The organism is Leptospira wolffii serovar Khorat str. Khorat-H2 (genome assembly GCF_000306115.2).
Taxonomy (GTDB): Bacteria; Spirochaetota; Leptospiria; order Leptospirales; family Leptospiraceae; genus Leptospira_B; species Leptospira_B wolffii.
In genome coordinates, this window is the sequence record NZ_AKWX02000013.1 from 171,275 (window position 1) to 228,945 (window position 57,671).

A 57,671-nucleotide genomic window follows, 5' to 3' on the forward strand; every position below is an offset into this window, starting at 1 on the left:
GGGGATTTTAGTACCCGTCTCGTAAGAATAGGCAATGCGAAACTTATCCGTAATATTATAATTTGCTCCTAAAATTCCTCCCAAGGCGAATGCGTTTTTGCTTCGATAATAAAAACCTTGTCCCGGTACTTCGATATTACCCGTGATATCGTAGAACTTTTGGTAAGCGATCTGTCTGGAATAAACGCCCTCGATTCCTAAAGCGAAGGTAAAATCCCCGATTTTGTAGGACAATGCGTGAGTGGTTTTTACCAGGAAGAATTGAGTGGAATAGGATTCCTGGATTTTCTTGGAGTCTCCGATCGGACTAGGTACGTTCAGACCGGACCACGAATTGAAGGTTTGTCCGTCGGGAGTGATTCGAGTTAGACCGGATACATTGCCTGTGCCCCCTCCGGGGATATAAATTCCTCCGCCGTACGTGAGGTTATCCGTGATAGGAATCCGTACCGCAAAATAGGGTAAAGGTGCGAGTACATTATAACTTTCGGAATTTTGATAGCTGATATTCGGATCCGAATCCAGAAATCTATCCTTGTATACTGTGCGTATATAGGGAAGAGAGACTCCGAACTCTATTTCTTTTCGATTCGAGACACCTAAGTTTGCAGGATTCGTGGCGATATCCATCGGCGAGCCGCCAATCGCTAAATTGACTCCACCCATGCCACCGTATCTGGCATTATGCGCCGGTTGAAAGAGTCCTACTGCGTCCAGATTCGGAGCAAGTAAAGAAATTGCGGCAAGCAAGCCGATAGGAAAGCTCTTTCGATTCATCCAGCAAAAAGGCATGCTACAAGGAATTCGTTCCCGTTTTTTTTACAAGTGCTTTCTTTTTAAAATTCACGATATAAAACTGGCCAATTCTGGAAGATAGGGGCCGATTTTGGATGAATACCAGCGAGTTACGTGCGCTAAGACAGGAAACGGATCCGGTAGCGGACGAGATTATAGAAAGATATTTCACGGAGTCTTCCTTCGATCGGGGAAAGACTCTGCTTTTCTTCGACGCATTGACTAAGAACTCGGATCCGATTCCTCCAGGGCTTCCCGATTATTTCGAAAAATATTTTTATGATACCGAGTTCCTACCTCCTTGGGCGGATAAGAATAAGATCGCACAGGCGGAAGGATTATTCGAGACTTACGGTCCTCAGATTCTGATGATGCTTTGCGTTAAGTCTCTTCCAATGGCTTATTCTTGCGGAGACGGCGCTCAGGTTCTATTGAAAACGGGAAGACTCGTAGAGCAGAATGGAGTTGTATCCGGCGTAAATCGAAGACTGATGGAAACGACCCAGTTCGTGGTCTCCGTTGCCCAGAAAGACGGACTCGGTCCTCAAGGGAAAGGAATACGCACCGCTCAAAAAGTAAGGCTCATGCATGCATCCATACGTTATTTTCTCTCCAAGGGCCAGGATTGGGATTCTAGTTGGGGAAAGCCGATCAACCAAGAGGATATGGCGGGGACTTTGCAATCTTTCTCCAGTCTGGTTGTGGAAGGTCTGGGGCAATCCGCTCTTCTTTTAACCCAGCAGGAAAAGGACGCATACGTTCACTTATGGAGAGTGGTCGGTCATTTCATAGGAGTCAGACCTGATCTTTGTCCGGAAGGTTACGATGCAGCGCATGCTTTCGGAGAAGCGATTTTTACGGATCAGAGAAAGGCTTCGGATGCCGGAAAGGAACTCGCACAATCCTTGATCGCATTTATGGAATATATGCTTCCGGGAAATCTTTTCGATCACCTTCCGTTATTCTTTCTACAAACGTATCTGGGTAAGGATACGAGTATCGCTTTGGGATTGGATTGGCCTCCGAAAAATCCGCTCGGTTATTTTTTACAAAAGATTTTCACGGATGTGGACTCGGCGATAGATGATGCACAAGGATTCGGCAAGTTGGCGTCCTACTTTGCGACTAAGTTTCTATTTTCAATGGATCATTTTTACTACGGGGGAAAACGCGCTAAGTTTTGGATTCCGCCTTCCCTTAGAGAAAACTGGAGGATGTAAGAAATGGAGTTTTGGCATAAACTTGCTACGGATCCGGAATACTTCGGGCGCTACACTCTATGGGAGAACGTCTTTCTGCTATTAGGAGTCGTATTCTGGGCTTATATGTATGCGGTCCTGATGATCGAGCCTTTCAAGAAGAAGTTCGTCGAGATGCCGGTGTTTATCGCCTGCGGGAACATAATCTGGGAATTTCTATGGGGTTTCGTGTTCCAGGAGCCGATGGGAGTCATCCTACTCTGGGGATATAGGTTAGGATTCTTCCTGGATATTTTCATCTTCTATCACGTGATTCGCTTCGGTAAAAAACAAATTTCCTTGCCCATATCGGATGGGGGCTATAGACTTCTACTGCTCGTCCTGGTCGTTTCCTGGGGCGCGCTGATTTATACGTTTCACCAAGGAGGTTACGACCTGTTTACCGGTTCTAATTCCGCTTACATCCTGAGCGTGATTATCTCCGGCCTATATCCGATACTTTTCCTAAAAATGTCCGATACCGGTCTCTTCTCGTATCCGGTGGCTTGGGCAAAATTTCTTGGAAACTTATTCTTTACGATTTTCATCTTTCTCTATTTTCCGGAACAGTATTTTGTCCAGACCTTGGGAGCGATCGGGACCGTAGCGGACGTATATTACGTTTGGATATTTAAGCGTCGAAAATGAAGACTTATGTCCGGCTCGCTTACAAACAAGACTTCTTATGAGCTAGGCGAACTTTTGTACGAAGACGGATTTTCCTCGATACATAGAGGAAGATTCGGTCCAAACAGAGAATCCAAAATCATCCGGGTGCAAAAACCGGAAGGCAAGGAGACTTCTTCCGTTTATTTCGTAAACGAATTCGAATTGGGAAAATTAGTTTCCGATCCGGATATACTCAAACCCGAAGATATGGTGGAGTATTCGGATCGAATCTGTTTGGTTTACGAAGACACTCCGAATCGATTATTACAACAAAGCCTTTCCGATTTACCTGCCGTTTCCATCGAAGTCTTTTTAGAATTGGCCTTGGCGGTCACTGAGAATCTGGCTAAGCTTCATTCTTTCGGAATCGTACATAATCAGATTTCTCCCAAGGCTTTCTTTTACGATCCGGCGACTGGAAAAACGAAATTGGCTTGGTTGGGAGGCGCTTCGCTTCTGATTTCCGATCGGGGAGGATTTGCACCTTTCCGTTATTCATTCGATGTACTTCCGTATTGTTCTCCGGAGAATACGGGGCGATTGAATCGTCCGGTGGATTTTCGTTCGGACGCATATTCGCTAGGAGCACTATTTTATAAAATTCTAACAGGCTCCCCTCCTTTCGAGACTGAGGACCCTTTGGAATTAGTCCATTATCATATCGCGCGTTCTCCCGTTTCTCTCTTAAAGCGCAGATCGGATATACCGTCCGCCATTTCGGATCTTGTGGATAAACTTCTCTCTAAGATGCCGGAAGAGAGATATTTTTCCCTAGAGAGTCTGATACACGATTTGCGAAGCATTAAGGATTCAGTGCGCTCGAAACGAAGAATGTCCGAGTTCGTTCCGGGAATATTCGAAAGAAAAGTAGGATTCAGAGATTCTTCCAAGATCTATGAAAGAGATAAGGAGAGAAAAGAAATCGAGTCCGCCGTAATAGGAGTCTCCAACGGAAGAAGGGGAGTGGTGCTGATTCGCGGCAAATCCGGGACCGGAAAAACCGCACTCGTAGAAGAGGCGGTCACTTATCTAGATATTTATTCCGTGCAGCTATTGCGCGGAAAATTCGAGGAGGATAAGGGCAATATCCCTTACTATGCTTTCAGGCAAATAATGGACGACGTATTGAGAAGAATTCTCCAGAAGAAGGAGGAGGAAATCGTCGTACTTAGAAATTATATCAAAGACACGCTCGGGGATAGTATGGAGATCCTCCTACAATTTTTGCCCGACCTGAGCCGTCTTTTGTCCGTAGAAGTCCAGGCTAAGCCGAACAAGAGACCGAAGGATGAGAAGACGTTATTCGCGGTTATCCTGCGCTTTCTTTCTCTCTGTTTCGACCGTAGACGACCAGCAATTGTACTCATCGACGATTTACAATGGGCGGATCCCGCCTCCTTAGCCCTCTTGGATTTCATTTTGACGAATGAAGAATGGGAAGGATTGCTTTTCGTTTTAACCAGCCGAGCGGAAGAAGGAGATCTACTTCCGAATCTTCAGTCCAGAAACGGAAATCATTCCTTGGATTTAAGGGAAATCAAACTCACTCCTCTGAGTAAGGAAAGCGTTCAAAAATACGTAAGAGATAGCATTCATCTGGCGGAAGAAGACGGCCGTAGATTGGCCGATGTTCTCATCGCCAAAACGGACGGAAATCCGTTGTTCTTGCATCAATTTTTAAAATCCCTATATGACGACGCTTGTCTCACCTTCGATTCCAAGTCGACCTACCATTTGCCCGATTGGAACAGGATTCTCCAAAGAGAAATTACGGATAATGTTCTGGATCTAGTCATAGACAAGATAGGAAAATTACCGGAAGAAACGATGGATGTTCTACGAGTGGGCGCCTGTATAGGCGCGAAATTCGATTTGAGGATCATCTACGAATTCTTCAAATCCAAACCCGGCACTCTGGCGAGAGGGATTCGTGAGGCGATTCGCGAAGGGGTCTTGTATTATAGGGAAACCGGCACGATGCTTTTTCCGTCTTTGCAGTATATTTCGCAGAGAAAGATAGAAGAGTCGGGACTTTTACCGACTCTTTCCGACGTTCAATTTCATTTTTCCCACGATAGGATGATCCAAGGAATTCTGGATGCCACCGATCCCATGGAAAAGAGAAGGATCCATAAACAGATCGCGAGGCTTTTGATAGAAAGGGAAAAGAGTTCCGGCGTTTCGGATCTGATCTTGGATATAGCCAATCATCTACTTCGCTCTCGTGAATTGCACGAAAACGGAAAGGAGAGCGAGGACTTCTTTCATTATTCCATCCTGGCCGGAAATTCCGCAAAAGCGGGCGCTGCGTACGAATCCGCTTATTCCTTGTTCGCTCTTTTATCTTCGAACTTGACGGAGGCTCATTGGCAAAAAGACAGAAAGAATGCGATTCACATCATGAAATCCTTGGGAGAGTCCGCTTACTACCTGTCCAGAAGAGAAGAAGGGGACAGGATCGTGGGCGAGCTTTTGAAAAGAATCACGAATCCTGCGGAAAGATCGGATATATATCTGATGCAACTGGAAGTGATGAACGTATACAACGACTTGGAGGCGGCTTACAGGATCGGAGTGAAAGCGTTGCAATCTCTCCGGATCGGTTTCCGAGAAAAACCAGGAATCTTTTCCATTCTTATCGAAGTTCTAAAAATGGCTTACTATAGCCGGGGTCGTTCTCCCGAAAAATTGATCCACGCCAAGGATAGTAACGATCCATACAAGGCGGAGGCTTTGAATATTCTCGTAAATCTGCTGAATTACGGGAAGCATATGAGCCTTAAGGTGATGGCTTATCTTTACTTAAAGCTGATCAATCTCACGCTGAAAGAGGGAAATTCTCCGGCAAGCTTTTTCGGATATGCGGGTTTCGGCTCTATTCTGCTCTCCGTAACGGGAAATTTCCGGCAATCCACCCGATTCTGGACGCTCGCGGAAGGAATTTTAAAAAAATTTAAAGCAGATGACCTATATGGAAGATTCGTTTTCGGACGTACCATACTTTTGGATTACTTCATGTATCCTTTTCGGTCCATAGTCGATTTTACGGAAGAAGCCTATCATAAATGTCTGCAATACGGGGATTATCTTTGGGCCGCGTTTTCCCTTTTTTCCCAGAATACGAATCAATTGTATTCCGCGGAGAGCCTCGCTTCCTATAGGGAAAAGATACGCGAGAATCTGGAAAGAGGTTCCAAATTAAATTATGATATATTAATGATCTTACTTTATAGCTCCGATTCGTATTTGGATCGATTGGAAGGCAAGTCGTTGGAGTCCATCAGATATAAGGATTCCCAATATTCCGTTCCGGATTTCGAAAGGAATATATTGCAGGCTTCGGGAAACGGAACGGTAAATTCCTGGTATGCGACCCTATTCGGATCGGAAGCCTATCTTTCCGGATACTATTCTGAGTCGGAAAGAATTTTCGATAAGTATGCTAACGATCTGGAAAAATCCAGAATCATGTTCCTTTATTCCGAATATAGATTTTATCGTTCTTTAAATCTTTTAAAATTGAGAAAGGGAGATCTTTCCTTAAAGGAGAGAATATTCTTCCGTTTCTCGGTATATCTTTTCCGATTATGGGCAAAGACTTATCCGCAGAATTTTAATCTCTTTTCCCTGGTTTTGAGCGGAGAATATGCTAATTATTCCAAAGACGGAGAGAATGCCTCTCGTTTTTTCGACATGGCTATCCAGGAAGTAGAATCGGAGCCTAACGACTTTAAAAAGGCGGTCGTTTATCAACATATCGCAAAATGGAATCTGGAAAACGGTAGGATATCCTACGGAAGATTTCTCTTGCAAAACTCCGTAAGACTATACGGAGCTTGGGGAGCGAAATCCTTAGTCAATTTATTTAGGGACGAATACGGAGATTTGTTGAGGCCGCAAGGACCACCGAAACGGTCTTTAGAAAAGATCCTTGCCGATTCCATACTATCCTCTTCTTTTAATCTGGACTTGAGAACCGTACTAAAGGCCTCTCAAAGTATTTCGGGGGTAATCGAACTTGGGGAGTTGCTTAGACAATTGGTCCGAACGATCATGGAGAATGCGGCGGCCACTCGAGCGTTCTTAATTCTTCCTCAGCATAAGGAACTGTTCTTGATGGCGGGGACGGATATAGAGGAGCCGGGATTCTTACCAAAGCCGATATCCTTGGACGAGGCGGGCCATCTCCTGCCTTTGGAAGTAGCATATTTTTGTTTTCGGTCCGGACAAAAGGTTCTCATAGGAGACGCATCCAAGGATCCTTTTTATTCGGTGAATCCTTACGTAAAAAGGAGCAAGCCGAAATCCTTACTATGTATGCCGATCACTAAGCAGGGGAGAACTCTTTGCGTTCTCTATCTGGAAAATCGTCTAACCGCCGGAATTTTCGACGAGCATCGCCTGGAAATACTGGAAATGCTTTCCGCTCAAGCTGCGATTTCCCTGGAGAATGCGAAGCTTTACGAGGACATCACTCGAATGAATTCCGAGTTGGAAAGAAAGGTCGCGGAAAGGACGGAAGAATTGGGTAAGACTCTTTCGATCATACAGAAAGATATGCTGTATTCCAAAAAGATTCAGAGAAGCATATTGCCGGAACACTTTCCGATTCCTAATATACGTTATTCGGTTAATTATCTTCCTATGGACGAGGTAGGGGGAGACTTTTACGATATCTCCTCCTTGGGGAACGGAAGATACAGATTCTTTCTTGCGGATGCGACCGGTCACGGGGTGCAGGCAGCGTTGGTTACCATGGCGATCAAGGGAGAATACGAGAATCTGAAATCCAGATTCGAGAATCCCGCTAAATTATTATCCGAATTAAATAATTCCATTTTAGATAAATATAAAACTCTCTACTTTACGGCGGCCGTTTGCGACTTGGATGTGCAAAATTGCAGGATCCGTTTCGCCTCGGCGGGGCATTTGACCCAATTCCTAATCAAGGGAGAGGAGAATGTGGAGATGCCTAAAACCGGAGCGATTTTGGGATTCGTAAGAGATTACGATTATAAGAACGAAGAATATGCGCTCTCGCCCGGAGACAGGATATTGCTTTTTTCCGACGGGATCTATGAGCAATTCGATTCGAATAAGGTGGAATACGGGGAGGAAAGATTTTTAGGATCGGTTAGGACGAGCCTCGGATTCGATCCGGAGAAACAGGCGGAGCGTTTGATCTCGGACCTAAAGAGTTTTCTAGGAAAAAACTCCGTTCAGGATGATATCACTTTGTTGATAATCGCAGTGGATTGATGGACGACCTCTCGTTCTCATTAAGACTTGCTTTCTCTTCTAAGAATTCCAGGATCGCATCTAAATACGATTTGCGGACGGTGTATTCGAATTGTTAGGTCTCTTCGTAATCTTGTACATTCTTATCACGATTTCTATAGGAGCCGTCGCTTCTCGATTCGTTAAGAGTTCTCAGGACTACATTTTGGCGGGCAGACGATTGCCCTTGGTCCTTGCATCCTCCGCATTATTTGCCACATGGTTCGGGTCCGAGACCCTGATGGGAGCCTCATCTAAGTTTGTGGACGGAGGGATCTTGGCGGTTATCGAGGATCCTTTCGGAGCCGCGTTATGCCTGTTTCTGGTCGGACTATTCTTCGCTAAACCATTATACCGGATGAACATTCTCACTTTCGGGGACCTATACAAGAATCGGTTCGGAAGGAAGGTGGAATTTCTATCGGCTTTATTTATGATCCCTTCTTATTTCGGTTGGATTGCTGCGCAACTCGTGGCGATGGGGATCGTGATTCATTCTCTTTTCGGTTTCGATATTTATGTAGGGATCCTTCTCGCATCCGTAGTAGTGTTGATCTATACGTATGTCGGAGGGATGTGGGCCATCTCCATTACGGATTTCTTACAGACGATACTGATCGTACTCGGACTTGCGGTACTCGTCTGGGATCTTCAAGGGAAGGCGGGAGGCTTCGATACGGTGATTTCCACCGCTAAACCCGGCTTTTTCTCTTTTTTCCCCCCCTTGGAGACGAAGGCGATTCTGGCTTATATTGCGGCTTGGATAACGATCGGCCTCGGCTCGATTCCGCAGCAGGACATCTTCCAGAGAGTTATGGCATCAAAATCAGAGAAGGTTGCGGTCTATTCTTCCTTTTTAGGAGGCGGTATGTATCTAACGGTAGCTTTTCTGCCTTTGCTTGCCGGGTACTTCGCGAGAAGAGTTTATCCTGAGATTGCTTCGGGAGATAACCAGATGATTCTTCCCCATGTGGTTTTGGCGCATTCTTCCCTGCAAATTCAAATCCTTTTTTTCGGGGCCTTGCTCTCGGCCATCTTAAGCACCGCTTCCGGGGCCATTTTGGCTCCCGCTTCGGTTTTAGGTGAGAATATCATACGTCCCATTCTGAAGAACCCGGAAGAAGAGACTCTTCTTCGCATTATGCGGTTCTGCGTTCTGGCCGTGACATTCGTCTCTACTTTGATGGCCTTGAGCGAGACTAATATCTATCAGTTGGTTGCGGATTCTTCTTCAATCAGTCTGGTATCTCTATTCGTCCCGTTGGTGGCCGCTTTGTTCTGGAAGAAAGCGAATGCGACCGGAGCGATTTACGCGATGTTTAGCGGGATGATCGTTTGGCTCGTTCTTAGATTCTTCGGACCGGAGTGGTTACCTGCATCGCTTCCGGCTCTGGGGGTGAGTATTCTCGGCCAGGTCTTAGGGCGGGTTCTTCCTATACGTAAGTTTGAAGACGTTTAAGCTGAAACTCTGTTTCTTCCGCCTTCTTTGGATTCGTAGAGTTTACGATCGGCTGCCTTTAGAAAATCCTCCGCGGACTCATCGCTCTCCCGGGTTGCAACTCCGATGCTTACCGTAACCGTCCATGGAATCTCTTCGAAGGTCTCTGTTTCTATTCTCATGCGAATTCTTTCTGCTACGAATCTGGCTCCTTCCTTGTTCGTGTTGGATAGAACCACGCAGAATTCTTCTCCGCCATAACGTGCAGCTACGTCGCAATCCCTTACCAGGCCCATGAGAAGTCTTCCTATATTTGCGAGAAGTTTATCTCCTGCTTGGTGTCCTAAAACGTCGTTCGCCTTCTTAAAATGATCCAGATCCAATAATAGGACGGAAAGGGGAAAATCGTAACGTCTGGACGCGGAAAGCAGAGTATGTAAGGATTCCATTAAATGCCTTCTGTTGAATAGGCTCGTTAAAGGATCCTTATGGGATAATTCCTTCAGGTTCTTATTCGTTTCCTCTAATTGGAGACGTAGGATGTTTCCGTTCAGCCTGGCTTTTTCGACCATGATGGCAGTGCCTAAGCTCGCTAACGTAAAAGCGAAAACAGGCGTAGTGATGGCGAAGTTGATCTCTTGGTTTAGAAAGACGACGTATCCGAAAAGGAAAAGTGCCAGATTGAGAGCCGCTATGAAAGTGTAGATGGCGAAACTAGAGCGAATAAGAAGGGGCAGCATCAATAGCCCGAAACAGAACGCGGAATAATCCTTGGTATGTAGATGGTCCACTAAGGTAAGAGAGGTCGTCATGAGAGTAAAGACCGTCGCGAAAATAATGGTCACAGCGTTCGAGAGCTTGGAGTCTTTGGATTCTTTGAGAACGAATATGGCGAGAATGATTCCTGAGAAAATCGAGATGGAGCCGAAACCGATGGTATAAAGGTTTTGGATGGGATGACCCTCCGGAATTCCGGGGGAGAATATATTCTGCAATAGCAAAACGGTGCTCATTAAGAGAGAAAAGGATGCTATGATCCGCATGGATTTATCGTTATCTGCGGCTCGGAGTTTTCGAATTTCGCCCGATTTGGAATAGGAAAAATCGGCTAATAGATACCTGGAAAGTTTCATGCGAATACTCAGATAGACGAAAGAACTTTCCAAGATTTTACTTGGAGTCGCATAGAACGCGGTATTTCGGATTGAGAAAAATCGGAAATTTATAGAATGAATTGCGAAAGAATCTACTGACTTAGTTCGTCTCGTTTCCGTTCCGTTTCTGCCTCAAAGCAAGGAAAATTATACGTGATTCTAATGAAGGGAACGAGTTAGTTAGAATTGCAATTTCATTCGGAAGTAATAAGAGGAAGCAAAAAATTCTCCCTTTCCGAATGACCCGGAAAAGCGTGGTAAGTAATGAAATCCGCCGAGACTCTCAATAAACCAAAAACGGTTAAAAATGAAATCTTTCTCATTCTACTTTTAGCAAGTATTCAGTTCACGAACATCATGGATTTCATGATTATGATGCCTCTCCAGGATTATTTTCTGAAGCAATTTGGAATCGAAACAGGCGTCTTTTCTTTGATCCTTTCTTCCTATTCGATAGCCGCGGCAATTGCCGCTCTGGTCGGCGCGAATTTTATCGATCGATTCAATCGGAAATCGGCGGCGGTCTTTTTGTACTCAGGGTTTCTAGTAGGTACTACATTATGCGCGTTGGCGGATTCTTATATATTTCTGCTATTTGCGAGGGTTGCCGCAGGGATCTTTGGGGGAATGGTGACCGGAGTCGTATTATCGATTATCGGAGACGTTTTTCCGATTGAAAGGCGGGGAAGGGCTATGGGGGGAGTCATGGGCGCCTTTTCGGCAGCTTCCGTGCTGGGGGTGCCTTCTGGATTGAGGATCGCCATGCATTTCGGTTGGAATTATACCTTCGGATTCATAGTAGTGCTTGCAATTCCGATTTTGGTATTGGCAGTAGCTTATCTTCCTAGTCTTCCCTCCCAGTTGGATCGGTCCAAGCCCTCGGATTCGGGGCAATTTAAGAAGGTAATCTCCGATCCGAACCATTTGAGGGCCTTCGCATTCTTTATGTCCGTGATTTTGGGGGGATTGACTGTAGTAACTTCTATAGCCGTGTATATGGAGAGGAATATGGGGTTCTCTAAGACGGATGTGAGCAGTATCTACGAAATCGGCGGTATTTTTACATTTGTTTCTTCCTGGGTCATAGGGGCTCTTTCGGATAAATTCGGAAAGCATAAGGTTTTCGTGAATTTGGTCTTAATCGCTTTGGTGCCGATTCTGTTGATTACCCACCTACCTAAGAATCTTCCCATCTATCTGACTCTAACAGTTACTACCTTCTTTATGGTTGTGGTATCCGGAAGGGTGATTCCTGCGATGGCGCTCTTGACTTCTTCCGTTCGTCCGGAGCTGAGAGGTAGCTTTATGACTCTGAACTCCAGTCTACAGAATGTGGCGACGGGAATCGGAGCTCTTCTCGCCGGTGCAATTCTCGTTCAGCTTCCGGATGGATCCTTTGAGCGCTTCGATATAGTCGGATATTTCGCAATAGGCTTTAACCTTCTTGCTCTTTATCTTTCAAGAAAGATACGAATCGTATCCTAATTCCTGAAAGTGAAAGGTCTAAGATTCGGAATAGCTAAAAAATTACGGACATTTCTTGACTTTTTAATGCGACAGAATACTGTCTGGCCACACGTTAAAGGAGGTGGTTTAGTTGAGTAGCGATAGTTGCAGCAAGAAAATGACCTGTGAGGTGGCTGAGCAATAGCCCAGGCCTCTGCAAACGGCCCTTCGGGACCTATTGCAATACCATCAGACCACTGGCCTTTCTGAGTTCCGAGAATTGGTCACTTTCGGGCACTTTGAAGTAGACGTTACTACACGAATACTGAAGGGGTGCAGGCGCTCAGAAGGTTTTAGTTTCTCTCTTTTGTGATCCGAGCTTTCTATTTTGTAGAAGGTACTACGGACTTTTCCCTTTGATACTATTCCTTTAAGTTACCGGTTCCGTTTTGTAGTACCTTCTACGGAGACAATGCCTTCCCCTATAGGATTCCCCAACTTTCTTTCTCGTATCTTCTCCGCTATCATTCCTCGATTCGTAGTACCTTCTACGCCCCTTAAGCTATCAGAATGCTCTTTCCTAATATTAGGTCTTGAAATTTGTCTGCAAGACCCAAGACTGACTCGAACACAGGTTCCGGGATCATGAAACGAGCATTAATATTATCCGGGGGAGGCGCTAGGGGCGCTTATCATGCCGGGGTTTTGAAGTATTTGGAGGAAATCCGCTTTAAACCGGATATTGTCTGCGGGACCTCTGTAGGAGCTATTACCGCTTCCGCCTTAGGCTGCGGAATGGATGCGGCCAGGATTGTCCAGCTTTGGAAGTCTATAGAGGTCCAGAAGGTCATGAAATATTCCATCTGGAACGATTTTCTGGACCTGGTCTTCCGACGATTTTCCCCTTTGGCGGATACGACTCCATTAAAATATTTGCTCTATTCTCAATTAGATTTCCGTAATCTTCGCAAGAATCCCATGGAAGTAATCATCACCGCAGTGAATATTCTGACTGCGGAACTTGTATTTTTCGGGAATAAGGACATAGACATAGAGCACGTAATGGCTTCATCCGCTATTCCTCTTATCTTTCCCTGGCAATATGTGGACGGAAAACCTCATTGGGATGGGGGAGTTATGGCCAATGTCCCCATTCTTCCGGCAGTAGAAAGAGGTGCCAAGGAAATCGTTGTAGTCTTATTATCTCCGGTCGGAGGAGTGAATATGGGTTTGCCTAGGAGTAGAAGGGAAGGTTTAGAAAGGGTATTTGAGCTATCCTTAATAGGATCTTTCCAAACGATCATGGCCAATCTCCAATACCAGAAAAAGAAAAAAGAGAAAAAGGGATTCTCTAAGTCTTTGTTATCCTTCTCGGAGAAAGAAAAACCCGATTTCAAGATTCGCGTAATCGGTCCTCGGACATCTTTGGGTTTCAGTAGCATTCTGAATTTCTCCCAGGTCCAAGCGGACTATTTGATTAGTCGGGGATATGAGGACGCAAAAGTGCAATTTGGAGAGGATGAGTAATCGAATATGCTGGAGTTAAGACCTCAAAATGGGCAATTCGTGGATTCGGAAGGTTACGTTCTTCAACTGAGAGGAGTGAACCTTTCCGGAAGCTCTAAGCTTCCATTCAAACCGGATGGAACCACTCATTTCGACCAGTCCTTGTCCTTTCACGATCATAGAAAGGTTTCCTTTGTAGGAAGACCCTTGGAGGAAAAGGAAGCCGGAGAGCACTACGATCGATTGAGAAAGTGGGGATTCAACTTCTTAAGATTCCTAGTCACTTGGGAGGCCGTGGAACATCTGGGTCCGGGGAAATACGATCTAGCGTATCTGGATTATGTGGAGAGAATGGTGAGCCTTGCCGAAAAGAAGGGTTTCTATGTATTTATAGATCCTCACCAAGATGTTTGGTCTAGATTTACCGGAGGGGATGGGGCTCCGGGTTGGACTCTGGAAGAGATAGGTATGGATATTTCGTCCATTAAGGATTCTGAAACCGCTATCGTGCATCATTATCAGGGAAGGGATTATAGAAGAATGTCCTGGCCCTTGAATTATCAAAAATACGCCTGCGCCACCATGTTTACGCTTTTCTTCGGAGGAAGAACGTTCGCACCTAAGATGAATATACAAGGGAAGAATGTGGAAACCTTTCTTCAAGACCATTATATAGAAGCGATGTGTAAAATTGCGAAGAAGGTCTCGAAATATAAGAATGTGATTGGCTTCGATTCCTTGAACGAGCCTTCTCCCGGATGGATCGGAAAGAAGAATTTAGGAGAATTCTCGGGCCTCGGGTTCGGAAGGGTAATCTCGACATCTCCCTTCCAGGAAATGTTTCTCTCGGAGGGGAGAACGGTAAATGCGAGCATTTCCTATATGCTCGGTTTCTCGGGAGTCAGCTTCGGTAAAAAGCGTTTGAATACCAAAGGGGTCTCGCTCTGGCAGCCGGGCAAATCCTGCGTATGGAGACAACATGGCGTTTGGGATTACGATCCGAACGGAGCCCCTATGTTATTGAGGCCGGACTATTTCCGGAAATATAGGGGAAGACCTGTGGATTTCTACCCGGAATATATGCTTCCTTTTATCAAAAAATTCAAGAGTAAGATTCAAGGAGTTCAGAAGAAATTCTCCATATTTATAGAATCGGATCCGGGCGATCTGAATTTGGAATGGAAGGAAAAGCCCAAGCAGGGAGAAGGCCAGGTAATCAATGCGACTCACTGGTACGACGTCTCCGTTTTACTTTTGAAAAGATACATCTCCTGGTTCGGAGTGCATATTTTCAAGCAGGTCCCAATATTCGGAAAAGAGAATGTAGTTAAGGCCTACGAAGACACCATTAGGATGATCAAGGATGTTTCCGTAAAAAAAATGGGGAACAGTCCGACGGTGATCGGGGAGACTGGAATACCTATGGATATGAATGGACGCTTGGCCTATAAGACCAAACACTACGGTCATTTGGAAGACGCGCTTCATCGGATTATTTCGGCCATAGAAAAACATTTCGTTCATTATACCCTTTGGAATTATACTCCCGATCATACTCACAGTTTGGGGGATAGATGGAATGAAGAGGACCTTTCCTTATATTCCATCGATACTCCTAAAAGCGTAGACGAAGACGGAGGTAGGGCCGTAAGAGCCTTTTCGCGTCCGTATCCGATCCGAACGAAAGGTAATCCGGAAGCGATTAGTTTCGATATGGAGAAGTCCTTGTTCAAATATTCCTTCCAGAAGGAAGGAGACGAAATACCGGTCGTAGAGATATTTTTACCCGACATTCATTATAAAAACGGGTTCGAGGTACTTGTGAATGCGGGGAAATGGGGGTTTGATTCGAAGAAAAGAATTCTCACCTTCAAGGGGGAAAAGTCCGTTTCTTATTATGGGATCACTATTTTCCCGATAAAAAAATAACTTTTCTATAGAATGGGAATCCTTAAAATGGCGAGGTCGTAGACCCGGATCATGTTCTTTATTCGGGATCTTTCGATCGCAATGAATTTCAGATGAGAATGAATTGCGATTGTTACGATTAAAAAACGATTCTCGTAGAGGTGACTACAAAATGAAAAAAACGTATTCTTTAATCCTTGCGATTCTTCTCCTTTCTTTGGCCATATCCTGCGGCGGAGCGAAAGTGAGCCAGGCGGAATGCGAACCGGTTGTAGGCGATCTGATCAAAAATCTGACCGCCACTCAGACTCCGGATCAGCTGGAGAAATTCCAAGCAGTTCAGGCACAGATGACGACCCAATTGCTAAAAGAGTGTATGACGGGAAAATACGATCTAACCTGTTTAAGATCCGCAAAAACCATCACCGCTCTAGGTACTTGCAAAAAGTAAGCCTCTTTATATATAATTCGGGCCGATCGAGATTCATTGCATTGGTCGGCTCGAAAAATTCTTCTGAAACCCATCCTCTTTCTATTCGTTGATCAGAAAGAAACTCCTTTCTTCGCTATAACAGCCATGTTCTCTATATTGTCCGCTCGGGAAAAAGTGGATCCTTTGAGCGTATCGGAATCCGGATTCTACACATCGAAGGCAAATATCCCAACGGATTGCCCAATCACATTCTTCTTTTCTGAATGCCGGTAAAACTCGGAGCAAGGGTTTCACGGTCGGAGATTCTCCCGGAAAAGCGGATTCAGGAGAGGAGAATAGGGGAGAATGCAGTGAGAGTGTAAGAGCTACTACAAAGTATGCTGCATTAAGATAGAAGATTCTTAGAATCATCGGGCTTCTTCAAAATTCTCCTCCTAATTCCTATCGGCCTCCTATTCCTTCCTCTGAATCACTCAAGATAAATTATGTCTCTAAGAGTCCCAAAATCCCGACAGAGATATGGGAATAGGATTGTAGTACCTTCTTCTCATTTTTGAAAAATCTCTGATATCCCGAAGAGTTTGGAGGTTAGAGGAGGATTGTTAAGGCTTTATCAACCACTTGGGAATTTTGGTGAGAAGGAAGTGGATCTCTAAGAAACAAGCTCTTTTCAGGATTCCAGACAACGGCTCTTCCTTTTCGGTCCGGCAAATTTTATCTAAAATCCCTCCTTTTGTGTAAAAAGCTCCCGCTTAAGATGTTAATCCAAACGAAGCCCAAGAAAAGAACCAGGCGAGGGTAAGAATAAAGTAGAGATGGCTTAGAAGACGGAAATTACTTGAAATTCACCTTTCAAGTTGGAATCTTAGTGCGATGGCATCCCGAAAAGACTTTATGGAAACCCTCTATCGGGAATCCAGCGGGAGAATTTTTGATTTCTTATATAAATATACCGGAAATCCAGAGGTTGCCTCCGACCTAATGCAGGACACATTCTTAAATTTCTTTAAGAAGTATTCCGATTCCGATCTAAATAAAGAACAGGCCCTCAAATTACTCTATACGATAGCTCGAAATCGATCTATCAACCACGCTAAGAAATTTTCTACGGTCCGAGAATCCGGAACGGAGGATATGGGAACCTTCAAGGAGGAACGCCAAACTTTCGTGAGAAAAACGGAATTATCGGACCTTGAATCTAGACTCCTGGGCTGTCTGGGGGATCTGGAGGAAAGCGAGAGGTACGCATTAGTTTTAAAGAATATAGAAAATTATACGTTAGCAGATATAGCGGAAGTCATGGGAGTTTCCGTTGCAACGGCTTCCCGGCTAGTCGTCAAGGCCACGGGAAAATTGCTGGAGATCGCAAAGAGCCGTCAGATACTCCCGAACGAGTATTGAGAGAATTCAAAAGGGTTTATAATAGAGAAAGGGCATTGTCGGGGAAATGGAAGAGAATTTCGAACAGAAAATAGAAAGGGCATTGAACGGAGAGAAGAATGAATACAGTTCTTCCCTTCAATCTCTTTCACATTTGCTTTCCAAGCCTTTGACGCATTCTTCGGAGTTTGAATCCTTTGAAACAATCTATCAAAAGGCAAGCCGTCCAACAATACTTACTTTGTCTAAACCCGCATTTTACGGACTTTCTGCGGCTGCGGTCCTATTCATCGGTTTTGTATCCTTCTACACTCTCCAAAAAAGACAACCAGCGAATTCCCCGGAATCAGGGATAGAAATCACGAAAATATTCGGAAAAGGTTATTTGTTATCCAACGAGGAGAAGTTACTCTCTTTGAACGAAGGGGAGACCGTCGGTCTCGGTCAGATTCTCCGAACGGACAAAGATTCCCGATTATTCTTAAACGTTTCCAAAGGCGAGGCGATCGCCATGGAAGGAGAGACCGAATTGGAGATATTAAAGGATTCCAAGCAGTCTTTCCGCCTTCGAAGAGGAGGGATTCTCGTTCATCTTCATAAAAATTTGAAGAAGGAAGAATTCAGGATCTTCACGGCTGTAGGAACCGTCGAGGTTCGGGGTACTAAATTCGAAGTTCGAGAAAGAGATGGAGAAGATACTGTCGTAGCCGTTCTGGAGGGTCGAGTGGCGACTAAGGGGCTTCATGAATCGGATCGGGGTGAGCAAGTTATAGAGCCTGGGCAAAAAATCAGAATGGAATCGAAGGGATTCCAACGCTCTTTTTTGACTTCTTCAGAGCTCGGGGATCTAAACCAAAAGTTTAAGGGAATTCAGGTAGATGAGATTCCTAGAAATACCGAAAAATCCTTCGATAATAAGGAAGATTTATATCGGGAATACCAGAGATTCGAGAAGGTCGTGCTTGCCAGCGGAGAAAGCTATGAGGGGGTGATCGTAGACATGGACGAAAAATTTATGTATCTACAAACTCTAAAAAACGAAATAAAAATTCCTAGAGATTCGGTTTTGGAGGTGATTCAACTACGCTGAAAAAGAAATATTTTTGACATACTGGGAATTTGCGAGGATGCTACCAGAGAAGGTCAATTCCCAATGTCTGAAGTAACGCCTAGTCCCTCTTCAAAACCCCCTCGCTATAAAAGGCATCTCGCTAATTATCTAATCGATAAAGACTTTCAATTAAGATTCTTTTTAAACTTTTCTTTGTTGTTCATCTTCGGATTATTACTTACCCTCGGCTTTTTGTTCTGGATTCATTCCACGAAATACGACAAGGGAGTAGTTTTCCGGCTCAGGCAGGATACGGTTAAGTTCTATCAAAAGGGCTTTGAAATGGTCAATGGGGAGGAAAAGGAGAAATTCGTGGAGAAGGAATTCGCTCTCCCCGATTACGATCACGGATTGGATCTGTTTACGATCCAGTTTCGAGGTATTCTACTCTTCTCTCTTCTGTATCTATTATTATCCGCCGCCTTCGTCTTGATATATTCTCATAAGATGGCGGGCCCTATATATAATATAAAAAAGAATCTTCGACTTTTGTTAGACGGTAAAGATGTAGAAAAGATACGAATCCGAAGCGGGGATGAGTTCCAAGACCTTGCCAATCTGTTAAACGAATTGATCGAAAAGAAAATCCACGGTAAAGGAAGCTGAGTTTTAAATACGAAATGACCTAAGACTTTTTGTTTTAGAAAGGTTCGGTCTTTCCGATTTATACGTTCTGCTTACGAAAAAATAAATGCCTGATTCCGTTTCTCTTCTTCAAGCCGAAAGCGAGAAAGAACGAGTGAAAGAACTTCTAGTTCCCGAAACATCCCATATCCTTTTTAATTCCGATTCTAGGCAAATGAGCGAGATTCCGGACCAAACTGTGGACCTCGTTTTAACTTCGCCCCCGTACCCTATGGTGGAAATGTGGGATGATTTGTTCCAAGCTTGGGATTCCAATATTTCGGATAGTTTATCCGAAGCCGATGGGGATTCCGCATTTGAATACATGCATCTTCAGCTCGATAAAGTTTGGACCGAGTGTTATCGTGTTTTGAAAGAGGGGGGAATCCTTCTAATCAATATCGGAGATGCTACAAGGAGCATAGGCGGAGAATTTCGTCTTTATTCCAATCATTCTAGAATCTTGCAAACATGCAGAAAGCTAGGGTTTAACACTCTGCCAGATATTCTCTGGAGGAAGCAAACCAATTCTCCCACTAAGTTTATGGGATCGGGTATGTTCCCGGTAGGCGCTTACGTAACTTACGAGCATGAATATATTTTGATATTTCGTAAGGGGGGCTTACGAAAATTCTCGAAAAAGGAAGTCGAGATTCGTAGAAATAGCGCTTTCTTCTGGGAAGAGAGGAATAGGTGGTTTTCCGATGTCTGGGAGATTAAAGGGGAGAGGCAGATTTTCAAGGATGTAGGAGCTTCTCGAGAAAGAAGCGCTGCGTTCCCTTTGGAATTCGCTTATCGGCTCATTAATATGTTTTCCATTAAAGGGGATATGGTATTGGACCCGTTTTTGGGAACAGGTACTACGTCTCTGGCAGCCGTTTTAGGGTGTAGAAGTAGTATTGGCTTCGATATCGATCGAGGAATACTGGATATCGCGCGTAAAAGGCTTCTAGGAGTTGAAGAAATAGGGGCTAAATTAATAGAAAATCGCCTACAAGACCATTTTGAATTTATTTTAGAGCGTAACCGGATTGGAAAGCCTCCTGGGCATTTAAACAGGGCCTATAATATTCCCGTTATTACCTCTCAGGAGAGAAGCTTGAGTTTCGAATTAGTGTCGGAAGTTCAAGAGGCTGCTGAGCTGTCAGTAAATGCCAAATATAGCCATTATGAAATAAAGTAATGGAAATTACTAGATTCATCCGGAATATCTTAATGCTTCGCTTGTAGTATCTTCTGCAAATATTGCAGTCGTTGGCGTTAAAATGGAGGATTTCAATGCATCGTAGGTTTTACCAAAAATTACTCATCTTGATATTCGTTGCTTATTCCTCTCCGATAGCAGTTGCAGCGGCTGAAGAAGTCGCCATTGTTCTATTCGTTGTAGGAGAAGCGATCGGGTTGCAAGATGGAAAGAAAATTCCGCTGAAAAAAAGCCAAGTATTGAAGACTCAAGATGAAATAGAAACCAAGGATGGGAAGGTCGACGTGCAAATAGGCGCATCGGCTGTAATTCGTGTAGTACCTTTTACAAAGGTAAAGCTAATAGAGTTATTTTCAGATAACAAAGCAAACAAATCTAGGATTCAGTTAGTATCAGGAAAGATTTTCGCAAGAGTCGATAAAGGAACAAAAAAGGAGGATTTTTCAGTAGTCTCTCCTACATACTCTGCGGGAGTTCGAGGTACTCAATTTGCAATTGGTGATGAAAATAATGGCAAACGATCTGAAAATCCTGAACACGAGGATTCGGATATTCCTAACGGTGTTTTCGTGAAGGAGGGAGAGGTCGGAGTTACTACGGATAATGGTGATAATGTTCCGGTCAAAGCCAATGAAGAAGTAGTTTTATCTCCTGAAGGTCTATTAAAGCAGCCTCTTGAAGAATTTATGCTACAAAAGATGAAAATTTTAGACGGTTTTAAAAAGATTAGCGAAGAAAATTACAAGATGCTCAAGGACCAAAAGTTAAAAAATGAAGAACTCTTGAACAAAGCTAAGCAGGATTTATAAACTCTAAATTAGTAGTTAATACAACAATACCTTCAATCGAAGTCCTGCAGATCTTTGTTTCGAAATTAGGTAGTACCTTCTTCTAATCGCCCATAATCGTTTTCTTCCAAAAAAATCAAAAAACTATCTTTTTTTGCGCCCAGAAATGAGTCTCGAGGAACCGATTCCTATCGATGGAAACAACGGTTATTCGCAAACAAACGATCAACAGCCAAGTAGTAATAAGAAAGCATCACGCTCCTTCAAGTGTCTTGATTCCTTTCGTCTTATGGGATAAAATTTCAGCTTCTAATCGATGGGAACTCCCTCGGTATCTTTCAATCTTATGCGATAGATATCGCTTATTATTTCAATCTACCGGTTATCTCGGAAGAAACCCGCTCAGAATCACTTTCCAGGAAGCGGGGCAATCGTTGGTAAGACGTAGCTATCGTCCTTATGAGCGCAGTTACCAGGAGCTCAAAAGTTTGTCTTTAACGCACGGAGTTTCCATTAATTACCTAATCGCTCTTATGCTCTATTGGGAAGATTTGGGGATCGCTCGGCGGATAATAAGACAATTTTGGAAAGGGGCGAAGATTCCAAATCTGAGTGAATTAAGCTTTCAACGGGTTTTGGATATTAAGGGAAATTATATAAGGTTATCTTCTCTCTCCTTGCCAGGTAGATTTATATTGAATTCGGCCCAAGGATTTCCCAAATGGGAGCCTTCTTAGCTATTTTTTTATGACATAATCAGGCCACTCCGGGCACTTTTTTGTATTGCGGATATCAAGATATCTTGATATCCTGGTTACGCAATGGTCTACCATGAGAATGCATTATCGGATGTGTCTCTAACTTCCAAGATAAAGGAAGGAGACGGGCCATTTGAATTAGATCCTATCGGTACTCGATATCTTCCAGGGAGTCTTTCTTCGGATAAGTCCATCTTATCGGCCTTGAAGGCTCTTTCCGACGAGACTCGGATCCGAGTTCTTCGAATTCTCTCGATTGCTCCGTTGAATGTTCAGGAGATTACGGAAGTTTTAGATATGGGGCAATCTCGTATCTCTCGTCATTTGAAGATACTTACTGATGCCGGATTTTTAGTTTCTCAGAGAGAGGGTTCTTGGGTTTATTACCGTCCTAAGAATGCTCAGGATTCATATGATTTTTCTTTAGAGCTTAACTCTCTTCTCTTAAGATTTGAGAAGAGCCTACCATATTCAGAGCAAGACTTTTATAAGACGAAAGGAATCTTAAAGCAGAGAGATCTTAAGACTTCTCAGTATTTTGATGAAGTGGCAAAGAATTGGGAAAGTATCCAAAGAGACGTTCTCGATCCGATTTTATACAGAAATAAGATTTTAGATCGTTTGCCGGAATTTTCAGGTAGGATCTCTGACTTAGGTTGCGGCCCCGGAGGGTTGATTCCTTATCTACTTACAAAATCTAAGGAAGTTTTAGGGATAGATTCCTCGGAAGAAATGTTGAAAGAAGCGAGGAATTCTTTTCTAAACAATCCGCAAGTTAGCTTTCTGGAAGCGGATTTAGATGCATTACCTAATTCTCTTCGTAATAGTTCGGATGCGGTAGTAGCTTCTATGGTTCTCCACCATCTTTCTAATCCTGCAAAAGTAATGCGAGAGATTAACGGTATACTCCGAGATAACGGCACTTTTATCATTGTAGATTTGAAGAAGCATACTCAGGAGTTTATGAGGGATAATTTTGCCGATCTATGGCTTGGGTTTGAACCGGAATTATTAACGGATTGGTTAAATCATACCGGATTTTCTATCGAGTCCATCGAAGAAATAGAATCTCATCAGCATTTTAAAGTACTAATTATTAAAGCTAAGAAAAGAGGAGGACTGTAATGTCCACTATACTACAAGAAAAGGGTTTAAAATATAAGGTTAAAGACATTAGCCTCGCTGACTGGGGACGCGAAGAGATCATTCTGGCGGAAAAAGAAATGCCGGGGCTCATGTCTTTAAGAAAGGAATATAAGGGGAAACAACCCCTGAAAGGCGCTCGTATTGCCGGCTCCTTACACATGACTATCCAGACAGCGGTTTTGATCGAAACCCTTACTGAGCTGGGTGCGGAAGTGCGTTGGTCATCCTGTAATATCTTCTCCACTCAAGATCACGCAGCCGCCGCAATTGCTAAAACCGGCGTTCCTGTCTTTGCCTGGAAAGGCGAAACCGAGGAAGAATATTGGTGGTGTGTCGAGCAGACTCTTTTCTTCGATGGAGGGAAAGGGCCAAATATGATTCTGGACGACGGTGGAGACCTCACTATGTACGTTCATGAGAAGTATCCTCAATTGCTTTCCGAAATCAAAGGGGTTTCCGAAGAAACTACTACGGGAGTGAAAGGGTTAGAGAAGCTTCTCAAAAAAGGTGAACTCAAACTTCCCGCAATCAATGTTAACGATTCCGTTACCAAATCCAAATTCGATAACCTTTATGGTTGTAGAGAATCTCTTGCAGACGGAATTAAGCGCGCAACTGACGTAATGCTGGCGGGAAAAGTGGCATTGGTATGTGGTTACGGAGACGTGGGTAAGGGTTCTGCAGCTTCCCTGCGTAATTTCGGAGCCCGAGTTATCGTGACCGAGATCGATCCTATTTGCGCACTCCAAGCTGTCATGGAAGGTTACCAAGTCCTAAGAGTCGAGGATGCCATCGAATTCGTTGATATTGTAGTAACTGCGACAGGAAACGACGATATTATCACCCTTGAGAATATGAAGGCAATGAAGGATGGATCCATTCTTTGCAATATCGGGCATTTCGATACTGAAATCCAGATGTCTAGACTCAACTCTGAAAAGGGTGTAGTGAAGAAGGAGATTAAGCCTCAGGTCGATAAGTATACCTTTCCGAACGGTCGTTCCATTATCGTTCTGGCAGAAGGCCGTCTTGTGAACCTGGGTTGTGCGACCGGTCACCCTTCCTTTGTGATGTCTTGTTCCTTTACCAACCAGGTGCTTGCTCAGATCGAATTGTGGAACAATAAGTATGAGATCGGAGTTTATAGACTTCCTAAGGTTCTGGATGAGAAGGTCGCTGCTCTGCATTTAGAGCAATTGGGAGTTCGACTCACTAAATTGAACGCTAAACAGGCCGAATACATCGGAGTTCCGGTCGATGGACCGTTCAAGCCGGAGCATTATCGCTACTGATAATCTCCCATAATAAGGATAAAATAGGCTGTGGCATACGTAGTTACTGAACCTTGCGTAGGGTGTAAGATAACCTACTGTGCCGCAGTCTGTCCCGTAGAGGCCTTTCGGGAAGCAAAGGACTATGTCCTAATCGATCCCGATATCTGCATTCATTGTAACGATTGCCTACGGGAATGTCCGGTGAACGCAATCTTCCCGGAAGACGAAGTCCCTGTAGAATGGAAAAATTGGATCAGTATCAACGCAATCGAGTCGAAGGTACTACCGGTTATAAACGATTTGAAGGCTCCTTTATTGAAGGAGCGGTGTAATATTAAGAAATTATGAGAAAGAACTTCCCTTCATATACCAACCCTAAGGCATCCGAGCTATTAAAGCTTCTGGAAAATAGAATCTTAGTTCTAGACGGGGCCATGGGAACCATGATCCAGAGATATGGATTGACTGAGGATGATTTTCGAAATGAAAAATTGAAGTCACATTCTTCTCCTTTAAAGGGGAATAACGACTTATTGGTAATGACCAGGCCGGAGATCATCGAAGAAATCCATTTAAAATTCCTGGAAGCAGGGGCAAATATACTCGAAACGAATACGTTCAGTTCGAACCGGATTTCTCAGGCGGATTATAATGCGGAAGAATATGTAGATGAGATGAATCGTAAAGCGGTTCGAGTAGCTCGATCCGCCATGGAGAAATTTTCTCAGAAAAAACCCGATCAGCCTCTGTTTCTTGCGGGTTCCATAGGACCTACTACGAGAACCGCCTCCTTATCTCCGGATGTGAACAACCCGGCGTTCCGAGCCGTAACTTTCGATCAACTTGTGGACGCATTCTACGAACAGGTAAGAGCATTAGTAGAAGAAGGAGTGGATCTTCTTCTCTCCGAAACGAATATCGATACTTTAAACCTAAAGGCCGTCATAGTAGCAATTGAAAATGTCTTTCATGATTTGAAAGTTAGGATTCCTGTATCCCTTTCCGTAACGATTACCGATGCCTCCGGTCGAACCTTGTCGGGCCAAACGATCGAAGCATTCTATAATTCCATCTATCATGCAAATCCTTTGTCGGTCGGAATCAACTGCGCTCTTGGAGCCGGGGAAATGAGGCCTTATATAGAGGAACTCTCCAAAATATCGGAATGCTACATTAGCTGCTATCCCAATGCAGGACTCCCGAATGCTTTCGGAGGATATGATCAGACTCCCGAAGAATTCGGAAACTTCATCGATGATTTCTCCGCTCAAGGTTGGTTGAATATTGCGGGAGGATGTTGTGGAACGACTCCGGAGCATATAGCAAAGGCCGCGAAGGCTATCGTGAACAGGAAACCTAGATCGATTCCTACTCTGAAGGAAAAGACGAAGCTTTCGGGATTGGAACCTCTGAATGTGGATGAGAATACCGGGTTCGTTCTGATCGGAGAGAGGACTAACGTAACCGGATCTCCTAGGTTCAAGAAATTGATTTTAGAGGGGAATTTCGAAGAAGCTGTCTCCGTAGCTCTACAACAAGTAGAGGCGGGAGCGAACGTAATCGATATCAATTTCGACGAGGCCCTTTTGGATGGGGAAGAATCCATGAGGCATTTCTTGAACCTGATCGCGGTTGAGCCGGACATTGCGAAGGTCCCCTTCATGGTCGACAGTTCCAAATGGTCCGTATTGGAAGCCGGCTTGAAATGTATTCAGGGAAAGCCCATCGTAAATTCCATATCTTTAAAGGAAGGAGAGGAGAAATTTCTAGAACACGCCAGGTTAGTAAAGATGTACGGAGCTGCCGTTATCGTAATGGCCTTCGACGAGCAAGGACAGGCCGCTACTAAGGATGAGAAGGTAAGAATCTGCGTTAGGGCATATAAGCTACTCGTAGAGAAGGCGGGATTCTCTCCTTACGATATTATTTTCGATCCGAACATTCTAACCGTGGGAACCGGGATAGAAGAGCATAATAATTATGCGGTAGATTTTATAGAGGCGATTAAAGAGATTAAGGCTCAGTGCCCCGGTGCAAAGATCAGCGGCGGTTTGAGTAATATTTCCTTCTCATTCCGAGGAAATAATCCGGTGAGAGAGGCAATGCACTCCGCATTCCTGTATCATGCGATCCGTGCGGGCATGGATATGGCGATCGTCAATGCGGGCATGTTGGCCGTGTATGAAGAGATTCCTAAGGAGCTACTGGAGAGGGTAGAGGACGTTCTTTTGAATCGGAGGCCGGATTCTACGGAGAGATTGATAGAATTCGCGGAATCCTTTAAGGCGGACGGAAAGGTCGAGAAGAAGGAAGAGGCTTGGAGAGACGGGAGCGTAGAGGAAAGATTAGAATACGCTTTGGTGAAAGGAATCGTAGAATACATAGATCAGGATACGGAGGAGGCGAGATTGAAGTATGATCGTCCTCTATCCGTTATAGAAGGTCCTCTCATGGATGGAATGAGGGTCGTGGGAGATTTGTTCGGCTCCGGAAAGATGTTCCTGCCTCAGGTAGTAAAAAGCGCGAGGGTTATGAAAAAATCCGTAGCGTATCTTCTTCCCTTCATGGAAGAAGAGAATAAAAAATTAGCGCAAGCCTCATCGAAGCAAAAGTTCCTAATCGCAACCGTGAAAGGAGACGTTCATGATATCGGTAAGAATATCGTCGGCGTCGTTTTAGCCTGCAATAACTACGAGGTCATCGATTTAGGTGTCATGGTTCCTACGGAAAAGATTCTGGAGGAAGCGAAGAAGCAGAAAGTGGATATAATCGGCCTTTCAGGTCTCATTACTCCTTCTTTGGACGAGATGGTGCATGTCGCTTCCGAGATGCAACGAAACGGATTCGATATCCCGCTTCTGATCGGAGGAGCTACTACAAGTTCGGCTCATACTTCCGTGAAGATCGCCGAAAAATACACTCATCCGGTCGTCCATGTTCTGGATGCGTCTAGGGTAGTGAACGTGGTCGGGCAACTTCTGAACCCTTCCTTGAAAGAGGATTATGTAAGGCAGATCCGAGAGGATCAAAAAACCCAAAGAGAGATTTATTTCAATACTCGAAGCGATCGTAAGTTAGTATCGATAGAAGAGGCAAGAGAGAATAAATACGTTACGGACTGGAATGTAGTTAAAGTTAAGAAGCCTAACTTCTTGGGCGTTAGAGTTTTCGATGAAGAGATTTCCTTAGAGGAATTGGTTCCTTATATAGATTGGTCTCCATTCTTTCAAGCTTGGGAATTAAAGGGAAGGTTTCCTTCTATCTTGGAGAGCGAAACTTACGGGAAGCAAGCTAAAGAGCTTTATAAAGATGCGCAGAAGCTCTTAGAAGATATTATTCGGCACAAGAGATACAGAACGAAGGGAGTGATCGGTATCTTCCCCGCAAATAGCGTGGGAGATGATATAGAAGTCTACGAAGACGAGAGTCGGGCAAAAGTAAAAACCGTTTTCCATACTCTGAGGCAGCAAATCAGTAAGGAAGAGAAGGGAGAGCCTAATTATTGTTTGGCCGATTATATCGCTCCAAAAGATTTGGGAATCGCCGATTACATAGGCGGATTTGCGGTTACTTCGGGGCATGGGGTAGAGGAATTTGCTTCCCAATTCGATAAGAATTTGGACGATTACAATTCCATCATGTCTAAGGCGATCGGAGACAGATTGGCCGAAGCTTTTGCGGAATATATGCACTTGAAAGTTCGTAAGGAATTATGGGGATACGAGAGTGGGGAAAATCTTTCCTTAGAGGAATTGATTCGGGAGAAATATAAGGGAATTCGTCCTGCGGCCGGATATCCTGCGAGTCCGGACCATACGGAAAAACGAACTCTTTTTGATCTGTTAGATGTGGAAAAGAATACCGGAATCACTTTGACCGAACATTTTGCGATGTGGCCCGCTAGCTCCGTGAGCGGTTTGTATTTCGCACATCCGGAATCCAAGTATTTCGCTGTTGCCAAAATCAATCGCGACCAAGTCCAGGATTATGCAGATAGAAAAGGGATTCCGGTTTCCGAAGCCGAAAAATGGTTATCTCCGAATTTATCTTATGACCCCCAAGAGGCAGTTAAAGTCTAAAGATTATATGGGGTATTTTGTAGAAGGTACTACATTCTCTATTCATGATTCACACTCAAAATATGAATCGTTGGTAAATCCGGGGGAAGAATTTGAATTTCACCCCTGGTTGGCCTCGAGAATTAGAGATAGAATAGGAATGCCTGATTCTATACTGAGATTGCAGGAAATCAGTTGTGATGAAGTCTCCTGTCCGGTAACAGAAACAAGAGTGGAGGTTTTGAGAGGGCAAACTCTTGAACCTTTATACTTGTTCCGATTTGGAAGAAGAAAGGAACAGATTAGTAAGCTCGACTTCCAGCTTTCTTTCGAACGTCAGAAAAAATTATCCTAATTCGGAACGCCAATTACAAACTGATTCGCTGTTTCCCTGACCCTTGTACAGGAGAAATCCGTAGAAGGTACTACAAATCAGTTTAAGACCAATCCGGAAATGAGTTTTTCGAAGTTCTCCCTTTCTTTCTCAAATTGGTTCTCCAATGTGAATGTGGAGAATTGAATGGAACCTTTTGGGTTACTCGTGATAAAGGAATGGAATATGAGGGTTAACCCCCTGGTTTGAGCCCGGTAGGTTACTAATTTTCCCGGGGTCCCGTTCACTACTATATCCTCTAATTGCATGATCCTTGCGTCCGGATCGGTCTTATTCACGCTGAATAGAAGTAAATTAGGGAATGCTTCAAGTGGAATTTCGATTCCATCAAAGAGGACCATTGCATTTCCACTTTTCGCAATATTGATAAAATGAAATTCGGATACTTCATTTGCTTCTTTCGAGAGAGCCCATTGTTCCGGATTATAAAATATCTTGTATAACCCGGATTTATTACTCACAGATGCTACCATATCCTTCGTCTTAGTCAGAGTTCTCGTAGGAGTGACTACATTCTTCCCGGATTGCGCCTTACCCTCCTCCGCGTAATGCCATGTAAAATCATCCTTAAGAATGACCTTTCTACCGGCTTTCGTAAAGACCTCTTCCGCAAAAACGGAAAGAAGAGGAGTAGAGAAGAGTATAATTGTAAGTATTTTTTTCATTCGGGACCCTCCGGTCCATAAAGTGCTTTTACAGAGATCTGAGATGGAAGAGAGCGTGTTCTGGAAAGTGTAGAAGGTACTACACCCTTCTCAGACAACTATTTCGGCAAATTAGGAGAACTTTCCGAAAAACGGTATTTTACGCCTAACATACCCTGTACTTCAGGAGTGAGAAGACCGTCCGTATTCGGAAAAGGCTGGTGGAGGGGGAGTCTTACTAGACCTTCGAAACTAAGATTTCGGGTCGAAATCGAAAATCCGGGATTCACGTAGTATTCGTATCCCTGTTGCCACCCTCGAAACGCAGGAGGAGCTTCTACAGCCAAGAGGCTTTTGTCGTTGAAGCGTTTGATTCCGGATAATTGCAGGAAAAAATCCATTTTATTTACGCTACTTGCGCTGGAGAGAAGCGAGTAACTGAATCCGATAGAGGATTTCGCAGATTCCGGAATAGCCAATCCGACCGTGTTTCCCGTCATTCTCCAGCCCAGATCCATTTGGACTCCGGCTCTTCCGACTAAATAACCGAGTAGAAGATTTCCCGCCTGATTATCCATTCCTCGGGAGAAATTCTGATTCACCCCTGGAAGGCTGACGACTGTACTACGGACGTCGGTCAACCCGTCATAGGCCCTTCTCTCCGTACTAGCTCCTACATACGCTTCGTCGTTTTTGGAATCTTTCGTCGATTGGCTCATCGCGAGGGCCATCACGAAAATTTCTTCCCTCCCCAATGCGGGGTATAAGGAGAAGAATTCCCTTCTCTGCAAAGAAATCTTGGGAGAGGCCGGCAGCCTGGTATTCAGTCCCGGAATCGAATCAAGGATCCTATTCTCTTCCGGATAATAATCGTTGAATACTTTCATCTCATAAGGATGTTTGAACGCGAAAGCTGAGAAGAATGGAATGGGAGACTTCATTTCTTCCTGATTTTTTTCGGACTCCGAGACCGAATAAGAACGCTTTTCTCGATCGGAAAATACGCCGAAGGAATCCCAACGGAAACCAGAGGAATTTTCCGCATAAATCACGGAAAGACTTGCGATAAAGCCCAGGATGGCTAGACCGGAACGACGAAAAGTTTTGCGAGTCCGCTTCTTTCGTGTGGGAGAGAGGGTAGATCTGTGAGTAGACATACTTTTTTCCTTCTCCATCCTTCCGATTATTGATATATGACGGAATAATCTAGTTTGCCAATGAAAAATCCTTATGATTCTTCGAAAAATATCCTCTTCAATTTCCGATCCCAAGGGAGATTCGCATGAAAACGCAAATTAAGAATTTTGGAATCCCTAAGATCGATAGTCCCGCCTCTTACGAATATTACACTCCCGACCAGTCCAAGGTTATCTTTCGAACCGTCTTCGAGAATGACGAAGGCCTGGGTCAGTACCTGGATTCCGGGGTCGACTTTTTCGAACAGGCAGGCCCCCGTCAAAAAATCTATTTCGATCCCAAAGAAGTGACCGCGGGGATTGTCACTTGTGGGGGACTTTGCCCGGGCATCAACGATGTGATTCGCGGAATCGTAATGGAGTTATATTACAGATACGGGGTCAAGAGAATCCTGGGTTTCCCTTACGGCTACCAAGGTCTCGTGAAAAAATACGATCACAAGCCGGTAGAATTGACTCCGGAGAATGTGGCCCATATCGGTAGGGACGGAGGTACCATTCTCGCTTCTTCTAGAGGCAATCAGTCGGCTTCTGACATGGTGGACCGACTCTCCTTATACGGTGTCAAAATGCTTTTCTGTATCGGAGGAGACGGAACTCTTCGGGGCGCCAAGGAAATCGTTAAGGAGATCGAAAGAAGGGGAGAAGAAATTTCCATCATCGGCATCCCCAAAACCATAGATAACGATATCAACTATGTCCAAAAGACTTTCGGATTTTCCACCGCATTCTCCAAGGCCATGGAAGCCGTAGCTTGTGCTCACGTAGAAGCAAAGGGCGCTCCTTACGGTATCGGGGTCGTAAAATTGATGGGCCGCCATTCCGGCTTTATCGCCGTAAACGCTGCCCTTGCTTCTCATGACGTGAATTATTGCCTCATCCCCGAAGTGGATTTCGATTTGGAAGGTAAGGGATCCTTTTTGGACGTTCTCAAACAACGTATGCTCAAACGAAAGCACGCGGTTATCATCGTCGCAGAAGGCGCCGGTCAAAAATTCTTCGGTAAAAACGAAGAAAGGGACGCATCCGGAAATCTGAGACTAGGAGATATAGGAGTATTTTTGAAGAATTCGATCGTGGACTTCTTCAAAAAGGAAAAACTCGACGTCAATTTGAAGTACATCGATCCGAGTTATATTATCCGCTCCGTTCCCGCAAACCCGGAAGATTCTATCTTTTGCGGATTCTTAGCTCAAAACGCGGTTCACGCCGCCATGGCCGGCAAAACGGATATGGTGATCGGTATTTGGAATAACGTCTTTACCCATCTCCCTATCGATATTGCCATCCAAGAAAGGAAGGTTCTGCAACCTACGAAAAGTACGCTATGGAGAACTCTTTTGGCGTCTACCGGGCAGCCTCCTTACATGACTGCTTCGGATAATCCTGAGAATTAATTTAGACGGACAAGAACGAGAGTATAATCGTCGTGGGGATCCGCTTCTCCTCGGAAGGCGTCGGTGGTGTCTATGATCAGATCCTTCAGATTCTCCACCGGCATATCCCCGTTTCTTTCTATCAGCTTGGCCAGATTTTCCAAGGAATACATCTCTCCGGCTTCGTTCGTTGTTTCGCTGACTCCGTCGGTATAAAGCACCAATAGATCTCCGGGACTATACTCCACCTCGTGTTCCTCTATTTCGGATTCCTTGATCCCGAGAGGCATTCCTTTTCCGGAAAGCAATACGACTTTCTTATCCTTCACCTTATACAATAGCTGCTCGTTATGACCCGCGCTGGAGTATCGGATTCTTTTCTTCAGCATATTGATCCGGATCAGCATGACCGTTACGAACATGAAGTATCCGGACTTTTCTTGGATAATGCGATTCGCTCCCATCAAACTGATACTAGTGGAGGAATTTCGAGCAACTTCCCCTGATATAATCGTCTTGGAGAATTCCATAAACAGCGCCGCGGAGATACCTTTACCCGATACGTCCGCGATCAGAATACTCACTTCGTCCGGATTATGATAGATTAGATCGTAAAAATCCCCCCCAATTTCCTTGGAGGCGGTGTATGCGGTCTCGATTTCGAGAAGATGCATCTTCTTCGGAATATTCGGAAGAGAGTTGAGCTGGATCTGAGAGGCGATCTGCATATCCCTTCTGATTGAGGTCAGCTTTTCCTTTTGGTTCTTAGCGAGTAGACTATTATAAGCTTCAGCGATCTGGTTCGAGATGGTGCTTAAAATGGATAGATCCTGTTGGGAGAAGCTATCTCCCCCCGTTTTATCCGCCGCGCTTACGATTCCGATGATGGTTCCGTCTTGTCGGATCGGAACGGAAACAAAGGAACGAGTCTTATATCTTTGGGGAGTCAGAAGATCCGGACTGACATCGTCTCCACCTTGCACGAGCATAGGCTTCCCTTTGGAAAGAATCTCGCTTAATATTCCCCTGGATTCGTCCACCAAATGGCTTTCCTCTTCCAGGCTGAATCCCACCGATTTGGAGAGCTCGAAAGATTTGGTCCTAGGATTTTGGAAAATCAAGGAAACCCTTTCCGCCCCTAGAACGTCCGAGATGGAATTTACGGTCAGGTTTAGGAATTGATCCATCTCGCTGATATTCGATATCGCTTGACTGATCTGGTAAAGGCAGTCCAATTCTCTGGCTCGATCCTTGAGATCCTTGATAAGTCTTCTATTCCGGATTGCGATAGCGGCCAGATCGGAAAGATATTCTAATATTTTAATATCTTTATTCGTAAATTCCGGTCTTTCTTTGGAATTTACCGCTTCTAGGACTCCCTGGATTTCTCCTTGAGTCTTCATGGGAACGCAGATTAGGTTTCGGGTGGTAAAGCCGACAGCATCGTCGATGTTTCTGTAGATTCTAGGATCGTTTGCAGCGTCGTTTACGATCACCGGTTCCAGACTTTCCAGAACCATTCCCGCGATCCCTTTACCTCTCGGAACCCTTAATTCGGTTAAGGATTCCCCCTTATCTCCCTTTGCGACCTGGAACACCAGGCAGTCCTCTTCCTTATCGTAAAGAAGAAGGGAACAGCCTTCCGTATTTAGTACATCCTTTGTAGTCTCTATAATGATGCCTAGAAGTTCCTCTAGATTGTCCGTGGAATTGATTCTCGCGGTGATGTCGGAAATCAGTGTTAGGGAGAGCTGCTTAAAACTCATGTCTGGCGTTTTCTTCTTTTTTATAGTCTGGTTCATCCCCGGAGATCCGAATCGGATCGGGGGTTGATTTTCCGGAGCTCGGCCCTCTCCTCCGGGATCCGTGGTCGACGGTTCTCGGACGATTTTGAAATCGGAGGGCTAATTCCAGCCTAATTTGTACGCTTGTCAAGGAGATTCGAATTTTCCCTATTCGATCAAGGATCCTATTCCTTGGTCCGTAAATATTTCGATTAGAATGGAATGCGGAACCCGTCCGTCGATGATGTGAGTCCTTCGGACGCCTTGGTCTATGGCGGACAAACAACATTCGACTTTCGGAATCATTCCCCCGGTGATATCGCCTTTACGGATATAATCTTTTACTAAAGCCCGATTCAATCCTGTGACCAGCTTTCCGTCGATCAAGATCCCACTCGTGTCCGTAAGTAGGATCAATTTTTCGGCTTTGAGGGCACCGGCCAATTCTCCCGCAAAAGTGTCGGCATTGATATTCAGAGATTCTCCTTGTGCGGACTCGGCAACCGGAGAAATCACCGGTATAAAACCTTTTTCCTGCAAGGATAGAATCACCGTAGGATCTATCTTATCGATTTTTCCTACCAGTCCCACGTCCACGAATTCGGAGCTCTTACCTTCTATATCCACTTCTATCTTGGTCTTGGAGGCCAGGGCCAGGTTTCCGTCCTTGCCGGAAAGCCCTACTGCGTTTCCGCCTTCCGCATTGATCATGGATACGATCTGCTTATTTACCTTTCCGGTCAGTACCATCTCCACCACATCCATGGTTTCCGAGTTCGTGACTCGATGCCCGTGTACGAATTCGGTGGGAATATTGAGAGTGTCCAGAAGCCGATTGATTTCCGGTCCGCCTCCGTGTACGATGATTGGATGGATTCCTACGTATTTTAAGAGGACGATATCTTTCGCAAAGGATTCCTTCAGGTCGGCCTTTGCCATCGCGGCCCCGCCGTATTTGATGACGACGGTTTTACCCGAGTATTTGGTGATGTAGGGAAGGGCCTCAAGAATATGATTGACCCTTTCGAACGATTGTTCCATACCAAACAGAGAAATCGTAAGCCTCTTGTCTGTCGATTCGGAAATCCGTCTCTCGCCTCAAGCTCTCGGCTTTAAATAATAATGTAATGAATTCTTCAAAGCCTCCGGAAAAACCCGGAACCATCATCGTAACCGGGGGCAGTGGGGGCCTCGGCAGGGCCCTAGTTTCCGTCTTGGGTGATTCCGATTTCGAAGTGTTAAATTGGGATCTAAACTTACCTTCTTCTCCGCATCCTAAGGAAACTTTTTCGAAAGTGGATTTAAGCTCTCCCGAAGAAGTGGATCAGGCCTGCGGGATTTTAAAATCGAATCTTTTATCTACTTCTTCACCGGATAAGCGACCTCTTTTAGGATTCGTTCATTGCGCGGGGTACGGAGGACCTTACCATAAGATCACGGAAGTATCCCTCCAGGAATGGGAGAGAATATTCTCCATAAACCTGAGATCCGCTTTTCAGATCACGAAGTCCATTCTTCCCGTACTTGCGGAAAGAAGATACGGAAGATTGGTTTATATAGCCTCTTCCTTATCCGTGCAAGGCAGCGGTTTATCGGTGGCTTATTCCTCTTCCAAGCACGGTCTTATAGGATTCATGAAATCCATCGCTTCCGAGTGGGGCCATCTGGGTATCACGAGTAATGCCGTGAGTCCCGGTTATATGGAAACCAAAATGGGAATCCAAGAGGACCAAGTCGACGATCATCGTAGGAAGATTCTGGACATGACTCCTACGAGGACCATCGCAGATCCGATGGAAATTGCGAGAGTGGTTCGGTTATTGGTTTCTTCCGAATCCGGATACGTCAACGGCGCCAATTGGGCAGTGGACGGAGGAATCACTGCGGTTTAGATTTACCTTTTTTCTTTACCGCCGGTTTATATTCCGTCTTGGGTTCCTTATTCGGGAACAGGAATTTTTCCCTTAAAAAGATCTCGTTCTTATCCGCTTTTTCATCCAGCCATAACTCGTTTTGAGAAGGTGTCTTGTCGAATTTGATCTTTCGTTTGACGATGGTGCCTCTTCTCGCAAGTAGAAGTTCCGCCTTTCCTCCCACCGAATAATAATTTAATAAATCTTTAAAGTTTCCCGGTAGAACCCTACGGTTATCGATGGAAATCCATTCGTCGCCCACATTGATATCCGAGTCCCGGATATTCTTATTCAGTAATACCTTATTTACCAGCAATCTGCCTTTTTCTTCCTTCACTCTAAATCCCGGATCGCTTTTAGGAGAGGAATTCGTTCTTCGGACTCCGATCTTATGCAGGTATTTTTCCACCGGGATTCTCTGGGGTTCGGAAAGGTATCTCTCGAACTCCAATTTCAGATCGAAGCCCGTGGCCTTCTTCGCGGCTTGAAAAAATTCGGTCTTAGTGAAGCCTCTTTTCTTTTCCAGGTGGAAATTCTTGTACAACGCCTTCATCACGTCGACCAGGGATTTTTCTCCCTTGGATTCGGAAAGAAGGAATAAATCCATGGAAAGGGCAAGAATCGCTCCCTTTGTGTAATAGGAAATTCCGGTATTGGAAAAATTCGGATCTTGGGGACGGTTATAATATTTGGTCCAAGCGGTGAAACTGGAATCCTCCAGACTCATCCAGGACTCTCCTTCCGATTCTTCCAATTCTAGGATGTCTTTCCAGATCTTGTTTAGATATTGTTGCGGAGAATAGACTTCGCAGATAAGAAGAAAATAAGCGTCGAAAAAACTCGTGATCCCTTCAGCGATCCATAACTCCTTTGTGAGATTCGGTTTCTGATAATCGAAAGGGCCTAAAGCGATGGGCCGAATTCTCTTTACATTCCAGTGATGGAAGTATTCGTGAGAAAGCAATTCCATTAGGGTTCTATAATTTTCCGGATTTGTGAAACCGTAAGGATCGAACTGGTTGATGCTGGAATTCGAATGTTCCAATCCCCCGTATAGATTCTCGGTCATATCCAGCACGAAAAGGTAATACGCATTTTCCGTGCCGCCCATGGTTCGGATTTGGGTCGAGACGATCTTTTCCAAATCCGTCGCGATCTTCTTTTTATCCGAGGAACCGACTTCTCCCAAAACGACTAGATCGAATTTGCAACCCTCGGTATCGAAAGAGAGGGCCTTTTCGTCCGTAAGAAGAATAGGAGAATCGAAAAGCTCGTCTAAATTTCTAGCCTTCCAAGTGTTCTTGGAAGAATCCTTTTTCTCAAGTCCGGTATGGCAATAGTGAAACCCGCCGAGGTTTTTCCAGGAGATCTCGATTTCTCCCATTCTTTGGTCTTTAGGATAAAGGAAAGTAGCGGGAGGATGGAGAAGAATAAACTCACTCGTGAAATAATTCGTACGAACGGTATGTTCGAATCCGAAAACCAGATAGGAAATTCGGAAAGTCTCTCCTTTAGAATGGACCTTCCAGGTATCCAGATCGATCTGTTCCAGAGTCCAACCCGGCTTAGGTTGTATAAGAGAGACTTGGTGGATGGATTTGGAGTAATCCCGGATTTTATAAGAACCGGGAGACCAATTCGGAATACAGACTAAGGTTTCCTGCTTGGTCGGGCGAACTTCCATTTCCACCCGGATGTAATGTTGGTGAGGTTTATAAGGATCGAGTACGAATCTAACAGTCACGCCTTAGGCACCGGCCTCTTTCAGGATGGCTTCCAAAGTTTCCGCAACCGTTTTAGTGGGATCCACTTTTCTCCAGACTTTTCGGATGGTCCCGTCGGGGCTCACCAAAAAACTATCTCGGGAAAGTCCCTTAAAGACTCGTCCCTGCCATTCCTGGTCTCCGAAAACGCCTAACGGTCCGCTTAGGGATTGCTTAGGGTCCGAGAGTAGAGGGAAGCTAAGATTGAATTTATCTATGAACTTTTTATGGCTATCCAAAGAATCGGAACTGATCCCGAAGACTTTGGCTCCCGCTTTTTGAAACTGATCCAGATTGTCCCGATACGAACAGGCTTGCTTCGTGCAGCCGGGGGTATCGTCTTTCGGATAAAAATATAATAGAGTCCAAGAGCCGAGGGAGTCCTTCGGTAGCTGGACTGTTTTTCCTTCGGAACTCTCCAGGTTAACTTCCGGGAGTTTCCTCCCTTCCCAAACGTCAGACATACAAGTCCTCCTACATTTCGCTCAGGATAGTTCTATCCTAAATCGTTTTCGGGAAAAGGAAAAAATCCGGGAAAACACTTGAAATCTTAAGGTTTTTCTCATCCAATAGAGTGTTCTCTTCTTGGAGAACGTATTTTCGAAACAAATATCCGATTTCGACAGTGTATCCTTCGAATCTGGCCGAATCATTAGGACTCGATAAATAACGCATGCTGCAAATAAAAAGAATTTCCTATATAAAGAATCTCTCCTTAATCTTTTTGCTTTCTTCTCTTTTGATCTCTTCCGGACTCTCCGCGGAAAACACGGAGACGGTCGTCACCTGGAAAGATGTGGATCTCAAACGCTTGGAATGGTTCGCCTTGGAGGGTTTCCGGGAAGAATACCGCGGGGGCTTCGATGAAAATTCCCCTTCCGTCCGTAAAATAGACAAATTTCCCATCGTTCTAAACGATGTATACGAGGCTCCCGTTTCGGAAGGTTTGAAGGAATATTCTTTGCAGACCAAATTCCTTCTGGAGGAGGATCCGAAAAACGTTCTCTTTTTGGACTCTATTCAACTTTTCTTAAACTCCATCGGAGAGAATTGGGAAATCTATCTGAACGGACATCTCTTGAAAAAGGAGGTCTACGTCTCGGAAGGAAAAATGTTTCGGAGGAGATCCGTAAGAAATCTGCAATTGCCTGTGGATTCCAGCCTTCTCCGACAAGGGACCAATACTCTGGTCTTTCATCTTATCGGAGATCCTCCTGGGCTTCAAATTCCCAAAGATCGTTTCCCGACTCTTTCTTCTCTCTTAACTCCTAGAAATCCGGATTTGGGCTTTTACGTGAACGGAGATTATACTCTAGGAACGGAAGCGGATCTCGCGGGTAAAATGGGAATTCTTCTGAACCTAAGCCTGAATACCATCTATATCTTTTTCGGTCTTTACCATTTACTCATCTTTTCCAAGAGAAGAACGGATAAGTACAATTTGTACTTCGGAATTTTTTCCATATCCATGGCGGTCTATTCTTTGTCCCGATCTTCCATTGTCTTCGATATTCTCCAGGATACTACTTGGATTACTAGAGTGGAATACGGCTCCGTGGCTCTTCTGGCCTCCTTGTTCCTACTTTTCCTCCACGATTATTTTTACGGTTCGGCGAGACCCAATCTCGCGATCCTAATCATCGCTATATGGAGTTTTTGTATCTTCTTCTTCTCTCTTTTGGCGCCTTTCCATTATTTGATGACTAGCCTTCGAGCCTGGCAGATTTCGGTGATTCCTTCCTTGCTGTATCTACTTTATTTTATGGGTAGATCCGTTTATTTGAAGAAGAAGGACGCATCGGTGATGGCCATCAGTATGTTCATCGTGGTTTTCATCGCGGCTTACGATCTTTTGGATTCCATGTTCTTCCAATTGGGTATTCGTTTTACCCAATTCGCTTACCTTCTCTTCGTGATCTCTTTAACCACCATTTTGGCCAATCGATTCATCGATTTATATAGACAATCCGAGGATCTGAACATAGAGCTGAGCCACCAAAAGCTGGAGTTGGCGAGACAAAAGAATGCATTCTTCCGATTCGTTCCTATGCAATTCTTAAGCGTTTTAGGTAAGGATTCCGCAGTGGATGTGAATTTGGGGGACTCGGCCTTAAGAGAGATGAGCGTGTTGTTCACCGATATCCGTTCTTTTACAACGATCTCCGAGAAAATGACTCCTGAAGAGAATTTCCGATTCATCAACGGATATCTGGCCAAGATGGAGCCTTTGATCCAGAAATACGACGGATTCGTGGACAAGTTCATGGGAGATGCGATCCTCGCATTATTCTCCGCGGAAAAATCCATGCGTTCCGATGAGCAATGGGAAGGTAAATCCGCAGCCGATAGAGCGGTGCTCGCGGCCATAGAGATGAGAAAAAGGGTCCGAGAATTGGAAGGAGAAATCAAGGAAGGCCATGTCAAAGGGGTTCGTATCGGAATCGGAATCAATACCGGAAATCTGATGTTAGGAACGGTAGGCTCTTCCGATAGACTCGATACGACCGTGATCGGTGATACGGTAAACGTAGCCTCCCGCTTGGAAAGTTTGACTGGACTTTATAAAGCGGATATTTTGATCACGCAGCATACTCTGTCCAGTCTTACGATCGCGGATGAGCTTGCGGTAAGGGAAGTGGATTCCGTCGTAGTCAAAGGTAAGAGCCAACCCATCATCATTTACGAGATCTACGAAGCGGACGATCCTCATATCCGCAAATTGAAAGACGCAACCGTCGCCTTGATTTCCAGAGGGATCATTCTGTATAAGGTGGGAAATTTCAAGGAAGCTCTTTTGAATTTCGAGCAGGCGTTGAAAGTATATCCGGAAGACATAGTAGCCATTCTCTATAGAAAACGTTGTCAGGAATATATTGAGTCTCCTCCCCTCGGAAATTGGATCGGAGTCCAACATCTTTTGGAAAAATAAGAATTCGTTTTTCGCTTTCCAGAAGACGGAGAACTAGGAAAACATACCAGCTATGATTTCCTACCAAATATATAAACTGATTCATATTCTTGGGATTTTGTTCTTATTCTCCGCCTACGGCGGTTTGGCATTGCATGTGCTCGGAGGAGGTACGAAAGAAAACTCTCCTAGAAAATGGATTGCTATGGCTCATGGACTCGGCATGACTCTGATTCTGATCGGCGGGTTCGGTATGTTGGCTCGTATCGGTTTACTTACCAGTCTTCCGGGTTGGGCGATTACCAAGGTGGTTCTATGGCTGGTCTTCGGAGCTGCGATGACTGTCTTCTACAAAAAACCGAGTCTCGCCAAGGTGCTTTGGTTCGGTCTTCCTATCCTAGGAACATTTGCGGCTTATCTCGCGATGTACAAACCCTACTAATCCTAAATCGTTAGCCGACCGATTTGCAAGAAACGAATCGGTCGGATTCTCCCCAAAAAAGATTCGAAAATACTTACCAAAAATCTAAAATATGCCGTGATTATTTTTCCAATACGAAATTAAGACTGTGAGGGGTAAGCGCTATGGTTAAAAAGGCGGTTTCCAAGAACAAGAAAGCGGGCGGTTCCTCCAAAAAGGACTCGGGCATCAAACCGATTAAGGATTTTATCGGGTCCCGTAGTTTGCCGGCTCCCGTGGATAGACTCGAAGACGTTCGTAAAAGAGCAAAAAGGTTCCGGGAAAAAATGCTCTCCGGTCCTCAAGTCGTATATTACAGATCTTTTGATTTGATTCGAGTCCCTTATCCGACCGAATACGGACTCTTAAACGCTTTCTCTCTTCCCACTCCTTTTATGCATATTCTGAATCGATTGTTCATCGTTCAGTACAAGACAAGCGACGGAATCAAGACCTTACTATTTTCCCCTTCGGATACGGAAGGAAATGCGGAGACTCCTTTCTTTAAGAGATTATCGGAGGGATTCGGTCCTTTCCAAAAACTGGGAAGAAAGATTATGGCTCCTACTTTAAATACAGTGGAAGATTGCCTTGCGGAGGCCGGGATTTCTCCGGAACAAGTGGATTATATTTCCTACGATCACCTTCATACTCAGGATCTCCGAAAATGGTTGGGTGCGAACGGACAGCCCGGCTATTTCCCGAACGCGAAGCTACTAGTCATGAGAGAAGAATGGAACTCCATACAAGGACTTCTTCCTCCTCAATCGGAATGGTATTGCCCGAACGGTTCGGGCGGGATCTCCATGGATCGCATTCTGATCCTGGATTCGGACACGGAACTGGGAGGAGGCGTAGCCTTGATCCGTACGCCGGGGCATACCTACGGTAACCATAGCCTTGTGGCCCATACTCCTGAAGGTCTTTTCGTCACTAGCGAGAACGGAGTCAGCGCGGATAATTACAATCCTTTAAAGTCCAGGATTCCTGGCGTACGCAAATACGCTAAGAATACCGGAATGGAGGTGATCCTGAACGGAAATACCTTGGAGTTAGGTTTGGATCAATACATATCCATGGTCTTGGAGAAGGAGATTGCGGGACCTTCCAAACGAAATCCGGAGTTTTATAACGTTATGCCTTCTTCAGAGATGGCCGGCTTCTGGCTTTTTCCGGGAACAAGCCCCACATTCTCTTTCGGAGCCTTGGAATTCGGAACGCCGATTAAGAAATAGATAATATACGAGGAGCGGAAATGAACATCTTCATCACTGGTGCAAGCGGCGGATTGGGAAAGGCCTTGGCGGAAAAAGCCTATTCTCTAGGGCATAGGATTTTTCTTACGGATATCAACGAAAAGGCCTTAAAGGAATTCGTTTCCCGGTGGAAAGGGGATAAGGATCGCGTTCTCTGGGCCAAGCATGACGTAAGTTCTTCCTCCGACTGGAAAAAGAATATGGATCTAGTCTTTAAGAAATGGGGGCGCCTAGACATACTCATGAACGTAGCCGGTTACCTTCTTCCGGGGTATATCTACGACGTTTCTCCCAAGGATATCGATCGTCATATGGATATAAACGCAAAAGGACTCATGTATGGAACTCGAGAAGCTGCGGTGAGAATGGTCTCGCAAGGTGACGGGCAGATCATAAATATCGCCTCTCTCGCGGGAGTCGCTCCCATCGCCGGTATTTCCCTTTACTCCACTTCCAAATTCGCAGCCAGAGGATTCTCCTTGGCGGTAGCCCAGGATTTACGGCCTAAGAACGTTTATGTGAGTGTGGTATGTCCGGATGCGATCCAGACTCCCATGTTGGACCTCCAAAAGGACTATGAAGAAGCTTCCATGACATTCTCTGGAAACGCTTATCTGACCACCGAAACAGTCACCGATATCATCTTTAATAAGGTGATTCCTAATAAGACCCTCGAAGTTCTTATCCCGGGCTCCCGAGGATTTTTGGCAAAAATCGGAAGCTTTCTTCCGGCTTTGAATATGTTACTCACGCCTTCTCTTCAGAATAAGGGAAGAAAGAAGCAGGGTGCTTACGTTAAGAACTAAATGGATTTTTCCTATTATATCAATTTGGGAGGGATCGCCGTCTTCGCCGTATCGGGTGCTTTAGCCGCGGCGGAGAAACGTTCTTATCATAACGACGTATTCAGCGCGTTTTTCACCGGGTTCATTACCGCTATCGGGGGAGGAACTCTCAGGGATATCACTTTGGGGAATTATCCGGTTTCCTGGATTCGGGACGAAAACGTACTCTGGGCTATCTTTTCCGGTATTCTATTAAGCATTATATTTTCCAAATATTTGAATCGGGTTCGAAAGGGAATTTCCCTCTTCGATACGATAGGAGTGGGGATCTATACCGTGATAGGAACTCGCATTGCCTTGTCTTACGATGTGAATCCCTTCGCGTCCGCCATCTTAGGAATGGTAACCGCGGTCTTCGGAGGAGTGATCCGGGATATGATGATTAACGAGGTTCCTCTTATTTTTCGGCGGGAGATTTACGCGACCGCTTGCTTGGCTGGGGCCGGCTTGTATATTCTCTTGGACAAATTGGATGTGAATCCGGAATGGAATACTGTGATTTCCGCGACCATAGTGATCGGGATCCGGTTGGTGTCAGTGCGTATGAATTGGGCGCTTCCGAAGATTCGTTTGCCTAAATAGTATAATTCTATAAAATACTCGAAAGAACTTTTAAGGACGTTTTATGTATAGAGCCAGGTCTAAAAGCAGGATTTATTGGGTTCTCTTTCTTCTTCTCGCTATTTTGGTCCTACAAAAACCGGGGGACAACGGCGCACCTTATTCAGAATACTTCCGGAATTTGAACGAAGAGCTGAAGCGGAAAGGCCCGGGTAAACCGGTCGTACTTTTAGATCTGGATAGATTGGATTCCAATCTGAATCTATTGAAGGAAAGAATCCAAGCCCCTTTGCATTACCGGGTCGTGGTGAAATCTCTTCCTTCCCTAGATCTTTTAAGATATATAGTTAGATCTACCGGCTCGGATCGTTTGATGGTATTCCATTCCGGAGATATCATAATGCTTTTGAACGATCCTGAGTTCAAAAAATTCGATATTCTTTTGGGAAAACCCATGCCTATCAGCGCCTTGCAGGATATATTCTCCCGGATCCCCCGGGAAGATTTCCAAAAGGTTCGTTGGCTTTTGGATACTCCGGAGCGTATCCGGCAGTATTCCGAATTCGCCAAGGAGAAGAATATCAAACTCAGTCTTGCATTGGAAATCGATATAGGATTACATAGGGGAGGGTTTCCCGATCCGGAGGAATCGGGTAAAGGCCTGAAGCTCATACAAGAAAATTCTAAAAATTTAATGTTATCCGGTTATATGGGATATGAGCCTCATGTCGCCTCCGTTCCCGTGATTTTCGGGGACAAGATTACGGCCATGGAGAAATCCTTACAAGAATCCTTGGAAAGATATAAAGCCTTTGTGGTGTTCGGAAAATCCTCTTATCCCGATCTATTCGGTTCGGATTTGGTGTTCAATGGGGGAGGGAGTAAAACCTACAAATTCTACAGAAAGAATTCCGGAATCGTAAACGACGTATCTCTGGGGTCCGCCCTGGTCAAACCCACGGATTTCGACGTGGAGAGTTTGGACGAGCATAATCCGGCCGTATATATCGCCGCGCCCGTATTAAAAAAATTGAAAGGAACCACCATCCCGTTTCTGGAATCCGTTTCTTTTCTTTTTCCTCTCTGGGATCCGAACCGTGAAGCGACTTATTTCACTTACGGCGGTGCCTTCTTGGCTAAGAAAGAATCCCCTAAGGGTTTAGAGGATAATTCTTTGTTCGGAGCGAGCACTAACCAAGGAATCTTAAACGGTTCCGAAAAAACAGCGTTAGAACCGGACGATTACGTTTTTTATAGGCCGACCCAGAGCGAAAAGGTCATGGCAGAGATGGGAGAAATCAGATTGCTCCGCGGAGGAAAACTTTCGGGCGTCTGGAAAACGTTCGTAAATTGATCTTAGGGAAATATCCGGGAGAGAATAAGAGCCGGCGCGAACGCCGGCTAACGCGAATCAATACTTGTATTTGCGTTTGATCTCTTTTAAGGCATCCTGGATATGTTTCTGTCTTACCTGAGGTCTCAGATTCTTGCGGATAGGGAGGTATGTCTCCGTAGTCGCAAGGCTTTTATGGCCTAAGAAATCCCGAATGTCTTCCAGGCTTTTACCTTCCGCGAGTTGGTGGATGGCTCTGCTATGTCTGAGAGTAAACAAGGTCACTTGGGTTTTGATACCCGCTTCCCTGGCTAGATCTCCCACTAATCGCTCCACATTTCTGGAAGTGAGCGGGCTCCCTTCGTATTTTCCGGGAAAAAGGAAGGCGGTTTTTTCGGTTCCCACTTCCTTCTCGAACTTCTTTAGAATTTTCTGAAGTTCCGGATCCAAGATTACGGTTCGATTTTGAGTCGGAATAGGAGAATCCACTTTTAGGGTTTTCTTGGATAAATCGAATTGTCCCCATTTTAAACGGATGATTTCTCCTACTCTTAAGCCTGCATAGTACGCCAACGCACAAAGCAGATGGGATCTCGGAGATTCGGATGCGATCTCCAGTAGAGCCGATATGTCTTTTTGGCTGAGTACCTTAGGAGTCTTGTACTCTCTTGCGGGTCTTCTGAAATCGTCGAATACGTCCATATCCAGGACTTCTTCGAAGAACATTTTTAAGGAACTGATATTGATCTGAATCGTAGACGAGGAAACCTTCTTCTTGCGAAGATGCTCTATGTATTTCTCGATATCCTTGGTGACTACCTTTTCTGCGGGCTTGTCCGCGAATAATAGGAAGTCCAGATTATATCTTAGATATGTGTACTCGGTAGCTTTTTTATAATTCCTCTGCCTAATTACCTTAATCAGTTTCTCGAAGGAAGCCTTGTTCTTCCTCGGGACCTCCGTTTCTATCATAGTGGACCTCTAGTTCTTTGTTTATCATTTGTCTATTTATTCGGTAAGAGGAAACTTTAAAGCTCCGGGCCCCGAAATCGGGTTCGGAAATAAGTTTCTCTACTTCCCTGCGGTATAACGAAGATTCCAATAGCTTTCGAAAGTCGTAAAGTGATTTCCGATTTCAGAAAATTATGCCCGAACCGGGAGTATAGAGAAGAGGCAAATCGCCCTTTTTGTATTAGGTCCAGCCAGACCTGCGTAGTATTTCTTCGCAGACCTCTTCCGTGCTGCGGTCGTCTAAAGCAATCTGAATATTGGAATGCGCCCTATATTGAGGGAGGCGGGATTCTAAGATACTTTTGTAGGATAATACGGAACTAAGAGGAGGACGGCTGGGATCGTTTTGAATTTTCTCGATGAGATAATCGGATTTTCTAGAAAGAGAGATGATAAATGCGTTTTCCTTTAGGAGCTTTACCTTTCTCTCACTAATGGTCTCCTTTCCTTCGGAATCTTGCTCGAATAAAATTCCTCCTCCGCAATCCAAGATGAGATTTCGGGAAGAAGAAAGCTTGGAAAGAATCTCGAACTCTAATTCGCGGAAAGGCTGCCAATTTCCGCCATGCGTTTTTACGAAATCCGGGATGGAAACACCTCCGGTCAGATATACTGCGATCATGTCCGTGGATACGACCGGCTTTCCCGTAATCTTAGATAGCTTACGGGAAATTTTGGATTTACCGACCCCTCTTGGGCCGATGAGAGCTATATTCTTCAAACCGAGATCAGCTCTGCGATATGCTTGGTCATCTCCGGTAAAAGAGTATAGTACATTTGCAGGTCTCCGTCCGTGACTCCCGCGATTTGCAGGGCCTTAGAAGAAAGAGGATTTTTCAGACCTCCTATGTCAATTCCCATTCCGCTCAGTACTACGATGCAATTTGCGATATGAACCACGGAAACCAATTCAGGAAATTGAACCGCTTTTTCGGGTTCTGCATAATAATTCGCCACTTCGATCAGCTCTTGGGGAAAGTTCCACTTGGTGAGAAGTTTTGCTCCCGCTTCCTGGTGGGAATAACCGAAGTATTTCTTTTCCAGATCCGTATACGGGCCTTGATAATTCTGCAATTCCGTTCTGAATTGCATGAGAACCGTAGGGAAGAATTCGGCGAGAATGACCTTGCCTATATTATGCAAAAGTCCTGCGGTAAAAGCCACATCCTTATCTACCTTTAGTTTCTTCTGCACTACGATTCGTTTAGCGAGTTCCGCTACGGTTAGAGAATGCAGCCAATTGGATTCTCCGTCCACCTGGTATCCTTTCAGTTCTTTCTTGAGGATTCCTTTTGCTTCGGAGAGAAGAATGATTTCCTTAACGGTTTTGATTCCGAGAGTCATAAGCGATTCTTGGACGGTCTTGACCGGTTTAGCAGGCCTAAAGTAAGCCGAGTTGGATAGCTTAATGACTGCCGCAGTGAGTCCCGGATCTTTGGAAATCTCCTTGGCGAGATCTGCGATGACTACGTCCGGTTTCCCGACCATCTCCATCACCTTACTGACTACGGAGGAAATTTTAGGAAGCTGTGCTTCGTTCTCGAATAATTGGTCTATCTTTTCCTTCATTTCCGCCTACCTGACCTTGTATAGGTACTTTTCGAATCCGCCTTTCTTGAGCAGGATTCTGCCGTCGTCCAGATAGAGACTGATAGTTCTACCTTCGTTTCCGCCCACATCTTCCACAAGCAGGGGAATTTTTTCCTTTTCCAGGAACTCTTTGGCGGTGCTTACGTTGAGGTCTCCGATGTTTTGTAAGAAGCTGGAGTTCATTCCTTTGAACATAGACGCTCCTCCGAAAAGACGAGCCTGGTATTCTCCTTTATTGCATCCGAGTTCCGTCATTTTCTTTACCAATTCGGGTAGGGCGGTTTCCGCATATTTATGCGGATTCTTGACGGCATCCTTTCCGGAGGGATCTTTGGAAAGCATGATATGTGCCATTGCCCCGATTTTCTTGTCGGGTGCGTAGAGCACGACTCCTATACAAGAGCCTAGAGTGGTTCGGATTACGGATGGGGATTGGCCTCCTTGCAGGTCTGCAATCCCGACGTTGATAAGTTTTATATCCTTACTGAGCATACTTTGTGGGGTTTCTTTCCCGCCTGTCGGGACCGGAAAGACCGGGATAGTATTTTCCGGTACCGTTCGATCCTTCAAATCATTTTCAGGTCCTAGTTCTTTGATAAAACCCGGATTATGTGACGATTTATTCGGTGAAAAATCCCGTAGGAATTCCTGCGCTTTTCCTAAAAATAGAGTTTCAAGTCTTCGGCTAGGAAGGAAATTGTAAGTAAACAGAAAGGAAATCGATTTCCAGTGCAAACAGTCGCCTCGTCAGAACCAGTCCGAACTTTGGAAATAGGCGGTTCTCAAGTCACCATTCTAGGTACGGCTCATATCAGCCAAAAAAGTATAGAAGCAGTCTCTCGGATCATAGAGGAAGACAAGCCGGACGTAGTCTGCGTGGAATTATGCGCTTCCCGGATGCGGTCCGTCAAGGAGCCGGATCATTGGAAGAAATTGGATATCTTCAAGGTTTTTCGGGAAAGAAAAATGTGGCTCCTTCTTTCCAGTCTCATTCTCTCTTCTTTCCAAAAGAAATTAGGTAACGGAAATATTCGCCCCGGAGACGAGATGCGCAAAGCGATCGAGGAAGGCGAAAAGATCGGAGCTAAAATCGTTCCGGTCGACAGGGAGATTTCCATCACCCTTAAAAGAGCCTGGTGGAATGTGGGTCTCTGGAATCGGATGTTCCTATTCTCCGCATTGGTTTCTTCACTACTCGCTAAGGAGGATATCTCTCCGGAAAAGATAGAGGAGATGAAATCCGACGACGTACTCAAAGATTTGTTCTCCCAGCTTCCTACACGTTATAATTCCGTTAAGAATGTGATCATAGACGAGAGGGATAAATACCTCGCCCAAAGAATCCGCGAGTCGGCGGCCAAGGGTAAGAAGATTTTCGCCGTAGTAGGTGCCGGACATTTGGAAGGAATCATGAAGCATATCAACGAGGATCAGAGTATCGATTCTCTGGATGTGCTTCCCATGAAAGGCTTTTGGGACAAAGTACGTCCTTATCTTTTCCCTACGATCATTATCAGCGCGTTTACGCTTCTCTATTGGTTGGGAGGAAAAGAAGAAGGTACCGATTTTCTGATCCGTTGGATTCTTGTGAAAGGCGGACTCGCCGCGTTAGGCGCAATTATTGCCTTGGCCCATCCGGTCTCGATCGTACTCGCTTTTTTGGCGGCGCCTATCGGTAATTTTAATCCGATCGTGAAGCCTGGTTGGGTGGCAGCTCTTGCGGAATCCTGGTTGAGAAAACCGTTGGTAGAAGATTTTGAAAAGATAGGAGAGGACACGGAAACCTTGGCGGGGTTCTGGAGAAATAACGTGATTCGTATATTTCTCGTATTCATACTTCCTCAGTTAGGAAGCAGTATAGGGACCTTCATAGTCTCCAAGGATTTCATACAGAAGATCCCTCAACTCTTAGGCGCTCTATTCTCTTAATCTTTTCGGAGAGACAGATGTCTATAATAAGTGAACGAATTTTATTCCGGATTTTTACCCGTTTAGGATTCGTTTTCTTATGCTTTCTGCCCATATCGGGACTTTTTTCGCAGGAGAAATCTCCCGTATTCCTTCTCAGCGGGAAAATGGAAGGTCTTCCCTTGACTTCCTTTCTCACCGTATACAAGGACGAGTCGGGCAAGGAAACTTTTCCGGAAATCCTTAAGCATGCGGACGCGGGTGACTTCCGCAGAATAGAACAGAATAGTCTGGGTTATTCCGAGGCCGCTATTTGGGTCCGATTGGAGACGAAAAATCCGCATGCGGAGGCGATCGATTGGATATTAGAAATCGATTATGCTTTACTCGATTATGTGGAACTCTATACGGGAAGGCAAGCCTCCGTTCCTACGAATCAATCCGGAGATATGAGGCCTTTTCAGACGAGGCCCATAGAACATAGGAATTTCGCATATCCTTTCCGGGAGGCTCCCGGGGCGGATCGGGAGATTTATTTCAGAATTTCGAGTACTAGCTCCATAGTGTTGCCTTTTTTGGCGTTCACTAAAAACGATTTTGCCGAGCACGCTTTTTCGGAGCAATTGGCGTTGGGGTTATATTACGGATCCATGCTCGTCATGGTGGTCTATAACCTATTCCTTCTCTTTTCCACCCGGGATAGAAGCTATCTTTATTACGTAATCTATATATTAAGTTATATTCTCTTCCAGTTCACATTGAACGGATTGTCTTTCCAATACTTATGGAGAGAATCCGTAATCTGGGCCAATTACAGTCTTCCGTTCTGGATATTCGCGGTTTTATTCACCGCCTGCACATTCGGACGATCCTTTCTGGACGCTCCTAAATATACGCCTAAGACTTCGAGGATATATTACGTTCTGTTCGCATTGAGCGGCCTGGGAATGGTTTCCACTCTTATCTTCTTGAATTACCGGACTGCGATCATGTGCAGCCTCGTCGTCATGTTTTTTACGTTGGGCTTCCTAATTACGAACGGGATCCAATGTTATTTGGCGGGGAGAAGGGAAGCCAAGTATTTCCTGCTCGCATGGTCTTTCTTCATATTCTTCAGCTTTCTTTTCGGACTCAAATCCTTCGGGATTCTCCCCAATAACTTCTTCACTCTTTGGGGGATCCAAGTCGGATCCGTGATGGAAGTCTCCCTTCTATCTTTGGGACTTGCGGACAGGATCAAAGGGCTCGCGGATCAGTTGAAGAATAGGGTCGAAGAATTGGGAAGGATCCGTTCCGAGGCGGAAGAATCAGAGGCGAAGTATAGAAGCCTTTTCGAGGCGGAAGAGGATTTTCTTTTTTCCATCGATCAGAATTGGATGATACTCGCTGCAAACCGTTCCGTTTCCAAGCATATAGGATTTAAGCCCCAGGAAATCGTGGGTAAGAATTTTATGGAGCTAATCTATAAGCAGGGAGAGTTGCAGGACGCTTACAAGAAACTTTACGTATTGGAGAAATTGGAAGAACTCTCCTCCGAGGGAAAGCCCGTCCGCTTTCTTGCCGAGTTCCTACAAAAATACCTAAGAGAACCTAAGGAATTGCAGGTCCAATTCCAGATTTTGGAGTACGAAGGGCAGAAGGAAATCCTAGGTAGGGCCTTCGAACCGGACCAGGACTTGATGTCCAGATTCGTGGACGACGAAAAGACGGTCTACTCCGCGAATAATTATCTCCAGAACGCCGAGTTGCTTAGTCAGAGAATGACCGCAAACTTATATCGTTTTACCGATCCGGGAACGATCACTTCGATTCGTAACTGTCTGAGAGAGATGATTATCAACGCCATAGAACACGGTAACCTGAATATCAGTTTCGAGGAAAAAACCAGGGCCATGTCGGATGGAAGCTATTTTAAATTCGTACAGGAAAGACAGAAGGATCCGTATTATAAAGGGAAGAAAGTCCGAGTGGAATATTCCCTATCCCGAGATCGCCTAGGAGTGCGTATCACCGACGAAGGAAAGGGGTTCAACCATGCCAGATTGATGAAGAATAGCATGGATAGATTGAATTCGGAAGGGCTCGCTCACGGCCGAGGATTGACGCTGACCCTTTCCACTTTCGATTTGGTGAAGTTCAATAGTCCAGGCAACCAGGTGACTCTGGTTAAGTATTTCTAAGAACGCTACACGAAATCCAAATCATAAAAATATAATATGTTCGGGATGGGCCTATCGCTCTAATCTAGGGTCATTTCGTCCGTTTTCTCCCGAAATACCGCCTGGAAGGCCGACTATATAAGTACTTGAAGAATAGGCGGGCGGTATGCAATTTGTCGGAAGATTCGATGCAAATTCTCGTTCGCTTCCTAATTGCGGTTCTACTTCTATTTTTCGTAACCTTATTGTATTCCGCCGAGGTTCCGAAATATTCCGAAATGGAGAAACACCTTCTTCCTACATGGAATAAGTCGTTTCCCGTTCCCTTCGCTAAAGTATTGCATCGGGATCTTTCGGGCAAAGGCGTTCTTCTGTACCGAAAGTCCTCTAAAAAATCGGTTTATATTTACCATTATTCCGTATTCTTACCGTACTATGCGGAGGAAGGGGAGAAACCCGTTCGCAAGGAAGGCGGAAGGGAAATCAAAGTGAAATTACTGTATGATCCGTCCTCATCCTCGGAGAGATACTCCATAGAATTGGGGGAGATGGACGAAGCTTACGATACAAAAGGGATAATCAGATGGATTCGCTGATCGAAGAATCGGAAAAATTAACTCGGGAAAAAATGCTTCGGGAAGGTTTATCCTCCGAATTCGTATCCGACTTTCTGGAAAAGATCCGGGAAGTGCGTAACGGAGAAACGGGAATCGTGAAATGGGCAGAGGTCGGAGATCTGGATCCTTCTACCGACGAGATTTCCTTGGAAGAGATCGAGAAACTGCAATCGAATAGCCTCGAGTCCTTGAAGAAACTCGTAGTCATCAAATTGAACGGGGGACTCGGAACCAGTATGGGTTTGTCCGGACCCAAGTCGCTGATAGAAATCAAAGACGGGATGTCTTTTCTCGCTATCGTGTCCCGCCAAATCGGTCATCTCAGAAAAAGCCAGGGATTGGAAGTGCCTCTCATTCTGATGGATAGTTTCAATACCCAGGAGCAGAGCCGCAAGGAACTGGAAAGGATCGGCTTTAACCAAAATTATCCTACAAGCTTCCTACAGCATAAGGTCCCCAGACTTCTTGCTAAGGAGCTTAGACCCTTAGAATTGGGCGGAGACAAGCAGGAAGAATGGTGCCCGCCCGGTCACGGTGATATTTGGTTTACCTTATTGGAAACGGGTCTCTTGGATCGGTTATTGCAAAACGGGTACAAGGTAGCTTTCGTTTCCAACGGGGATAATTTGGGTGCGACGGTTCATTCCGGAATTCTCGAATACATGTTGAAAGAAGACCTCCAATTCTGTATGGAGATGACTCCCAAAACTCTGGCTGATAAAAAGGGCGGAGCGATTTTCAGAAGGATCCAGGGCGGAGAAAAAAAGAACCTGCAGCTCTTGGAAACTGCGCAGGTACCTCCGGATCATATGCATGAATTCGAAGGCTTGGGTAAATTTAGAACATTCTCTACCAATAATCTTTGGATCCGTTTGGATTCCTTAAAGGAAAAACTTCTCTCCGGAACCTTCCGCTTATCTTTGATCGTAAATCCTAAGAAGGTAGACGGAAAGGAAGTGCTGCAATTGGAAACAGCGATGGGTTCCGCCATTCAGAATTTTGAAAGGACCAAAGGAATCATAGTGCCTAGAGATAGATTCGCACCGGTTAAGAAATGTGAGGATTATCTGGTTCGTCGTTCCGACGCCTATTCCTTGAATGACGATTTTTCCGTGACTATGTCTAAGGAAAGAAAGGAAGGCGGACTCGGAGAACTTCTTGTAGAGTTGGATGAAAGATATTACAAGAAAGTGGGAGACTTTAGTGCAAGGCTACAAGTGATTCCTTCTTTGGTGCGCTGCACCTCCTTAAAAGTAGAAGGCGATATATTGTTTGATACGAAATTAATGCTGGAAGGAGATGTTACCATAGTGAATCCTTCCCCTACGCAGAAAAAAATATCGGAATTAGGCCAGGATCGAATCTCAAACGAGGTTGTACGTTTCCGCTTTACATAAAACAACAGTCGTTTAAAATCCAGTCCACGGGCTTTGGAGAATTTAAGTCCGTGCCTATGCCGATTAAAGTCGCAAATGAAATGACAGATGCTTCTGACTTAAAACTAAGATCCTTCGATATCGGAGATCTAGAGCAGTTTAAGACGGTATTCATAAATGAAAATCGGGGAAAGCCCATCTTTCTCCTTAGGTTTCAGAATATCTCCACCATCTCTCTGGTAGAGTTTATACAGCTCATCCCTCAAAGGATTGCGGATATCGAACCCTCGCATAGGGAATACTTCCGGTATTATACGTACGGAGATAAGAAAAATCTCCTAATCGGAGTGGCTCCTTTGGATCATTCCGGGTTCGATAACCTGGCGAATTTCGACGCCGCCCTGGGAAAATTTCACGATTACGCGATCCGAACCGGAGCCTTTAACTTCGATTTCGGAATCGGTAGAACACAATGCAATTATATCTCTTATGTGGAAGAAATCTTTAGAGAACTGGATTCTTCTTCTCTTAAAAATCTGAAGGACAATCTGGTTCGTTGGAGTTGGACCTATTTGAATCGGGTCAACGATTACTTCGCTAGCGATCGTCCCGATGCGGTTATCCAACCCATTATCCATTATAATCATAGGGATCATACCTTCTCCATGAAAGGTGGAGAAGTCTTCGTTGGAGGAGAGGCCTACGCTGGCTATGCCGACTTGATCCGTGATATTCCCCACGACCAGGATCTGAATCGAATAGAGCTACTCATCATAGAAAAGCTGATCATGTCCTGCAACGGATCACCCGGACTTTTGAAATTCAATATTTCTCCCCAGACTCTTATCGATACCTTCGATACGGACGAGAAGGTGACCCGTTTTCATGAACTTCTCTTAAAGCAGGATCTGAATCCGCAGAATATACGCATGGAGCTGATCGAGAAGCCTTATGAAGAAGGGGAGGCTACCTTAAAGTCTGTCTGCCGCAGATTCTGGAATTTCGGGATCAGCTTTGCAGCTGACGATTTCGGAGTCAAGAGCCAGAGTCACCAGGTGGTTTTGGATTTGGGAGAAATGATCAAGGAGTTTAAACTGGATCCGATCAGCTTCAAATTCAAGGCGGACCAGGATCTCACCAAATTTTTGGATAACTTGGCGTTCATCGATTATTGCAGAAGGCTCTCCGATAACCGGGAGGCGATCATCACTGCGGAAGCTTTGGAGGATATCGATTCCCTAAACTTCTTAATCACCCACCAGGTCTATTATTTCCAGGCCAATCTATTCTGTAGGAAGATCTGGATCCAGGACTACCAGCAGCAATTTAAGGAAATGCAAAAGCTGCCCGAGAATGCAGTAAACAAGATCCTCAATTCTCCCGAACTGACCCAAAAGCTCAAGGAAACGGGGAATATTTTCCTTCTGGCTAGACAATTGGATTTGTTTTAGTCGGCGTCTTTTTTAGTCTTCGTCTTTAGAAATAAAGCGTGAAAATTCTTAACTAGCCTAATTCCCTCCTCATCCATATTATATGATAAGGACTTGTTCTCACCCCTCGCATAAAGGCTGATATCCTTACAGGCGCCCAGTCTGTCTAAATCTTCTATGGCCAATATCCCCGAAAATCTCTCGTAGATCGTTCTATATCCTTTTTGCGTCGATCTTTCGATCTGCTTTATTGATAATTGTTTTGTATCGCAATACAAGGAAACATTCCGAATGATTAACAACTCTTGACCACTATAAGAATATGAAAGTTTACCTACCATTCCTGAGTCCGGATCCTCTACATAGCTTATACGTAGGGTTGCTATGGCGGTCCGAGGGATATCTTCAATAGAGATTCGAACTGAAACTCCGAACGGATTCGATTGTAGCTTTGCTTCGTTGAAATACTTGTTGGAAAAGGATGCGCCGCAATCGAGTAAAATCAATCCGCATAACCCCGATAGAAGCCAGATGACAAACGGCCGAATCATATTAGAAAGACCTTTCCTATGATCGTTTCGTTTCAGATTGGGTTCTATGTTGAAAAAAAGGGACCGTTAAGGTCCCTTTCGTTTATTACTTACTCTTTCAAGAAGTTCAGAGTGGACTTCTGATTGATGATCGCATTGTCCTTGAGAGTGACTTGCAGAGCGTCGCCTGTATTTTCGATCTCGATCTTGAATTTTCCTTCTTTATCGATGATCGGGCTATTCTCCACGTATTTCCCTTCGAAGATCTTCTGCTTATTGAATTTGACCACGTAGTTTACGTTGTCCTGGCTTTCGATCTCCAGTAATACCTGATTTACTCCTTTGGATCCGTCCCAGGCCATAGCGGTCCAAGGGCCCTTGAATTTCTCGAGGCTAGAATCTCCGCCAAAGGAGCGCATCACTTTCGCAGGTTTGGCCACGGAAACAACCGCTGAAACCGGGGTGGCTCTTTCGCTTTCTCCTCCCAAATCCGTTTTAGCGGTTACGGAGTAGAGATATAAGATCTCTTTATCCGGGACGTCCGCTATGAATTTGTTGGTCTTTTCGTTCGCGGAAGAAAGGAAATCCCAGGAAGAAGAGCCTCTCTTCTTGCGATAAACGTAATATTCATTCGCACCTTTGACTAAATCCCATTGCAAGGAAATCTTCGCGGATTTGGAATCCAAGGAACCTTTCAGATTCGTGGGAGCGGGGAGTTTTGTTCCTCTATGTTTGTTCGGATCTATGAATCCGTAGGCGTAATCGGAGAATGGTCCGGCGACTCCTTCCTTATTGACCGCAGCGACCGCATAGAATGCGTATTGAGCGGGGAGTTTTTCGTCCACGAACTGTTCCTTCTGCTCTTCCGAAACCTTAGCCCAGGCTCCGGCACCGAAAAGACCGGTGGCATTATAACGGTAGACCAAATATTTGGAAGCGCCCGCTACCTTCTGCCATTGTAATTCTATCTTGCTATTATAAAGTCCTTTCGTAGCAACTAAGCCGGCGGGCTTAGAAGGCTTTGCGGCAAGTTTCGCGGTGTAACCGGAGACTGCGTCGGAGGCTTCTCCCACTTTCCCGTTGGAAATTCCTGCGATCGCATAGTATTCGATCGCTCCGTTCTTTGCTGCCTGGTTATCCGAATAAGAATTGATTCTGCTCTTACCCGCAGTCAGGTATTTTTTCTGAGTGGCGTTCCATTTGTAGATAGTGTATTCGCCGACTCCATCGATAGATTCCCAAGTAAGATCTATTTTTGCGGCATTCTGTCCTTGGCTGGCCTTAACGCCTACGACCTTGGGCGGAGCTTTCGCTTCTTCCGTCTTAGCGTATCCGATCACTTCTCCCTCGGATAGATCGGAAGAATCCGCATCGGTTAAAGTAGCGATCTTATAGGCATAAGCGAAGTCCTTCTGCACTCCGTCGTCCGTGAAATTGTTGGATCCCGCGAGTCCGATCTTCGAGAAAGAAGAATCTCCCGGGCCTTTTCTATGGATCTCGTATCCGATCGCGGAAGGAACGCTTTGCCAGGTAAGAAGGACCCGGTCAGAATAGGAACCTTTGGTCGCCGAAATCTCCGTAGGCGCTACCGGTTTGATTTTCTCCGGCGGAACAGGCTTCACATCCGTATTTACCGGAGGATTATCCGTGGTATTCATATCGCTTGCTGTATTGGGACTTACTTCGTCCACCAGAACGAATGCGGACTGACAGACTCTCGTGAACCATCTGTAATCGATGTATCCGTATCCCTGGTCTCCCCAATTCGTACTCCAGGAATTGATGAACTTGAACGCGCCTTTAGAATCGTCGTAGCCTACGATCGCAATCGCATGACCTCCGTAGGTTTTTCCGACTCCATCCTTATAGATCTGTTTTCCTTTCAGATTCATAAAGTTTTCGTAAACAATGATTCCCGCGACAACCGGACGGCCTTGGGCGAGTTGATTCTTGAGTTCGTTCGGGTCTGTCTGACGGACTCGTAGGAATTCCTTAGCCTTATAATTGGCGGCTGTGCTGACCGCAGACTGAGGAGGGCGGCTCAGATAATCGCTTGGATTATAAGGCATGGAGGTCCAGGGAGCCGCTCCCGATTCCACCACAAGACGCATCGCGTCGGAAATCAGGGAGCCGTTATCCCTCCCTCCATTGATTTGATTATAGATAAAAGCGGGGGAGAATATATTGGAGTAGTTCGGATTTCCCGATTGGTCCGACAATTTCCAGCCTCTATTCTTTCTTTCCGTGTATTCTTGGTAGGACTTGGTTGCGTAGGCCGTGGACCATGCGACGCAGGAACTTTGCTGGCCCTGGTCTCCTACTGGAGGCATCATATCCGAAAGATCCACGCTAGAAGGCAGACCTCTATGTGCGATCCGGTTCGGGTTGGCTTCTTTGAGAGAGGAAATGA

At 45.0% G+C, this 57,671-nt stretch carries 46 protein-coding genes (2 of these 46 running past the window's edge); 31 read left to right on the top strand and 15 right to left on the bottom strand.

Annotation, left to right across the window (positions count from 1 at the left end):
• Positions 1–792 carry the 5' portion of an OmpP1/FadL family transporter gene (locus tag LEP1GSC061_RS11345; protein ID WP_016545656.1) on the bottom strand. 600 nt of this gene lie to the left of the window's left edge, so only the first 792 of its 1,392 coding nucleotides appear in the window; its start codon is at positions 790–792; the stop codon falls past the left edge of the window.
• A gap of 98 nt (positions 793–890) precedes the next feature.
• Between LEP1GSC061_RS11345 and LEP1GSC061_RS11350 the strand changes: the two genes are divergently transcribed.
• The 4 genes from LEP1GSC061_RS11350 to LEP1GSC061_RS11365 all read left to right on the top strand — a co-directional run bounded on the left by LEP1GSC061_RS11350 (position 891) and on the right by LEP1GSC061_RS11365 (position 9,438).
• Entirely contained in the window at positions 891–2,015 is a 1,125-nt protein-coding gene (locus LEP1GSC061_RS11350) for an oxygenase MpaB family protein (protein WP_016545645.1), read from the top strand.
• A gap of 3 nt (positions 2,016–2,018) precedes the next feature.
• The gene (locus LEP1GSC061_RS11355) at positions 2,019–2,681 is read left to right on the top strand and encodes a transmembrane-type terpene cyclase (protein WP_016545581.1); all 663 of its coding nucleotides are present in this window, start codon (positions 2,019–2,021) and stop codon (positions 2,679–2,681) included.
• Positions 2,682–2,687: 6 nt separating this feature from the next.
• Complete coding sequence (locus LEP1GSC061_RS11360) at positions 2,688–7,961, top strand: trifunctional serine/threonine-protein kinase/ATP-binding protein/SpoIIE family protein phosphatase (RefSeq protein WP_016545460.1); 5,274 nt, start codon at positions 2,688–2,690, stop codon at positions 7,959–7,961.
• Positions 7,962–8,052: 91 nt separating this feature from the next.
• On the top strand, positions 8,053–9,438 hold the full coding sequence (locus LEP1GSC061_RS11365; RefSeq protein ID WP_016545536.1) for a high affinity choline transporter 1: 1,386 nt from the start codon (positions 8,053–8,055) through the stop codon (positions 9,436–9,438).
• On the opposite strand, the gene LEP1GSC061_RS11370 is transcribed toward LEP1GSC061_RS11365, so the two are convergent.
• Entirely contained in the window at positions 9,435–10,583 is a 1,149-nt protein-coding gene (locus LEP1GSC061_RS11370) for a GGDEF domain-containing protein (RefSeq protein ID WP_232218433.1), read from the bottom strand. The genes LEP1GSC061_RS11365 and LEP1GSC061_RS11370 overlap by 4 nt on opposite strands.
• 252 nt (positions 10,584–10,835) lie before the next feature.
• On the opposite strand from LEP1GSC061_RS11370, the gene LEP1GSC061_RS11375 reads away from it, so the two are divergent.
• The 4 genes from LEP1GSC061_RS11375 to LEP1GSC061_RS11390 all read left to right on the top strand — a co-directional run bounded on the left by LEP1GSC061_RS11375 (position 10,836) and on the right by LEP1GSC061_RS11390 (position 15,882).
• The gene (locus LEP1GSC061_RS11375) at positions 10,836–12,056 is read left to right on the top strand and encodes an MFS transporter (RefSeq protein ID WP_040508568.1); all 1,221 of its coding nucleotides are present in this window, start codon (positions 10,836–10,838) and stop codon (positions 12,054–12,056) included.
• Between the two features lie 606 nt (positions 12,057–12,662).
• Positions 12,663–13,544 (top strand): patatin-like phospholipase family protein, encoded by an 882-nt coding sequence (locus LEP1GSC061_RS11380; protein ID WP_016545443.1) that lies wholly within the window; start codon positions 12,663–12,665, stop codon positions 13,542–13,544.
• Between the two features lie 6 nt (positions 13,545–13,550).
• On the top strand, positions 13,551–15,452 hold the full coding sequence (locus tag LEP1GSC061_RS11385; protein ID WP_016545710.1) for a glycoside hydrolase family 5 protein: 1,902 nt from the start codon (positions 13,551–13,553) through the stop codon (positions 15,450–15,452).
• Positions 15,453–15,603: 151 nt separating this feature from the next.
• On the top strand, positions 15,604–15,882 hold the full coding sequence (locus tag LEP1GSC061_RS11390; RefSeq protein ID WP_016545459.1) for a TIGR04454 family lipoprotein: 279 nt from the start codon (positions 15,604–15,606) through the stop codon (positions 15,880–15,882).
• An 81-nt stretch (positions 15,883–15,963) separates the two neighbouring features.
• Here LEP1GSC061_RS11390 and LEP1GSC061_RS21910 read toward each other — a convergent pair whose 3' ends face one another.
• Complete coding sequence (locus LEP1GSC061_RS21910) at positions 15,964–16,275, bottom strand: hypothetical protein (RefSeq protein WP_016545497.1); 312 nt, start codon at positions 16,273–16,275, stop codon at positions 15,964–15,966.
• A 462-nt stretch (positions 16,276–16,737) separates the two neighbouring features.
• On the opposite strand from LEP1GSC061_RS21910, the gene LEP1GSC061_RS11400 reads away from it, so the two are divergent.
• The 10 genes from LEP1GSC061_RS11400 (at position 16,738) to metH (ending at position 28,228) form a co-directional block, all read left to right on the top strand.
• The gene (locus LEP1GSC061_RS11400; RefSeq protein ID WP_016545753.1) at positions 16,738–17,265 is read left to right on the top strand and encodes an RNA polymerase sigma factor; all 528 of its coding nucleotides are present in this window, start codon (positions 16,738–16,740) and stop codon (positions 17,263–17,265) included.
• 46 nt (positions 17,266–17,311) lie between these two features.
• Entirely contained in the window at positions 17,312–18,334 is a 1,023-nt protein-coding gene (locus LEP1GSC061_RS11405; protein WP_016545441.1) for a FecR domain-containing protein, read from the top strand.
• A 63-nt stretch (positions 18,335–18,397) separates the two neighbouring features.
• Positions 18,398–18,961, top strand: a complete 564-nt coding sequence (locus tag LEP1GSC061_RS11410; RefSeq protein WP_016545482.1) for a hypothetical protein — start codon at positions 18,398–18,400, stop codon at positions 18,959–18,961.
• Between the two features lie 193 nt (positions 18,962–19,154).
• Positions 19,155–20,162, top strand: coding sequence for a DNA-methyltransferase (locus LEP1GSC061_RS11415; protein WP_052006541.1), 1,008 nt, complete (start codon positions 19,155–19,157; stop codon positions 20,160–20,162).
• Between the two features lie 95 nt (positions 20,163–20,257).
• The gene (locus LEP1GSC061_RS11420; RefSeq protein ID WP_016545714.1) at positions 20,258–20,992 is read left to right on the top strand and encodes a FecR domain-containing protein; all 735 of its coding nucleotides are present in this window, start codon (positions 20,258–20,260) and stop codon (positions 20,990–20,992) included.
• A gap of 173 nt (positions 20,993–21,165) precedes the next feature.
• Positions 21,166–21,708, top strand: a complete 543-nt coding sequence (locus tag LEP1GSC061_RS22135) for a DUF1564 family protein (protein WP_040508570.1) — start codon at positions 21,166–21,168, stop codon at positions 21,706–21,708.
• A 168-nt stretch (positions 21,709–21,876) separates the two neighbouring features.
• Entirely contained in the window at positions 21,877–22,854 is a 978-nt protein-coding gene (locus LEP1GSC061_RS11430; protein WP_052006542.1) for an ArsR/SmtB family transcription factor, read from the top strand.
• Positions 22,854–24,167, top strand: a complete 1,314-nt coding sequence (gene ahcY / locus LEP1GSC061_RS11435) for an adenosylhomocysteinase (RefSeq protein WP_016545627.1) — start codon at positions 22,854–22,856, stop codon at positions 24,165–24,167. The genes LEP1GSC061_RS11430 and ahcY overlap by 1 nt, the downstream gene beginning before the upstream one ends.
• Positions 24,168–24,197: 30 nt before the next feature.
• Entirely contained in the window at positions 24,198–24,497 is a 300-nt protein-coding gene (locus tag LEP1GSC061_RS11440; RefSeq protein ID WP_040508571.1) for a DUF362 domain-containing protein, read from the top strand.
• Positions 24,494–28,228, top strand: coding sequence for a methionine synthase (gene metH, locus LEP1GSC061_RS11445; protein WP_016545448.1), 3,735 nt, complete (start codon positions 24,494–24,496; stop codon positions 28,226–28,228). The genes LEP1GSC061_RS11440 and metH overlap by 4 nt, the downstream gene beginning before the upstream one ends.
• A 411-nt stretch (positions 28,229–28,639) precedes the next feature.
• Here metH and LEP1GSC061_RS11455 read toward each other — a convergent pair whose 3' ends face one another.
• Positions 28,640–29,266, bottom strand: coding sequence for a DUF3157 family protein (locus LEP1GSC061_RS11455; protein WP_016545759.1), 627 nt, complete (start codon positions 29,264–29,266; stop codon positions 28,640–28,642).
• 98 nt (positions 29,267–29,364) lie between these two features.
• The gene (locus LEP1GSC061_RS11460) at positions 29,365–30,402 is read right to left on the bottom strand and encodes an LIC_20087 family outer membrane protein (RefSeq protein ID WP_040508636.1); all 1,038 of its coding nucleotides are present in this window, start codon (positions 30,400–30,402) and stop codon (positions 29,365–29,367) included.
• Between the two features lie 125 nt (positions 30,403–30,527).
• On the opposite strand from LEP1GSC061_RS11460, the gene LEP1GSC061_RS11465 reads away from it, so the two are divergent.
• Positions 30,528–31,838, top strand: coding sequence for an ATP-dependent 6-phosphofructokinase (locus LEP1GSC061_RS11465; protein ID WP_016545473.1), 1,311 nt, complete (start codon positions 30,528–30,530; stop codon positions 31,836–31,838).
• Here the strand turns inward: LEP1GSC061_RS11465 and LEP1GSC061_RS11470 are convergent.
• Together LEP1GSC061_RS11470 and argB are read right to left on the bottom strand one after the other, a co-directional pair.
• Positions 31,835–33,583 carry a GAF domain-containing SpoIIE family protein phosphatase gene (locus LEP1GSC061_RS11470; protein WP_040508637.1) on the bottom strand — a complete coding sequence of 583 codons (1,749 nt, stop codon included), beginning with the start codon at positions 33,581–33,583 and terminating at the stop codon, positions 31,835–31,837. The two genes, LEP1GSC061_RS11465 and LEP1GSC061_RS11470, sit on opposite strands and share 4 nt — an antisense overlap.
• 186 nt (positions 33,584–33,769) lie before the next feature.
• A complete protein-coding gene (argB, locus tag LEP1GSC061_RS11475; protein ID WP_016545462.1) occupies positions 33,770–34,642 on the bottom strand; it encodes an acetylglutamate kinase in 873 nt (290 codons plus the stop codon).
• Between the two features lie 86 nt (positions 34,643–34,728).
• Between argB and LEP1GSC061_RS11480 the strand changes: the two genes are divergently transcribed.
• Positions 34,729–35,493: an SDR family NAD(P)-dependent oxidoreductase gene (locus LEP1GSC061_RS11480; RefSeq protein WP_016545478.1), complete on the top strand. Its 765-nt coding sequence runs from the start codon at positions 34,729–34,731 to the stop codon at positions 35,491–35,493.
• On the opposite strand, the gene LEP1GSC061_RS11485 is transcribed toward LEP1GSC061_RS11480, so the two are convergent.
• Both LEP1GSC061_RS11485 and LEP1GSC061_RS11490 read right to left on the bottom strand, forming a co-directional pair.
• The gene (locus LEP1GSC061_RS11485; protein ID WP_016545723.1) at positions 35,480–37,258 is read right to left on the bottom strand and encodes a M61 family metallopeptidase; all 1,779 of its coding nucleotides are present in this window, start codon (positions 37,256–37,258) and stop codon (positions 35,480–35,482) included. The genes LEP1GSC061_RS11480 and LEP1GSC061_RS11485 overlap by 14 nt on opposite strands.
• Before the next feature lie 3 nt (positions 37,259–37,261).
• Positions 37,262–37,741, bottom strand: coding sequence for a peroxiredoxin (locus LEP1GSC061_RS11490; RefSeq protein WP_016545524.1), 480 nt, complete (start codon positions 37,739–37,741; stop codon positions 37,262–37,264).
• Between the two features lie 209 nt (positions 37,742–37,950).
• Here LEP1GSC061_RS11490 and LEP1GSC061_RS11495 point away from each other — a divergent pair, with 209 nt between their 5' ends.
• From LEP1GSC061_RS11495 to LEP1GSC061_RS11520, 6 genes are all read left to right on the top strand, one after another.
• Complete coding sequence (locus LEP1GSC061_RS11495; RefSeq protein WP_016545721.1) at positions 37,951–40,206, top strand: adenylate/guanylate cyclase domain-containing protein; 2,256 nt, start codon at positions 37,951–37,953, stop codon at positions 40,204–40,206.
• Between the two features lie 52 nt (positions 40,207–40,258).
• Positions 40,259–40,627 carry a hypothetical protein gene (locus LEP1GSC061_RS11500; protein WP_016545583.1) on the top strand — a complete coding sequence of 123 codons (369 nt, stop codon included), beginning with the start codon at positions 40,259–40,261 and terminating at the stop codon, positions 40,625–40,627.
• 143 nt (positions 40,628–40,770) lie between these two features.
• Positions 40,771–41,880 carry an MBL fold metallo-hydrolase gene (locus tag LEP1GSC061_RS11505; protein ID WP_016545484.1) on the top strand — a complete coding sequence of 370 codons (1,110 nt, stop codon included), beginning with the start codon at positions 40,771–40,773 and terminating at the stop codon, positions 41,878–41,880.
• Positions 41,881–41,900: 20 nt separating this feature from the next.
• A complete protein-coding gene (locus LEP1GSC061_RS11510) occupies positions 41,901–42,707 on the top strand; it encodes an SDR family oxidoreductase (protein ID WP_016545574.1) in 807 nt (268 codons plus the stop codon).
• Complete coding sequence (locus tag LEP1GSC061_RS11515) at positions 42,708–43,328, top strand: trimeric intracellular cation channel family protein (RefSeq protein WP_016545605.1); 621 nt, start codon at positions 42,708–42,710, stop codon at positions 43,326–43,328.
• 43 nt (positions 43,329–43,371) lie between these two features.
• On the top strand, positions 43,372–44,661 hold the full coding sequence (locus LEP1GSC061_RS11520) for an alanine racemase (RefSeq protein ID WP_016545599.1): 1,290 nt from the start codon (positions 43,372–43,374) through the stop codon (positions 44,659–44,661).
• A gap of 57 nt (positions 44,662–44,718) precedes the next feature.
• Here the strand turns inward: LEP1GSC061_RS11520 and LEP1GSC061_RS11525 are convergent, their stop codons facing one another.
• The 4 genes from LEP1GSC061_RS11525 to LEP1GSC061_RS11540 all read right to left on the bottom strand — a co-directional run bounded on the left by LEP1GSC061_RS11525 (position 44,719) and on the right by LEP1GSC061_RS11540 (position 47,733).
• Positions 44,719–45,612, bottom strand: coding sequence for a tyrosine-type recombinase/integrase (locus tag LEP1GSC061_RS11525; protein ID WP_016545518.1), 894 nt, complete (start codon positions 45,610–45,612; stop codon positions 44,719–44,721).
• A 220-nt stretch (positions 45,613–45,832) separates the two neighbouring features.
• Complete coding sequence (locus LEP1GSC061_RS11530; protein WP_016545440.1) at positions 45,833–46,372, bottom strand: shikimate kinase; 540 nt, start codon at positions 46,370–46,372, stop codon at positions 45,833–45,835.
• Positions 46,369–47,220 (bottom strand): HDOD domain-containing protein, encoded by an 852-nt coding sequence (locus tag LEP1GSC061_RS11535; RefSeq protein WP_016545490.1) that lies wholly within the window; start codon positions 47,218–47,220, stop codon positions 46,369–46,371. Before LEP1GSC061_RS11535 ends, LEP1GSC061_RS11530 begins: the two co-directional genes overlap by 4 nt.
• A gap of 6 nt (positions 47,221–47,226) precedes the next feature.
• Positions 47,227–47,733 carry a chemotaxis protein CheD gene (locus LEP1GSC061_RS11540; RefSeq protein WP_040508641.1) on the bottom strand — a complete coding sequence of 169 codons (507 nt, stop codon included), beginning with the start codon at positions 47,731–47,733 and terminating at the stop codon, positions 47,227–47,229.
• A gap of 237 nt (positions 47,734–47,970) precedes the next feature.
• Here LEP1GSC061_RS11540 and LEP1GSC061_RS11545 point away from each other — a divergent pair, with 237 nt between their 5' ends.
• The 5 genes from LEP1GSC061_RS11545 (at position 47,971) to LEP1GSC061_RS11565 (ending at position 54,752) form a co-directional block, all read left to right on the top strand.
• A complete protein-coding gene (locus LEP1GSC061_RS11545; RefSeq protein WP_016545665.1) occupies positions 47,971–49,170 on the top strand; it encodes a TraB/GumN family protein in 1,200 nt (399 codons plus the stop codon).
• A gap of 17 nt (positions 49,171–49,187) precedes the next feature.
• Complete coding sequence (locus LEP1GSC061_RS11550) at positions 49,188–51,329, top strand: 7TM diverse intracellular signaling domain-containing protein (RefSeq protein WP_016545458.1); 2,142 nt, start codon at positions 49,188–49,190, stop codon at positions 51,327–51,329.
• A 167-nt stretch (positions 51,330–51,496) separates the two neighbouring features.
• The gene (locus LEP1GSC061_RS11555) at positions 51,497–51,904 is read left to right on the top strand and encodes a hypothetical protein (RefSeq protein WP_016545455.1); all 408 of its coding nucleotides are present in this window, start codon (positions 51,497–51,499) and stop codon (positions 51,902–51,904) included.
• Positions 51,892–53,322 carry a UTP--glucose-1-phosphate uridylyltransferase gene (locus tag LEP1GSC061_RS11560; protein ID WP_016545604.1) on the top strand — a complete coding sequence of 477 codons (1,431 nt, stop codon included), beginning with the start codon at positions 51,892–51,894 and terminating at the stop codon, positions 53,320–53,322. The genes LEP1GSC061_RS11555 and LEP1GSC061_RS11560 overlap by 13 nt, the downstream gene beginning before the upstream one ends.
• A gap of 80 nt (positions 53,323–53,402) precedes the next feature.
• On the top strand, positions 53,403–54,752 hold the full coding sequence (locus LEP1GSC061_RS11565) for an EAL domain-containing protein (RefSeq protein ID WP_040508642.1): 1,350 nt from the start codon (positions 53,403–53,405) through the stop codon (positions 54,750–54,752).
• On the opposite strand, the gene LEP1GSC061_RS11570 is transcribed toward LEP1GSC061_RS11565, so the two are convergent.
• Both LEP1GSC061_RS11570 and LEP1GSC061_RS11575 read right to left on the bottom strand, forming a co-directional pair.
• Positions 54,749–55,282 (bottom strand): hypothetical protein, encoded by a 534-nt coding sequence (locus LEP1GSC061_RS11570; RefSeq protein ID WP_040508573.1) that lies wholly within the window; start codon positions 55,280–55,282, stop codon positions 54,749–54,751. The genes LEP1GSC061_RS11565 and LEP1GSC061_RS11570 overlap by 4 nt on opposite strands.
• An 89-nt stretch (positions 55,283–55,371) precedes the next feature.
• Positions 55,372–57,671, bottom strand: the 3' portion of a protein-coding gene (locus tag LEP1GSC061_RS11575) for a C1 family peptidase (RefSeq protein WP_016545693.1). It continues 115 nt past the right edge of the window; the window shows 2,300 of its 2,415 coding nt (coding positions 116–2,415); its start codon lies beyond the right edge, outside the window — the gene reads right to left on this strand; its stop codon occupies positions 55,372–55,374.

What these genes read in the sequence shown, in the direction of transcription:
- LEP1GSC061_RS11490 (WP_016545524.1), bottom strand. Translation starts at nt 37,741, where the DNA reads ATGTCTGACGTTTGGGAAGGGAGGAAACTCCCGGAAGTTAACCTGGAG.
- LEP1GSC061_RS11460 (WP_040508636.1), bottom strand. Translation starts at nt 30,402, where the DNA reads ATGTCTACTCACAGATCTACCCTCTCTCCCACACGAAAGAAGCGGACT.
- LEP1GSC061_RS11385 (WP_016545710.1), top strand. Translation starts at nt 13,551, where the DNA reads ATGCTGGAGTTAAGACCTCAAAATGGGCAATTCGTGGATTCGGAAGGT.
- LEP1GSC061_RS11355 (WP_016545581.1), top strand. Translation starts at nt 2,019, where the DNA reads ATGGAGTTTTGGCATAAACTTGCTACGGATCCGGAATACTTCGGGCGC.
- LEP1GSC061_RS11350 (WP_016545645.1), top strand. Translation starts at nt 891, where the DNA reads ATGAATACCAGCGAGTTACGTGCGCTAAGACAGGAAACGGATCCGGTA.
- LEP1GSC061_RS11390 (WP_016545459.1), top strand. Translation starts at nt 15,604, where the DNA reads ATGAAAAAAACGTATTCTTTAATCCTTGCGATTCTTCTCCTTTCTTTG.
- LEP1GSC061_RS11400 (WP_016545753.1), top strand. Translation starts at nt 16,738, where the DNA reads ATGGCATCCCGAAAAGACTTTATGGAAACCCTCTATCGGGAATCCAGC.
- LEP1GSC061_RS11360 (WP_016545460.1), top strand. Translation starts at nt 2,688, where the DNA reads ATGTCCGGCTCGCTTACAAACAAGACTTCTTATGAGCTAGGCGAACTT.
- LEP1GSC061_RS11550 (WP_016545458.1), top strand. Translation starts at nt 49,188, where the DNA reads ATGTCTATAATAAGTGAACGAATTTTATTCCGGATTTTTACCCGTTTA.
- LEP1GSC061_RS11565 (WP_040508642.1), top strand. Translation starts at nt 53,403, where the DNA reads ATGACAGATGCTTCTGACTTAAAACTAAGATCCTTCGATATCGGAGAT.
- LEP1GSC061_RS11480 (WP_016545478.1), top strand. Translation starts at nt 34,729, where the DNA reads ATGAATTCTTCAAAGCCTCCGGAAAAACCCGGAACCATCATCGTAACC.
- LEP1GSC061_RS11540 (WP_040508641.1), bottom strand. Translation starts at nt 47,733, where the DNA reads ATGCTCAGTAAGGATATAAAACTTATCAACGTCGGGATTGCAGACCTG.
- LEP1GSC061_RS11465 (WP_016545473.1), top strand. Translation starts at nt 30,528, where the DNA reads ATGAAAACGCAAATTAAGAATTTTGGAATCCCTAAGATCGATAGTCCC.
- ahcY (WP_016545627.1), top strand. Translation starts at nt 22,854, where the DNA reads ATGTCCACTATACTACAAGAAAAGGGTTTAAAATATAAGGTTAAAGAC.
- LEP1GSC061_RS11505 (WP_016545484.1), top strand. Translation starts at nt 40,771, where the DNA reads ATGGTTAAAAAGGCGGTTTCCAAGAACAAGAAAGCGGGCGGTTCCTCC.
- LEP1GSC061_RS11495 (WP_016545721.1), top strand. Translation starts at nt 37,951, where the DNA reads ATGCTGCAAATAAAAAGAATTTCCTATATAAAGAATCTCTCCTTAATC.
- LEP1GSC061_RS11500 (WP_016545583.1), top strand. Translation starts at nt 40,259, where the DNA reads ATGATTTCCTACCAAATATATAAACTGATTCATATTCTTGGGATTTTG.
- LEP1GSC061_RS11510 (WP_016545574.1), top strand. Translation starts at nt 41,901, where the DNA reads ATGAACATCTTCATCACTGGTGCAAGCGGCGGATTGGGAAAGGCCTTG.
- LEP1GSC061_RS11405 (WP_016545441.1), top strand. Translation starts at nt 17,312, where the DNA reads ATGGAAGAGAATTTCGAACAGAAAATAGAAAGGGCATTGAACGGAGAG.
- metH (WP_016545448.1), top strand. Translation starts at nt 24,494, where the DNA reads ATGAGAAAGAACTTCCCTTCATATACCAACCCTAAGGCATCCGAGCTA.
- LEP1GSC061_RS11555 (WP_016545455.1), top strand. Translation starts at nt 51,497, where the DNA reads ATGCAAATTCTCGTTCGCTTCCTAATTGCGGTTCTACTTCTATTTTTC.
- argB (WP_016545462.1), bottom strand. Translation starts at nt 34,642, where the DNA reads ATGGAACAATCGTTCGAAAGGGTCAATCATATTCTTGAGGCCCTTCCC.
- LEP1GSC061_RS22135 (WP_040508570.1), top strand. Translation starts at nt 21,166, where the DNA reads ATGGAAACAACGGTTATTCGCAAACAAACGATCAACAGCCAAGTAGTA.
- LEP1GSC061_RS11515 (WP_016545605.1), top strand. Translation starts at nt 42,708, where the DNA reads ATGGATTTTTCCTATTATATCAATTTGGGAGGGATCGCCGTCTTCGCC.
- LEP1GSC061_RS11375 (WP_040508568.1), top strand. Translation starts at nt 10,836, where the DNA reads ATGAAATCCGCCGAGACTCTCAATAAACCAAAAACGGTTAAAAATGAA.
- LEP1GSC061_RS11520 (WP_016545599.1), top strand. Translation starts at nt 43,372, where the DNA reads ATGTATAGAGCCAGGTCTAAAAGCAGGATTTATTGGGTTCTCTTTCTT.
- LEP1GSC061_RS11570 (WP_040508573.1), bottom strand. Translation starts at nt 55,282, where the DNA reads ATGATTCGGCCGTTTGTCATCTGGCTTCTATCGGGGTTATGCGGATTG.
- LEP1GSC061_RS21910 (WP_016545497.1), bottom strand. Translation starts at nt 16,275, where the DNA reads ATGATTCTAAGAATCTTCTATCTTAATGCAGCATACTTTGTAGTAGCT.
- LEP1GSC061_RS11380 (WP_016545443.1), top strand. Translation starts at nt 12,663, where the DNA reads ATGAAACGAGCATTAATATTATCCGGGGGAGGCGCTAGGGGCGCTTAT.
- LEP1GSC061_RS11455 (WP_016545759.1), bottom strand. Translation starts at nt 29,266, where the DNA reads ATGAAAAAAATACTTACAATTATACTCTTCTCTACTCCTCTTCTTTCC.
- LEP1GSC061_RS11535 (WP_016545490.1), bottom strand. Translation starts at nt 47,220, where the DNA reads ATGAAGGAAAAGATAGACCAATTATTCGAGAACGAAGCACAGCTTCCT.
- LEP1GSC061_RS11410 (WP_016545482.1), top strand. Translation starts at nt 18,398, where the DNA reads ATGTCTGAAGTAACGCCTAGTCCCTCTTCAAAACCCCCTCGCTATAAA.
- LEP1GSC061_RS11525 (WP_016545518.1), bottom strand. Translation starts at nt 45,612, where the DNA reads ATGATAGAAACGGAGGTCCCGAGGAAGAACAAGGCTTCCTTCGAGAAA.
- LEP1GSC061_RS11560 (WP_016545604.1), top strand. Translation starts at nt 51,892, where the DNA reads ATGGATTCGCTGATCGAAGAATCGGAAAAATTAACTCGGGAAAAAATG.
- LEP1GSC061_RS11415 (WP_052006541.1), top strand. Translation starts at nt 19,155, where the DNA reads ATGAGCGAGATTCCGGACCAAACTGTGGACCTCGTTTTAACTTCGCCC.
- LEP1GSC061_RS11470 (WP_040508637.1), bottom strand. Translation starts at nt 33,583, where the DNA reads ATGAGTTTTAAGCAGCTCTCCCTAACACTGATTTCCGACATCACCGCG.
- LEP1GSC061_RS11420 (WP_016545714.1), top strand. Translation starts at nt 20,258, where the DNA reads ATGCATCGTAGGTTTTACCAAAAATTACTCATCTTGATATTCGTTGCT.